Origin of the sequence: Corallococcus caeni (assembly GCF_036245865.1) — a bacterium.
GTDB lineage: Bacteria > Myxococcota > Myxococcia > Myxococcales > Myxococcaceae > Corallococcus > Corallococcus caeni.
This window is the reverse complement of the sequence record NZ_BTTW01000004.1, coordinates 1-57671: the sequence shown is the minus strand read 5'-3', so window position 1 is coordinate 57671 and position 57671 is coordinate 1. Positions and strand designations below refer to the sequence as shown.

Below are 57671 nucleotides of genomic sequence, written 5' to 3'. Positions count from 1 at the left end.
GCCCGGCGGCGAGGCGCCGAACGCGGCGGCGGCCTTCCCGGAGAGGACGTTGTAGTCCACGTAGGCCAGGAACGAGTGGAAGGGCGTGCCCCAGGTGCCCCAGTCGAGGAGGCCCAGGCCCGCCGCCACCCCCGCCCCGCCCACACAGGTGAAGGCGAGCAGGCGCCACCGCCGGGCGGCCACCAGCCACCCGAGCGCGGCCACCACGAAGAGGGCGGACGGGTAGCGCGTCACCACGGCGAGCCCCAGGGCCACGCCGCCCAGGAGCCCGGCCCGGCGCACCCGCGAAGCCGGCCCGGTGTCCGGGCGGTCCAGGGCCTCCATGGCCACCAGGAGGAAGGACGCGGAGAAGGACTCCGACAGGGTGCGGCCGGCGAAGAGGAGCACCGGCGCGCTCAGCCCCACGAGCAGCACCGCGAGCGCCGCGCCCCACGGCCCCGCGCGGCGTTCGGCGAAGCGGTGCACGGCCCACAGGCTCCAGGCGTGGAGGGCGAACTGGGGCAGCGCCACCACGCCCCGGTAGACGCGCGGGTCGGTGACGCCGAAGCCGTGCGCCACCTTGAGGAAGGCGGCCAGCACACCGGGGACGGCCCAGTTGCGCAGGCCCTCGCGCCACTCCCAGGCCAGCACGCCGTAGCCGTGCACGCGCCAGTACGCGGGCTCCAGCGCCTGGAACACCTCGTCCGGGTGGATGCGGCCCAGCTGGCGCACCGCCAGGACGCACGGCACCAGGGCCACCGCGAGGAGCCCCAGCGCGCGGAGGCGTCCGGGCAGCTCCATCCGGACGGCGGACGCCGGGAGTTCCACCGGGGCCTGTGGGGTGGCGGGGGCTTCGGGCGCGTCGGGGATGGGGGCGTTCACGTGGCGAAAGCCGACTCTTTCTGGACCCGGCGTCCGGCGCAAGACGCGCGGAGTTTGTCGGGGAGGCCGCGGCTCGGGTAGGAACGGCCTTTTCCCCAAGGAGGAAGACCATGCCAGACGTCATCGTGGTGGGCGCGGGCCACAACGGACTTGTCGCGGCGGCGATGCTCGCGCGCCGGGGCCTGTCGGTCACCGTGCTGGAGGAGAAGGACCAGGTGGGCGGCGCGTGCAAGACGGAGTACCCGTTCCGCACCGCCCCGAAGCTGGGCGTCTCCACGGGCGCGTACCTCCTGGGGCTGATGCCGCCGGAGCTGCTCCAGGAGCTCCAGCTGGAGCTGCCCCTCAAGCGCCGCGACCCGCACTACTTCCTGCCCACGCTGGACAAGCGCTATCTGCTCTTCGGCTCGGATGAGCGGGAGCTGGAGCGGCAGTTCCGCGAGTTCTTCTCCGAGGCGGACTGGAACGCCCACGTCGCGATGAACGCGGAGCTGGGGGCGCTGCGCGAGGACCTGGCACCCGCGTGGCTCCTGCCGCCCCTGTCGCTGGAGGAGACGGCGGAGCGCTACGTGCGCCCTGCCCTGCGCCAGCACTTCATCCGGCTGTGTCGCGGCACGGCGCGCGAGTACCTGGAGCGCTTCGGCTACAAGTCCGACTTCGTGAAGGCGATGTACGCCGTCACCGACGCGTTCTCCGGCCTGGACGGCGGCTACGACACGCCGGGCACGGGCATGAACCTGCTGGTGCACAACCTCTGCCGGCTGCCGGGCAGCGGCGGCACGTGGATGATCGTCGAAGGCGGCATGGGCACCGTCACCCAGCGCATCGCGCAGCTTGCGCGCAAGCACGGCGCCCAGCTGCGCACGAACGCGAAGGTGGCGTCGGTGCGCGTGGACAACGGCGTGGTGAAGGGCGTGGTGCTGGAGGGCGGCGAGGAGCTGTCCGCGAAGGTCGTGGTCTCCAACGCGGACCCCTTCCGCACGCTGAAGCTGGTGGACACGAAGGCGCTGCCGGAGGCCTACCGCCGCAAGGTGGACGGGCTGTCCGCGCCGGGCACCACGCTGAAGGTGAACCTGTGCCTCAAGTCCCTGCCCACCTTCACGTGCCTGCCGGAAGACCGGGGACAGTTCGGGCCCACCATCCACCTGCTGCCCCAGGGGGACGACGTGCTGGGCGCGCTGGAGCACGGCTACAAGGAGGCGAAGGCGGGACGGCTGGCGGAGTTCCCCTCCATCGAGTGGTACGTGCACACCACGGTGGACCCGTCCCTGAAGGACGCGGAAGGGCACCACAACTCCGCCCTCTTCGTGGAGTGGGTGCCGGAGAAGCTGGAGGGCACCACCTGGGAGAAGGAGGAGGCGCGGTACGTGAAGCACCTGCTGTCCATCTGCGACCGCTTCGCGCCCGGCACCAGCGACCTGGTGCAGGAGTACTTCGCGCTCACGCCGCCGAAGATTGAATCCCACTTCGGCATCACCCGCGGCCACATCCATCATGTGGACAACAAGCTGGGGTTCACCGACCGGCTGCCCTATGAGACGCCGGTGCAGGGGCTCTACTTCTGCAGCGCGGGCTGCCACCCGGCGGGCAGCGTCATCGGCGCGGCGGGGCACAACGCGGCCAACGTGGTGCTACAGGCGCTCGGACGCTGACAGGGAGTGCGGTTCACGGCGGGCGGAATGGACGTTCCATGGATCATTCGGCCCGCCGTGTTTAGATGACTGTCCCCATGAGCTACCTCGTCCTCGCCCGCAAATGGCGCCCGCAGAAGTTCGATGACATGACCGGCCAGGAGCACGTGGTCCGGACCATCGGGAATGCCATCAAGATGGACCGGGTCGCGCATGCGTACCTGTTCTGTGGCCCTCGAGGGGTGGGCAAGACGACGGCCGCCCGCCTGCTCGCCAAGGCCCTCAACTGCGAGCAGGGCCCCACGGCGACCCCGTGCGGCACCTGCCGGGCGTGCACTGAAATCACGGCTGGCACCAGCGTGGACGTGGCGGAGATCGACGGCGCGTCCAACAACGGCGTCGAGAACGTGCGCGAGATTCGCGAGAACGCGAAGTACCTGCCGCAGCGCGACCGCCACAAGATCTACATCATCGACGAAGTCCACATGCTCTCCGGCGCGGCGTTCAACGCGCTCCTGAAGACGCTGGAGGAGCCGCCCGGTCACGTGAAGTTCATCTTCGCGACGACGGAGGCGCACAAGCTCCCGGACACCATCCTGTCGCGCTGCCAGCGCCACAACTTCCGGCGCATCTCCGCGGCGCGGATGCTCCAGCGCCTGAAGGAGATCTGCCAGGCGGAGGGCGCGGGCATCTCCGAGCAGTCGCTGTCGCTGGTGGTGCGCCAGTCCGAAGGCGGCATGCGCGACGCGCTCAGCCTCCTGGACCAGATCCTGGCGTCGTGCGGCCCCAACCCCACGGACGAGGCGGTCGCGGAGGCGATGGGCGCCATCGACCGCACGGTGGTGCAGGACTTCGCGGAGGCGCTGGTCCGCAAGGACGCGAAGCGCGTGCTGGGCCGGGTGGACGAGGTGTTCAACCGGGGCCTGGACCTGAAGCGGCTGGCGGAGGAGCTGGCGCTGCAGCTGCGGCACCTCTTCGTGACGAAGTCGCTGGGTGAAGCGCCCGCGGAGCTGGCGGAGTCCGAGCAGAAGGCGCTCCTGGCGCTCGCGAAGGAGGCGGACACCGCGCAGCTGTCGCGGCTGTTCGACATCGTGCACGGCTGCATCTGGGACGTGTCGCGAGCGGCGCAGCCCCGGCTGGCGCTGGAGATGGCGCTGCTCAAGGCCATCCAGCTGTCCCCGGCCGGTTCGATTCCCGACCTGCTGGCCCGAGTGGAGCGGCTGTCGGCGGGACTTGGCGCGGAAGGCGCCGCGAAGAACACGTCCGGAGCGCCGGGAGGTCGCTCCGGTCCCGCGAACTTTCGCGTCTGAGGTCCAGACCGGAGTCCGCGCGCCAGCGCCCGTAGCGGCGGCTCCGCGCCCTGTCGAAGCACAGGGTGCCTCCGTGCAAGCGGGGGCGCCGTCACGTCCGTCCGAACCCCAGGCTGGATCCGCGCTCACCGGCGCTTCGCCGCGCATGACGGATGTGCAGGGTCCATCCACCCACGCGGGCGCCACCGTTCGCCCCTTCGACGCAGCGGGCACGTCGGCGCACCCGGCATCCAACGGGCATTCACGTGAGGCCCTGAGCCCCGCGGCCTACGCGGGCGCCAGTCCTCGGCCCTTCGGAGCGCAGGACGCCTCCGCGCGTATGACTCCCGCGCCCCAGTCCTTCGAGCCTCGCGGCGCCCCCACGGCGCATGACGGCGCACCGCCCACGGTCGTCACGCGTGCACCGGAGCCGCCCCAGGCCGGTGCTTCCGCCGTGGCCACGAGGACGCCTCCCGCCGCGCTGATGGAGGGCCTGTCTCCCTCCGCGGCCCGGCCCCTCTCCTTCCTGCGCAATGGCGGCGCCGCGGGCGGCCCCGTTCCGACGCCCGCCGCCGTGCCTCCCGCGCCGGTGGTGATGGACGACCTGTCACCCTCCGCCGCGCGTCCGCTGTCGTTCCTGCGCAATGGCGGTGGCGCGGCCCCCGCGCTGGAGGCCCCTCCGGCTCCAGCTGTCGTCATGGACGGCCTGCCCCCGTCCGCGGCCCGGCCCCTCTCCTTCCTCCGCAACGGCGGCGCCCAGCCCCCGGCTCCCGTCCCGGAGCCCGCGCCCGCCGCTCGCGCGCCCGAAGCCGGGCCCACCGTGCGCATCACCAACATGCGCAAGCCGGAGCCCGTGGCTCCTCCCGAACCTCCGCCGCTCGGCGACGAGGACGTGGACGAGCGCATGTTCCCGGAAGAGGGCTCCGCCGAAGGCTGTGCCTCCGGCGAGTGCATCCCCGTCGCGGAAGCCGCCCCCGCTGAACCGGAGCCCCCGGAGCCCGAACCGCCGCCCGCGATGGCGCCCGTCGCCACCAGCCGCGACAACCCCAACCGCTCCCTTCCCGAGCGCTGGCGCGCCGCCGTGGAGACCGTGAAGGCCGCGTCCGTGCGCCACGGCACGGCGCTGGCCAACGGCCGCCTCCAGTCCATGAAGGCGGGCGAAATCGTCCTGGGCTATCCGCCCTCCGCCGCCTTCCACAAGGCCGCGGTGACGGCCCCCGCGGGCAAGGCCGCCGTGGACTCGGCGCTGGCCTCGCACTTCGGCCGGGCCGTGAAGCTCACCATCATGGACGTGCCCCAGACCCAGGACGTCCTCCCGGGCGGCATGGGGCTGAGCCTCTCCGAACAGGACACCCAGAGCCGCGCCACCCACGAGAAGAGCACCGAGGGCAAGGTGCGCTCCCACGCGGCCGTGCGCTCCATCCTCAAGATGCTGGGCGGCGAAATCGAGCACATCCAGGTCTACGAGCCCGAGCGGCCAGCGGCCAACCTCCCGGACGTCCCCGCCGCTCCTGACGACTGACAACGCCGCCGCGCCCCGCTAGGGTGCGCGGCAACGTCCCTGCTCCGAGCGGCGCCATGACGGCGCGCGCTCCCACGGCCGGGGACCGAGGAAGCACATGCCCGGCATCGACCTGAACTACTTCATCCGGCAGGCGAACAAGCTCACCGAGAAGATCGAGGAGCGGAAGAAGCAGCTGGCGGAAGAGACCGTCGAGGCGAAGTCCGGCGAGGGCCTCGTGACGGTCGTCGCCAACTGCGTGCAGGAGATCCGCAGCATCAAGATCGACAAGAAGGCCATCGACCCGAACGACCCCGGGATGCTCGAGGACCTCGTCACCGCCGCCGTGAACGCTGCCCTGGCGAACAGCCGTCAGCACATGAACGCGGAGCTGGCGAAGATCTCCGGCGGCGTGAAGATCCCCGGCATTAACTAAAGACGGATGACCCCCGATCCGCTGAACCGCCTGGTCGCCCAGCTCGCGAAGCTGCCGGGCATTGGTGAGAAGACCGCCCAGCGCCTCGCGTTCCACATCCTGCGGGCGCCGGGCGAGTTCGCCGTGGACCTCTCGCAGGCCATCCGCGAGGTGAAGGAGAAGGTGCACCTGTGCGTGCGCTGCTTCTCCCTCACCGACTCGGAGCTGTGCGGCTTCTGCCGCGACAACCGCCGCGACGAGCGTGCCCTGTGCGTCGTGGAGACGTACTCGGACCTGATGGCGCTGGAGCGCACCCGCGAGTTCAAGGGCCGCTACCACGTGCTGCACGGCGTGCTGTCCCCGCTGGAAGGCGTGGGCCCGGAGCAGTTGCGCATCAAGGAGCTGCTGGAGCGCCTCAACGACAGCCGGGTGGAGGAGATCATCCTCGCCACCAACCCGGACATCGAGGGCGAGGCCACCGCGCTCTACCTCACGCGTCTGCTCAAGCCGCTGGGCCTGCGGGTGACGCGCATCGCCCAGGGCCTGCCCATGGGCGGCGACCTGGAGTTCGCGGACCAGGCCACGCTCGCCAAGGCGCTGTCCGCCCGCCGCGACCTGTGACGGCGGTGCTGCGTCCCGCGCGCTGAACGCGGGACGGCACGCGCGCTACTGCGTCACCTTCCACGAGAACGGCATCAGCACGGTGACCTCCTGGTCGCGGTGCGCAGGGAAGCGCAGGCTCTGGGCCTGCGTCTCCAGGCAGCGGCCCACGGCCGTGGACGCCAGCGGCCCGCGCGTGCCCGCTCGCACCTTGCCGGAGGACACGATGGTGAGCTGCACCTGCACCTCGCCCGCGGCCGACGGCAGGTCGGACTTGTAGCGCTCGAAGCAGCCGGTGATTTTCGAGCGGCCGTTGGACACCACGCGCTGGATGTCCTCGATGCCCAGCGACACGCGCTCCTTCACCGCCGGCTTCGTCACCGTCTTGCGAGAGGGCGTCTCCTCCGTCCCCTCATCCACGTGGGGCGAATCCGTCACGGACGCCGCCACCGCGTCACCGCCCGGCACGCTCCCGGGCGGGGTCCCTTCGGGCCCATGGGCCTGCGTCCCCGCGGGTACAGGTGCCCCCTGCCCCTGCGTGCCCGACGCGACCTGGGCTCCTGGCTGCTGCGAGCCCTGAGCCGCTTCCGGCGCAGTCCCGTTGGCCACGGGCGCGACGGCCGGCCGCGGCTGGACCGGAGGCGTGACGTTCGCCGCGGTGCCACCGGGCCGCGCGATGACGAACGCCGCGCCCGCGAGCACCAGCCCCACGCCCCCCACCACCCCCGCGAGCCAGCGCCGGGACGCGGGCTTCGTGGGAGGCGTGTTCGCCACGACCTCCGGCGCGGGAGCCTGCGCGGGAGCTGACTTGTTCTGAGAGGTCAGCGCCCTCATGCCCGTGGCGCTCGGTCGGGACACCTGCTGCCCGTACGTGTTCGTGCCCGGACCCACCACGGGCGGAGCAATCGCCGCGAACTCGGGGTCCGTCGGACGCGCGGCGGTGAGCGTGGCCAGCGTGGGGATGCGCGTCTTCTCCGTGACGCGCTCCTCGCCGAAGTGGTGGCGCAGGAACGTGCCCAGCGCCGGAGCGCCCGCGGCCCCACCCTCGAGCCCCGTGGCGAAGGCCTCCAGCGCGACCGCGAATTCCTCCGCGTTCGCGTACCGGTCCGCCGGCTTGAACGCCATGGCCTTGAGGATGATGTCCTCCAGGCCCTGCGGCAGGTCCGCCCTGAGCGCGCGCGGCTTCTCGAACTCGCCCTGCAACAGCGCGTTGAGCACCGCCAGGTCGTTCTCGCGGGAGAAGGGCCGCACGTGCGTGACGGCCTCGTAGAGGCTGACCCCCAGCGAGAACACGTCCGCGCGGTGGTCGACCTCCTTGCCCTGCGCCTGCTCCGGCGCCATGTAGATGTACTTGCCCTTCACCACGCCGGTGCGCGTCTGGACCAGGCGCGACTCGGCCTTGGCGATGCCGAAGTCCAGCACCTTCACCTGGCCCTGGTACGTCACGTACAGGTTGGACGGCGACACGTCCCGGTGCACCACGTGCAGCGGCTGGCCCTGCTCGTTGGTGAAGGTGTGCGCGAAGTGCAGGCCCCGCGCCGCGTCGATGAGCACCCGCACCACCACCGGCAGCGGCACGTACTGGCGCCTGCGGCCCGCGAGCCGCAGCGTCGTGGAGAAGTCCTCGCCCGCGAGGTACTCCATGCAGATGTAGTAGCAGCCCTCCGTGAAGCCCAGCTCGTGGATCTGCACGATGTGCGGATGCGACAGCTTCGCCGCGAGCCGCGCCTCGTCGCGGAACATCTCCACGAAGTCGGGGATGGCCGACAGCGTCGGCAGCATCCGCTTGAGCACCACGTTGCGCTCGAAGCCGTCCGCGCCCAGCAGCTTGGCGAGGAAGATCTCCGCCATGCCGCCCTCGGCCAGCTTGCGCACGAGGACGTACTGTCCGTAGGGCTGGAGGATGGGCGCGGTCGAGGCGCCGGCGGGATCCGGAATGGGAACGTTGGGCTGTGCCATCCCTCAAGGTCCTCGCGTTTTCAGGGTGCGCACCGTGAGTACGTCCGGGGCACCGGGACGCGTCATCTTAAACACCAGCAGGGGGGGCATTCCCATGGGGGGGACCCACGTATCGAAGCGGTGCTTGGCGTCCAGGGGCACGGCCCGTCCGTTGATGGACAGGCGGGCATCCACGGGCGCCACACCCGAAGCCCGCACCTTCTCCGCCGCCGACGTACCCTGGCGCGGGCTGTCCACCACCAGCCCCACCACCGAGTTGTCATAGACGAGCTCCAGCTTGTTCATGCGCCCGCCCTTGAGGGCCGCGCCCGCCTGCGACAGCGGCGTGACGGACCACAGGTAGCTGCCCTCGCCCAGCGCCCCCGCCTCCAGCGCCGCGCGCGGCTCCGACACCGTGCGCTGCACCACGGGCGTCGCGAGCGAGCCCGCCTTGTACACCGCCACGCGATACGTATGGGCCTGCGGTTCCTCGCCGTAGGTGAACGTCACCGCCGGAGGCTTGTCCTGGTAGAAGATGGTCGTCTTCTCCGGCCCCTCCGGCACCACGTTGCGCACCCGCGCCAGCGAGCTCGTGGGGGATTCCGGGGCGAAGTGGACGCTGCCCGCCGCGACCTGCGTGCCGTCCTCCTTGCGCGCCCGCCAGTACAGCGTGCCCCGCGCCAGCGCGGACACGTTGACGGAAGCGCGGTGCACCCGGCCCCAGAGCACCAGCCGCTTGAAGGCCGCGTCCTGCGCCGCCTCCACCACCGCGTCGCCCTCGCCCTCCCAGGTGAGCGCCACCTCCGAAAGGCCCCGGTGGAAGATCTCCGTGCCCTCGCCCGGGCCCACCGCCACCACCGCAGCCTCCAGCGGCTCCACCTTCGCGGTGCCGTCCGTGGCCACGGTGGCGCGCTCACCAGCGCGCAGCTCCTGCCGTGCCTCGCCCCGCCGCAGCGTCACGTCGCCCGTGTGCGCCGCCACCTGCATGCCCGTCTGCGTGCGGCGGATCTCCAGCCTCGCCCCGCTCCCGGACTCCACCGTCATCTGCGGCAGCACAACGCGGCTCTGGCGCCCCATGGCGAGCTGCACGGCCAGCAGGCCCTGCAGCAGGTTGACGCGCGCCTCGTCGATGGTGCCCTGCTGCCCCGCGCTCTCCAGCACCGCCTCCGCGCCTGGAGCGAGCGTCAGCACCGAGCCGCTGTCCTTGAGTGACAGCACCGCCTCGCCGCCCTTCGCCCGCACGCCGTCGCCAAAGGACAGCACCTCGCCGTCGCGGCGCACCTTGCGCCAGCGGCCCGTGTCCTTCGACTTCACCTCCGCGTTGCCGGAGGTCGCGCGCACCGTCACCGCGATGGGCGCCAGCTCCACGATGCGCGGGGCCGAGGGTGTCACCTCCGCACGCTCGCGCGTCAGGTCCACCGCGTCGCCCTGCGCCGCGCGCAGCGTCTTGCCGTCCTTGGAGACCAGTTCGATGGCGCCCAGCTTCACCTCCACCCGCGCCGAGTCCTCCGCCACCGCGACCTTCACCTCCGACGGATCCGGCCCCACGCGCGTGAGGCCGAAGGGGGTGAGGATGTTCAACGTCACCTTTGAGCCCGCGCTGTCGGGCTTCCCGCCCGCGGGCACGCGTGACAGCACGATGCCGCGCTCCACCTTCATCACGATGCCCGTCGCGTCCGAGCCCACCGCGAACCGGCCCTCGCTGCCCACCTCCACCGTCCGGTCGCCCGGGAAGCGCACCGTCGCGGATCCGCTCTCGCCGGTCTCCACCGCGTCGCCCGCGAGCAGCGGCCCCTCCACCGCCGGGCCCACCTTGCCGCCGCGCTCCAGGCGCACGTCACCGGACAGCCCTTCCAGGCGCCCGATGGGGACGACGGCCCCCGCGTCCACCTCCACCACTGGCGGAGGCTTCGGCGCCTCCTCGCGTTCACACCCCGAGCAGCCGGAGAGGAGGACGAGCAGCGACAGCGCCAGGATGCGGACAGGACTCACTGAAACCTCGACGACGACGGACGGGTGCGTCGCGGCACTGCCGCGCGACTCACCGGCCCCTCGGGAACAAATCAACGTTGAGAATCGCCTGCTCGCCTTCGCGCACGGTGACGGTCTTCGTCTGGGTCCGGTGCCCGGCCGCGGACAGGGTGATGCGGTACGTGCCGCCGCGGACGCGCGCGGTGAAGGCGCCGCTCTTGTCCGTGCGCGTGCGCACCTTCGCCTGCGGGATGCTCACCGTCGCCACCAGCGCCTTGCCGCTCCGAGCGCTGCGCACCTGGCCCACCAGCGTGGCCAGCTCGCCCTTGCGCTCCTGGGCCAGCACCACCACCAGCTCCGACGTCTGCCCCGCCACCACGACCGCGGCCTCTTCCGTGGCGCGGAAGCCCGGCGCCGACATCGCCACGGCCACCGGTCCCGGCGCGAGCCCTTCCAGCAGCACCTCACCGGCCTTGTCAGTGCGCAGCTGGGCGGTGCCTGAAGCGACCTGCACGTCCGGAACCGGCGCGCTGTTCTTGCCCTGCACCACCTTCACCTTGAGGGAGCCCGTGGTCGGCGCCGGCTTGTGGAGGCGGACCTCCAGGGGAGCGATCTCCATGACCGGCACGGAGGTGCGCGCCGTCACGGAGTCGTAGCCCTCCAGGATCACCTCGGCGGACTGCTCTCCCGGTGGCAGGAAGGCCCTCACCTTCCCCTGCGCATCCGTCACCAGCTCCTCGGTCGTCCCCGGCTTCATCAATGAGGGCACGCGCACCCGCGCCCCCGCGAGCGGCGCGCCGGTGTCCGCGTCCACCACCTGGATGGGGATGATTCCACGCACCCGATCCTCGATGACTCGAGGTGCCGGGCCCAGCGCGACCTCGAAGCCCAGGCCGATGCGGCGCATCCGCTGTTCGGAGCGCAGGCCGCTGTCCTCCAGTTCCATGGTGTCGTGCGCCTGCTGCACGTCCAGGAGCAGGCGCCCCGTCCAGCCATCCCGGCTCACCACCGGATACAGGAGCGCCGCGCCCACGACGTAGCCGGACGATGACGCCTTCAGTCCATCCGCCGCGTGCGCGGAGAGCGTCAGCGGCAGTTCACCCCGCGCTTCCAGTTGCAGCTTCGCCGGCAGCGCCACCAACACCCGCGCGGACACCAGCGCCGCGTGCCGCACGCCCCGCTGCAACACCGGCGCGTAGGTGAACCCACCGAACAGCGGCAGCTGCGCGAAGCCGTAGCCCGCGCCCAGCTCCAGCCGCACCGGCCCCAAGAACAGACGCCCGCGCGGCCCCAGCGAACCGCGCACCAGGCTGCCGCCCGTCACGCGCGACGACGCATCCCGAAGCTCGAACGCCTCGCGCTGGAGCTCCACCTGGCCGCCCAGGTACGTCCCCGCCCAGCCCATCAACGTCAGCGCCACGTCGTTCGGCGTCAGACCGGAGTAGGTGAGCCCGGGCCCTACATCCACCTGCTCACCCTGGCGCGAGGACAGGCCGTAACGGAGGCGCAACGAGGCGCGCTCGGACTCGGGGGTTTGCGCACGGGCGCCCCCGGAACAGGCGAGCGCCAGGACGAGGACGAGCAGGCGCGGGAGGATGGCGGTGAGGGGGCTCGGGCGGCGCAAGGCCCGGGAGAGTATAGAGAAGAGGGGCAGGTGTCCCAACCCGCGAAGCCGTCATTCCTTCAAGAAGCGGCGCGGATCACGGCTGGCTTCTTGCTGGAGTGGAACTGCTTTGCTAAGCATGACGGCGGTCGGTAGCGCCTCGTCTAACCTCCGGGATTCACTCCAGAAACATCGGAGCGCCGCCGCGCGCGGGGCGAGCGAACGCTGAGGAGCGCATACGCCCATGGGCACGCAACTGGTGATGTACGAAGAGGAGTTCACCAAGATCAACGCCGTTTGCGACCGGCTCACCAAGGACGCGAACGCGAAGGTGGTCTTCCTCGTCGACAAGAACGGCCAGCTCATCTCCTCGGCCGGCCAGACGCAGAACATCGACACCACGTCGCTCGCGTCGCTGACGGCCGGCAACGTGGCCGCCATGGGCGGACTGGCGAAGCTGATCGGGGAGAATGAATTCCCCAACCAGTTCCATGAAGGGGCGAAGGACAGCCTCTACATGACCATCGTGGGCAGCCGCGTGGTGCTGGTCGTCATCTTCGACAACCGCACGAGCCTGGGTCTGGTGCGCCTGCGCATCAAGAAGGCCAGCGACGAGCTGACGAAGATCTTCGAAAGCCTCGTGAAGAAGACCGACAGCCCCGGAGCCGGTTCGCCGTTCGCCGAGATCTCCGACGACGATATCGACAACCTCTTCAGCGAGTAACCCGGGAAGCCATGTCCTTCATCAATTACTCATCCCGCGAAATCAACTGCAAGATTGTCTATTACGGGCCGGGCCTCTGCGGGAAGACGACCAACCTTCAGTACATCTACAACAAGACCGCGGCGGACACGAAGGGCAAGCTCATCTCCCTCTCCACGGAGACGGACCGCACGCTCTTCTTCGACTTCCTGCCCCTGTCGCTCGGTGAGATCCGCGGCTTCAAGACGCGCTTCCACCTCTACACGGTGCCCGGCCAGGTGTTCTACGACGCCAGCCGCAAGCTCATCCTCAAGGGCGTGGACGGCGTGGTGTTCGTCGCCGACAGCCAGATCGAGCGCATGGAAGCCAACATGGAGTCGTTGGAGAACCTGCGCATCAACCTGGCCGAGCAGGGCTACGACCTGAACAAGATTCCGTACGTCGTGCAGTACAACAAGCGCGACCTGCCCAACGCGGTGACCGTGGAGGAGATGCGCAAGGCGCTCAACCCCCGGAACATCCCGGAGTACCAGGCCGTGGCGCCCACGGGCGTGGGCGTCTTCGACACGCTCAAGGCCGTGGCGAAGCTGGTCCTCACCGAGCTGCGCAAGGGCGGCTGACACTCCGCCTGCTCCCCTGCCCGGCGGGCTGCCCCCCACCGGGCAGCCCCCGGCAAAGGATGGTATGACCTCGTGCCGTCGGGCAGAGCCGCCTTCCGAGGTCGTACCGTGCGCGTCGCATCCGCCACCTTCCGTCTCCTCGCGCTCCTGAGCGCTGGCCTGTCCGGGCCGGTGTTCGCGCAAGGTGCGTCCCCCACTCCTGCCGCTCCTCCTCCCGCCGCGCCGGCCGCCGCCGCATCGCAGCCCGCCGCGTCGCAGCAGGCTCCCGCGCCCACGGGCGACCAGACGGCGGATGAGGCCTTCACGTCGCGCGTGAAGACGCTGGAGGAGCAGGTCGTCGACCTGAAGGAGAAGATCTACCGCTCCAAGGCGCGCCTGCTGCTGCTCCAGGAGTCGGTGATGGGCGGCGAGCTGTCCACCGGCGCCCGCGCGGTGCTCGTGCACAAGAACGAGATGGGCAACGCGTTCCAGCTGGAGTCGGTGGTGTACGCGCTGGACGGCGCGCCCATCTTCACCCAGGTGGACACGCAGGGAGACCTGAACCGGCACCAGTCGCTGGAGGTCTTCAACGGCCGCATCGTGCCGGGCCAGCACCAGCTGGCGGTGCGCCTGGTGTACCGGGGCAGCGGCTACGGCGTGTTCAGCTACCTGGAAGGCTACAAGTTCAAGGTGCAATCCAGTTACACCTTCAACGCGGAGACCGGAAAGGTCACCACGGTGAACGTGGTGGGCGTGGAGAAGGGCGGCCTCACCACCGACCTCAAGGACCGGCCCGCGGTGCGCTACGACATCGAGGTGGCCAAGGACACGCGCGCGAACCGGCCGCCCGGGCCCACCCCTCCGGCGACGCAAGGCGCTCCGGGCACGCCCGCCGCGCCGGCCACCACCTCCAGCGAGCCGAAGTAGGGAGCAGCCGCCGTGACCGCGACGCTGCACGCCCTGGCCCTCGCGCTGTCCCTTCAGGCCGCGCCCGCTCCGGCGCCCCAGGCTCCCAGGCCGGGGACCCCGCTGCCCCCCATGCCCGCGTCGCTCAGCTCGCGCGCCGCTTCGGTGGAAGCGGTGGAGGCGCAGCTGCGCGCGGCGGAGCAGTCCCTGCGCTTCGTGGAGACGCAGTTCACGGAGCGCCCCGAGCCCAGCAGCACCGACTCGCAGCTCAAGCGCTTCTCCGAGGGCGAGGTGTACTCGCTGCTGGGGGACTGGGCCGCCGCGTCCGTCCTCTTCTACGACCTGGTGAGCGACCCGGACTTCAAGGCGAGCCCGCGCTACCCGGAGGCGGTCTTCTACCTGGCGGACGCGCTCTACCAGCAGAAGAACGACATCGGCGCGCGGGTGTACCTGCGCGACGTGCTGTCCCTGCCCCTGACGCCGCAGCGCTACAAGGAGGCCGTGAGCCGCTACCTCGCGGTGGCGGGCCGGCTCCAGCAGTTCGAGGGCATCGACGCGTACGTGGACAAGGCGCGGCAGCTGTCGGGCGGCGTGCTGGCGCCGGACATCGCCTATGTGCACGCGCGCGGCACCTTCAAGCGCCTGGACCTGTCGCCGGAGGAGCACCAGCAGCGCTCTCGCGCGCTGTTCGCCCCGCTGGCGCAAGGCCCCGGCGCCTTCCGCGTGCAGGCCGTCTACCACCTGGGCGTGCTGAGCGTGCAGAGCGGGGACTACCCCGCGGCCATCGCGCAGTTCCAGCGCATCGTGGGCAGCGGTCCGGACGCGGTGGTGTCCACGGGCCTCGCGGAAGCGGAGGCCCAGCGCTTCCGCGAGCTCGCGTACCTGTCCCTGGGCCGCCTGATGTACGAGACGGGCCGCTACGACGAGGCGCTGGACCACTACGGCCAGATTCCGCGCGAGAGCGAGCGCTTCCCGGAGTCGCTGCTGGAGGTCGCGTGGACGTACGTGCGCAAGCAGGACTTCACGCAGGCGAAGAACGCCACGGACATCCTGCTGCTCGTCGCGCCGGATTCGCAGCTCGCGCCCGAGGCGCGCATCCTCCAGGGGCACCTGCTCCAGAAGCTGCGCCAGTACGACGAGGCGCTGGAGACGTATGACGGCGTGGTGCGGATGTTCATGCCCGCGCGCGACAAGGTGGACGCGCTGCTGCGCGTGAACCACGACCCCGTCGCGTACTTCGACAACCTGCTGGCGCGCAACGAGCGCTCGCTGGACGTGAGCACCCTCCTTCCCCCGCTGGCGCTGAAGTACGCGTCCACACAGAAGGAGGTCGCGGACGCGGTGCGGATGGTGGGCGACCTGGACAGCGGCCGTCAGGGCGCGGGCGAGGCGAAGGCCATCGCGGAGCGCATCCTGGAGGCGCTGGACGCGCGCGGGCTGGAGGCGTTCCCGGAGCTGCAGGAGGGCTACGTCCGCGCGGAGGCCGTGGACACCGCGCTCACCGCCGTGGAGCAGTCCCTGGTGCAGGCGGAGGCCGCGCTGGTGGAGGAGAAGCTGACGCCCGCCGAGCGCGAGAAGCTGCTCGTCGCCCAGGGCGCGCGCGAGGCCCAGCGGCTGCGCTTCGCGTCGCTGCCCACCACCAACAAGGAGCTGGAAGCGCGCCGTCAGCGCATGCAGGCGAAGGTGGACGCGGTGGACCGCGAGGCCTTCCGCGTGGGCTACGAGCTGCAGAGCCTGCACGCCAACGCCGCCGCCATCCGCAAGTGGGTGGAGGACACGCGCGACGAGCGGCAGGCGGACCCCGCCGAGGAGCGCGAGTTCCTGGTGCAGCTCCAGGCGGAGATCGCCACGCTGCGCGACCTGCAGGCGGAGCTGGACCGCACCCGCGCCCGACTGGCAACGGAGCGCCAGTCCACGGACACGTCGCTGGAGGGCGAGGCCGCCATCCGCGCCCGCTACTCCGCCGCGCTCCAGCAGGAGCACGGCGTCCTGCGCGCCGGTGAAGGCCGGCTGGACGGCGAGGACACCCGCGTGCTGCTGCGCATGCACGCGGTGCGCTCGCGCATCGACTCGCTGCGCGGCCGCGTGGCGGTGGCCCGGGTGGCGCTGCGCTCGCGGCTGGAGCACCGCGTGAAGTCCATCCGCGACAAGGTGCGCGTGGAGCAGGCGCTGCTCCAGGGCTACGAGCAGGAGGTGGCCGCCGCGTCCGGCGACGCCCGCAACCTGGTGGGCCGCATCGCCTACGACAGCTTCCGCCGCGTGCGGCAGCAGTTCTACGACCTGGTGCTCAAGGCCGACACCGGCACGGTGGACGTGGCCTTCAGCCGCACGCAGGACAACGCGGCGAACATCCAGAAGGTCGCCAAGGAGAAGGCGGACGCGCTGCGCGCGGTCGACACGGAGTTCAAGGACGTCCTGTCGTCGGAAGGGGGGGACTGATGGCCCTGCGCCGCCCTGCCCTCGCCCTGCTCCTGGCGCTCGCGCCGCTGGCCTCGCATGCCGCGAAGGCCAAGGCTCCCAGTCAGGCCGCGAAGAAGGCCACCGCGCCCGCGGCCCCCGCGAAGGCCCAACCCGCGCCCCCGGCCGTGCCCGCGCCCACCTCGCGCTACCTGGACGGCCTGGGCCACACGCCCGAGCAGGAGAAGCTGCTGCGCGACGTGAGCCGCGCGCTGGAGGCGTACGAGGCGGAGTCGCGCGACTTCCACCGCGAGGTGAAGCAGCTCATCGAACGGCGCTACCAGCAGAAGCGCTCGGCGCTCTCCAACGCCTACGAGAAGACGCTCACCGCGCTGGAGTCGCAGGAGCGCACGCAGCGGCTGGACGCCATCGCCCGCTTCGAGGACTTCCTGCGCCGCTACCCGGATGAGCCTCGCGCCACGCCGGACGTGATGTTCCGGCTGGCGGAGCTGTACTACGAGCGCTCCGCGGACGAGCACCAGCTGGCGCGCCGCGACTACGCGGAGCGCGTGCGCACGATGTCCGACGAGGCGATGGCGGACCTGCCGCCGGAGCCGGAGGTGGACTTCACGCCGTCCATCGGGCTGTACCGCACGCTCCTCGCGCGCTTCCCGGACTACAAGCTCAACGACGGCTCGATGTACCTGCTGGCGTACTGCCTCAACGAGCAGCACAAGGACGAGGAGAGCCTCGCCACCTACCAGCAGCTCACCACGCGCTACCCCAAGAGCCGCTTCGCCACCGACGCGTGGACGCGCATCGGCGAGTACTGGTTCGAGGACGAGACCGACCCGGAGGCGCTGCGCAAGGCCGCCGACGCGTACACCGTCGCCACGCGCGACACCGAGCACCGGTTCTACGACAAGGCCCGCTACAAGCTGGCCTGGACGTACTACCGGATGGACTGGTTCGAGGAGTCCGTGGACAGCTTCCTGCTGCTCCTGGACCACTACCAGTCCCACCAGCAGTCCGGCAGCAAGGCGGACGAAGGCGACCTGCGCTCGGAGGCGCTCCAGTACATCGCGCTGTCGCTGGCGGATGAGACGTGGGGCGGCGTGGCCAGGGCCCGCGACCTCTTCGCGAAGCGCGGCGGCCGGCCCTACGAGGCGGAGGTGTACCGGCGGCTGGGCAACGTCTACTTCGACCAGCTCCGCAACGAGGAGGCCATCGCCGCGTACCAGCAGGTGCTCTCCACCGAGCCCCTCACCGCGGACGCGCCACGCCTCCAGCAGCGCATCGTCCAGGCCTACGAGCGCGACCGGCGCATGGACCTGTACGCGCAGGAGTCGGAGAAGCTGGCCAACAGCTACCTGCCCGGCGGCGCCTGGTACGAGAAGAACAAGGACGACCCGAACGCGCTGTCGCACGCGCAGACGCTCGCCGAGCAGAGCCTCTACTCCGCCGCCGCGTACCAGCACCAGCAGGCGCAGGCCTTCCAGAAGGAGGGCAAGGACGCGGAGGCGAAGTCCACCTACGCCGCCGCCGCGCGCGCGTACGGCACCTACCTGGAGCGCTTCCCGCGCAGCAAGACCGCGTACGCGATGCGCTTCTTCCACGCCGAGTCCCTCTTCAACTCGGATGCGTACGGCCCCGCGGCGAAGGAGTACGAGGCCGTCCGCGACTCCAACCAGGACAACACCTACCGCGACGTGTCCGCGCACAACGCGGTGCTCGCCTGGAAGGCGCAGCTGGACGAGGACGTGAAGGCCGGCCGCGTGCCCGAGCGCAAGCCGCTGCGCGCCAGCGAGCGTCCCAAGGACAGCGCGCACGCGCCCGTGGCCCTGGCCCAGACGGAGGCCGCGCTCGTGAAGGCGTCCGACGCCTACGTCGCGCTCCTGCCGAAGGAGGAGGCCGCGCCGGGCATCGCGTACCAGGCCGCGGAGCTGTTCTACACGCACGACGACTTCGCCCAGGCCCGCCCCCGCTTCGAGCAGGTGGTGCAGACGTACCCGCGCAACCCGGTGGCAGGCTACGCCACCAACCTCATCATCGAGTCCTTCCTCGTGGACCAGGACTGGAAGAGCGTGGAGGAGGTCAGCGCGCGGCTCGCCAGCAACGCGCAGGTGGTGGACCCCGCGGGTGAGCAGTACCGCGAGCTGATGAAGTTCAAGCTCGCCGGCCGCTTCAACCTGGCGGATCAGCTGGCGTCGCAGAAGCGCTACGACGAGGCGGCGAAGAAGTACCTCCAGCTGGTGGAGGAGGCCCCCCGCCACGAGTTCGCCGACAAGGCGCTCAACAACGCGGCGGTGGCGTACGAGGAGCTGCGCCGGTTCGACTCCGCGATGAAGCTCTACGAGCGCGTGTACCGCGACTATCCGAAGTCGCCGTGGGCGCACACCGCGCTGTTCCGCGTGGCCCTCAACGCGCAGAAGTCCTACGACTTCGACAAGGCCGTCACCAGCTACCAGAAGCTGGTGAAGGACTACCCGAAGGCGGAGGAGCGCGAGGCCGCGCTCTACAACGCGGCGTCGCTGCTCGAGGGACAGCAGCGCTACGCGGAGGCCGCCGCCGCCTTCCAGCGCTGCGTGGAGCTGTATCCCCACGGGAAGAACGCGCCGGAGAACCAGTACCGCGCGGCCCGCATCCTGGAGAAGCAGGGCGACACGAAGGGCGAGATCCAGGCGCTGGAGGCCTTCGTCCGCAAGTTCGCGAGCAAGGCGGATCAGGTGGAGCTGGTGGTGGACGCGAAGCGCCGCCTGGGCGACGCGTGGAAGAAGCGCGGCAACGCGAAGGAGGCCCAGCGCGCCTGGGCCGCCGCCGCGGATGACTTCGACCGCCGCAAGCTGAAGCCCGACACGCAGCTGCGCGCCGCCGAGGCCGCCGCCTACAGCCGCTTCCAGCTGGCCGAACTGGAGTTCCAGCGCTTCGACGCGCTGAAGCTCAGCGGCGCCGGCAAGGCGCTGGAGAAGAGCTTCAACAAGAAGACCGAGGCCGTGAAGGCGGTGGATGCCGCGTACGCCCGGGTGCTGCCGTACAAGCAGCGCGAGTGGTCGCTGGCGTCGTTCTACCGGCGCGGCTATGCCCTGGAGCGCTTCGCCGCCACGCTGCTGGACGCGCCGGTGCCCCCGGAGGTGAAGCGCCTGGGCGACGACGCGGTGCTGACGTACCAGGACATGCTCACGCAGCGCACGGTGGCGCTGGAGGACCGCGCGGTGGAGAGCTACGCCGCCACGCTCAAGGAAGCGCGCAACAGCCGCGTCTCCAACGAGTGGACCCGCCGCACGCTGGAGGCGCTCAACCGCTTCCGTCCCAAGGAGTATCCCGTCCTGAAGGAGGCCCGCGGCGTGCTCGCGTCGGAGACCGTGTATCCGGACGGCCTGCTAGGCAGCCTCGCCGCGCCCGTCGCGCCCGCGCGCGTGGCCCCCGACAAGGCAACCCGGCTGACGGAAGGGGGCACGCCATGAACGCGGGCCGCAAGTTCGCGCTCACCGGGCTGGTGCTCTGGCTGTCCGCCTGCGCCTCCGCGCCCGAGACGCGCAAGGACCCGAAGCTCACCGGCCCGGAGTCAGGGCCCGCCACGGCCGTGAGCACGGCGCCGAAGGCCAGCGAAGGCAAGTCCGGTGAAGCGAAGTCCGGCGACGCGAAGGCTCCGGTGCAGCCGGCGCCGGTCGCGAAGTCGCTCTCCGGTCAGGAGCGGGACTTCACCAGCGCGGTGGAGGTCGCCCGGCGCGGCGAGCTGACCATCGCGGAGACCGCGCTCAAGGCCCTGCTGGAGAAGTCCCCGAAGCTGGGCCCCGCGTGGACGAACCTGGGCATCGTGCAGGAGCGCCAGGGCCGCTTCCCGGACGCGGAGCGCTCCTACCGGCAGGCGCTGGCGCTGGAGCCGGACCAGGAGGCCGCGTGGGACTGCCTGGTGCGGCTGTCGGCGCGCACGGGCCGCGCGGCGTCGCTGGAGGCGGAGCTGCGCGAGGCGCTGACGAAGCAGGACTCGGTGGCCCGGCGCACGGCGCTGGCGCTCAACCTCCTGCTGCAGAAGAAGCACGCGGCCGCCGTCACGGAGGCCCGCCGCGCACTCCAGGTCAGCGAACAGCACGTGCCCGCCATGCAGGTCCTGGCGCAGGTGTACGCCCGCGAGGGCAAGTTCGAGCTGGCGTCCATGGTGCTGGGCAACGCGCTCGCCATCGACGCGCAGGACGCGGCCACCCTCAACGCCCTGGGCCTGGTGCACCTGGGCCTCAAGGAGCGTCCGCAGGCGCTGGAGCGCTTCCGCCAGGCCATCGCGCTGCGGCCGGACTTCGCCGAGGCGCGCAACAACCTGGGCACCCTGCTCAACGAGGGCGAGGACTACGCCGGCGCCCGCGTGGAGCTGGAGGCCGCGGTGAAGGCCGCGCCGGACTTCGCCGCCGCCCACCTCAACCTGGGCAACGCGTACCGGGGCGAGGGCGACTTCCCCCGCGCCCTGGCGGAGTACGAGCGCGTGCTCCAGCTCCAGCCCGACGCGAAGGACCCGTACTTCAACCTGGGCCTGCTCCACCTGGACCTGGAGCCCGCCGGCATGGACCCGCTGGAGCGCCTCCAGAAGGCCGCGGCCTTCCTGGAGCAGTACAAGTCCAAGGGCGGCACCGACGAGCGCACCGCGCAGTACCTCAAGGACGCGCAGAAGGGCATCGACCGGGAGACCCGCCGCCGCGAGCGCGAGCGCAAGGAGGGCCTGAAGAAGGCCGCCGGGGCCGCCGCCGCTCCCACGACGGCCCCCGAGGCCGCCGCGACCCCCGCCCCGACCCCGGGGCCCCCTGCCACGCGGCCGGGCGCCTCGGGTAAGGTGTCCAAAGACGTCCGGTAGCCACGACCTCCGACCATGCGCCCCGCCCTCTTCCTGCTGCTGCTTGCCGTCGCCCGTCCGTCCTGGGCGGAGGACCCCGCGTCCACGAAGAAGGCGGCGGAGGGCGCGACGCCCCCGGCTCCGGCGGCGAAGAAGCAGGCCAAGGCCATCCACCTGGAAGCCATCAAGGTCGAGGGGCGCATCCAGAAGCCGGAAGCCTTCTATTTCCTCGATCGCTCCAAGCCGAGCTTCGACGACCTGAACCGCACGGAGAGCTTCGTGCCCAAGGTGGTCCAGAGCGTGCAGCAGGACCCGTTCTAGTCACATGGCCCTTCAAACCCGCCCCAAGCTGCTGCGCGTCGGCGTCATCCAGGACGGGCGCATCGTCGAAGAGCACCACCTGCTCCACGACTCCGTCACCATTGGCGAGGACGCCCGCAACACCATCGTCCTGCCCCCGTCCGAGGCGCGCCCGTCGCGCTTCAAGGTGCTGGAGAACCGCGGCCAGCAGTTCCACCTCATCATCGACGAGCACATGCAGGGCCGCGTCAACCTGGGCTCGTCGGACGTGGACTTCGACGCGCTCCGGGCCCAGGGCCTGGCCACGCGCCGCGCGGACGACACCTTCGACCTGCCCCTGCAGGAGAGCGCCCGCGGCAAGGTGGAGCTGCCGGACGCCACCCTCTTCTTCCACTTCATCCCCGCGCCCGCGGAGGGCTCCAAGCCCCCGCTGCCCCCGGAGCTGAAGGCCAGCCCCTGGCGCACGGTGGACCGCCTCTTCTTCGGCATCCTCCTGTCGATGCTGGTGCTCTACGTGCTGAGCGTCGCGCTCATCGTCGCCCAGCCGGCGCCGGTGGAGGCGGAGGTGGAGCTGGACCAGCTGGAAGACCGCTTCGTGCGCGCCATCATCCCGCAGCAGCCCGCGAAGAAGGAGGAGCCCCAGGAGAAGGGCTCCACCGAGGAGAAGAAGCCGGAGGAGGAGAAGACCACCCCCAAGAAGACGTCCACGCCGGCCTCGACGTCCGCTCCCGTCAACAGCGCGGAGCGTCGGCAGCAGATGGAGGCGAAGGTCGCGAGCACCGGCATCCTCAAGCTGCTGGGCGGCAAGGGCCCCGGCGGCGGGGACGCCATCGCGGACGTGCTCGGCAGCGCCGGCAGCGGCGCCAACGTGGCGGAGGCGCTCGCGGGGGCGCAGTCCGGCGGCGCGCTCGCGGTGGGCGCTGGCGGCGGCAACGGCATCGCCAACCCGCAGGGCGACACCGGCGGCAAGGTGGCGGGCATCGGCGCCACGCAGACGTCCGGCGCGGGCGCCGTGAACACCGGCCAGAAGCAGGCCGTCAAGGTGCCCCAGGTCGCGGACGCGGTGCCGGAAGTGGACAGCTCCGAGGTCAGCCCCAAGGACCTGGCCCGCTTCATCCAGCGCATGAAGGCGTCCATCCAGCGCTGCTACGAGAAGGAGCTCAAGCGCGACCCCACCCTCAAGGGCAGGGTGATGGTCCGCTTCAACCTCAAGCCGGACGGCCGCGCCGGCAACGTGGAGGTGGATGAATCCACCCTGCGCTCCGAGGGTGTCAGCAGTTGCATCATCACCACCATCCGCGGCTGGAAGTTCCCTTTCCAACCGAGTGACGACGTCCCCGTCAGCTACCCGTTCATCTTCTCGCCAGGGGAATAGGCTCGTCCTCCCGGACCTTCCGGAGGCACCGGACTCGCGGGGAGCACATGGAGAAGCTGGCCGTCATCGCCACATCCCCCCTCTTCGAGATGCTGGCCCCCGCGGAGCTCGCGCGGCTGGCGGAGCTGGCACGGCTCTACCGGTACTCTCACGGGGAGGTGGTGTTCGAGGAGGGCGACCTGGGCGACAGCCTCTTCGTCATCGTGCGCGGCCAGGTGGAGGTGGTGCGCCGCGGCACGGATAACGCAGTGAAGCCCCTCACCGTCCTGGGCCCGCCGGAGTTCTTCGGGGAGATGGGCCTCATCGACAAGGACCACCGCTCCGCCACCGTGCGCGCCCTGGGCGAGGTGGAGCTGCTCCAGCTCACCGCGCAGGATTTGCGGACCTTCCGGTTGGCGCACGCGGACGGCTTCACCTTCATCGTCGTGAACATCGCGCGCAGCCTGTCCGCCCGCCTGCGGGAGGCCAACGCCCGCCTGGCCCCCCAGGACTGAATTCCGGGGCTGGAAACCGGACGCCGGGACGATGGGGCATTGCGTTGACACCCCACCCCCTCGCTCCTACGCTCGACCCACGAAGCTTGAAGTGGGGCCGGAAGGACTCGTGAAGCGCATGCGCACCCTGGGAATGCTCGTCGTCGTCGGAGGACTCGTCACCTCCGGGATGGCGCTCGCGCAGGCGCCCGCGCCGCTGCCGCGCCCCGCCGCCCCGCCCGCGCTGGACAAGGCCGGCGACGTGCCGGACAGCCAGAAGCTGGAGCGCAGCACGCAGGCCCTGGGCGGCATGCGCGAAGCGCTCCGCCAGGTGCTGGAGAAGGTGGAGGAGGCGCGGCGCACCAAGGACGTGGTGAAGCTCAACTGCGCCAACGAGAAGCTGACGCAGATCAAAGGCCTCCTGCGCATCTCCGAGCAGGCCGACGTGGCCCTCCAGGAGGCCGTCAGCAAGAGCGAGGCGGCGCCCGGCGAGCACGAGTTCACCAAGGTGATGATCGCCCAGCAGAAGGTGGGCCAGCTGCGCTCGGAGGCCGAGGAGTGCATCGGCCAGCTCGCCTTCCGCACCGACGAGAACCTCTTCGTGGAGGTGGAGGAGCCCGACAACCTGCCCGGCGGAGACCCCACGCGTCCCCCGCCGCCGCCGGACCTCATCGTGCGCCCGCCGCCCGCGAGCCCCGTGGACTGAGTGCCTGCGTCCCCCCACCTTCCCCGGTCCCGGCCCTGGACCGTTTGTTCCGATGGGGGAACCTGCGTGCTATGCCCGCCGTCCCACCGCCTGGAGCGCCTCTGACACCATGAAGCAGCCTGCTGGGACATTCCGTCTGGCCCTCGGGGCCCTGGCGCTCGCGGCGTTGCTGCCGCTGACGGCGTCGGCGCAGGCCTTCACGGGGGGACGGCCTCCGGGCGGCAACGGCGTCAAGGTGGGCAACGGCCGGCTGCACCCGACGCTGGACCTGGAGACGCGGCTGGACAGCGGCGTGGGCTACTTCCGCGAGGCGGGCACGGGCCCCCTGTCGCCGGACCTGTCCGGAGAGCTGGCGCTGCACATCCGCCCCGGGCTGCTGCTGGACGTGCCGTCCCCGAAGCTGGCCATCGCGCTGCGCGGCAACCTGGACTACGTGGCCTACACGGGCCTGATTACCGCGGGCTCCGGCGCGGCGTCGCACCTGGAAGGCGCGGCGGACCTGGCGCTGCTCTTCAACCAGGAGAGCACACTGTCCGTGGAGGTCGGCGACGCGCTGACGCGCTCGGACCGCACGCGCACGGTGGCGCTGGGCGCGGGCGTGCTCAGCCTCTTCAACGAGGCGCGCGTCAAGGCGCAGTGGAAGCCCGGCGGCGGCGCGTTGGAAGTGACACCGTCCGCCGCGTACGCGATGGAGTTCTTCGAGCCCCTGGGCGGCATGGCCCCCGTGGGCTGCACCGACGCCGCGTGTGATCCGCTCGCCGCCAGCCAGTTCAACTACGGCAACCTGCGCGTGGGCGCGGAGGGCCGTTGGCGCTTCCTGCCCAAGACGGCGGTGGTGGTGGACACGGGCCTGGAGTACCGGGGCTACTTCAACGACACCACCACACCCAGCGCGACGCTGCTGCACGCCATGGCGGGCGTGTCCGGCCTGGTGTCGCCGCGCATCACCCTGACGGCGAAGGCGGGCTGGAGCCAGAACCTGGGCGCGGGCGGCGGCGGCACCGTGGTGGCGCAGGCGGAGGGCACGTACCTGTGGGGCCCGTCGCTCACCGTGAAGGGCGGCTACCTGCGCGCCTTCGAACCGGTGGCCGCCTACGGCACCTTCCGCGACGACCGCGTCTACGCCGAAGCGCGCTCCGTCATGGGCAGCCGGCTCGCGCTGCACGCGACGGGCGCGCTGGACTTCCTCTCCTTCACGGGCGGCCGGAGCGACACGCTGGTGACGCTGGACCTGGGGCCCGAGTATCAAATCCGCCCGTGGCTCGTGGGCGCGGTGGGCTACATGCTGGGCACCCGCTCCTCGTCGCTGGGCGCCGCCGGCCTCAACTACACCCGCCACGAAGGCTACGCGCGGGTGTCCGTCTCCTACTGAGGCTTGGGGCCCATGCGTTCCTCGCGGCTCACCGTCCTGCTTCCGTGCCTCCTCGCGCTCCTGTGCGCGTGCCACGCGGACACGCGTCCGCCGCCCCCTCCGCCCACGCCCGCCGCGTCCACGCAGGCCGCGGCGACGTCCGGCGGCAACCTGGGCCCGGGGGACGTGGTGGAGGTGCGCGTCTTCCAGGAGCCCGAGCACTCCGGCACCTGGCGCGTGTCGCCGGAAGGCACCATCGACTATCCGCTGTGCGGCAAGGTGGAGCTGTCCGGCCGCACCGCCAGCGCCGCGGCGGACACGCTGCGCGACTGCCTGGCGCGCTACCTGAGACACCCGCAGGTGTCCGTGCTGGTGCGGGAGTACAACTCACAGAAGATCTTCGTCTTCGGCGAGGTGCAGAAGCCCGGCACCTTCCCCGTCACCGGCGAGATGTCCATCATCCAGGCGATTACGCTGGCCGGTGGCTTCACCAAGCTCGCGGCGAAGAACAACACGCTCGTCACGCGCGTCATCGACGGGCAGGAGCGCAAGATTCGCGTGCCCGTGGAGGACATCGGCGTGGGCCGGGAGCGCAACTTCCTGCTCCAGGCCGGCGACATCGTCTTCGTGCCGGAGAGCTTCTTCTAGTCGCGCGGCGTCCAGCCGATTTCGTCCAGGAAGCGCTTCGCCTGGGCCATGAGCTGGGGCGCCAGGCGCGCGCCGCTCGCCAGCACGTCGCCCTTGAGCACGTCGAAGGGCCGCCCGTCGATGTGCACGATGACGCCCCCGGCCTCCGCCACCAGCAGGCCGCCCGCGGCGATGTCCCAGGGCTTGAGGCCGAACTCGAAGTAGCCGTCGAAGCGGCCGGCCGCGACGTACGCCAGGTCCAGCGCCGCGCTGCCGGTGCGGCGCATGCCCTGCGCCAGCAGGATGAGCTGGGAGAAGAGGCCCACGGGCAGGTCCGGGCGCTCGCGCACGTCGTAGGGGAAGCCCGTGCACAAGAGCGCCCGCTCCAGCGTGTCCGTGGGGCTGGCCTTCAGGGGCACGCCGTTGAGCGTGGCGCCCTGCCCCTTCGCGGCGGAGAAGAGCTCGTCGCGCATGGGGTCGTAGACGGCGCCCGCGACGGTGCCCTCCGGCCCCTCCACCGCCACGCTGACGCAGAAGTGCGGCACCTGGTGCGAGTAGTTGGTGGTGCCGTCCAGCGGATCCACCAGCCAGCGGAAGGTGTCGCTGCCCTGCGACGCGCCGCTCTCCTCCGCGAGGATGGCGTGGTGCGGGTGGCGCTGGCGCAGGAAGTCCAGCAGCGCGGCCTCGGAGGCGCGGTCCGCGTCGGTGACCAGGTCGATGCCGCCCTTGAACTCGATGGTGCGGTGCTGCGGGAAGCGCTCGCGGAGGATGCGGCCGGCCATGCGCGCGCCCTCCTCCGCGGTGCGGCGCAGCGCGGCGGGCGTGTCCAGGTCGTGGGCCATGAGTGCGTTTCCCTCGGGTGCGCGCTAGGAGGCGGGCTCGGCGAGCAGTTGCTCAATCTCCGTCTGGAATTGCTGGAGGAACTCCTCGGCGAAGCCCTCGTGCACGTGCCGGATGACGCCCTTGCGGTCAATCAGGAAGGTGGTGGGCATCAGCCGCACCTTCAGCAGGCGCTCGGAGACCAGCGCGTTGGCGTCCAGGAGGATGGGCACCTCCACCTTCGCCTCCTCCAGGAAGGTCGGAATGGCGCGCACGTCCTCGTCCACGTTGAGGGCGTAGGCCTTGAAGCCGCGCTTGCCGTATTCCTTCTGCAGCTGCGCGTACATGGGCAGCGCGTCCTTGCAGGGCTCGCACCACGTGGCCCAGACGTCCAGGAGGACGACCTGTCCCCGGTCGCTCTTCAAGTCATACGGGGTGTTGTCCGGGTAGTGCTTCACCTGGAAGGACAGCGGCTGGCCCGTGCCCCGGCCCGACGACTGCAGGGCGGAGCTGCTGGAGCGCGGAGCCTCACCGGTCCGGTCCGTGAGCGGCGGCAGCGACGAAGGCGACGACGAGGCACAGCCCAGGGCGAACGCCAGGGCTCCCAGCGAGAGCAGGAACGGACGGCGCATGGCTCAGGTCCCCTTCCCCGCCCGGGCCTTCAGGGCGGTGAGCAGCTTTTCGATGAAGCCGCCGAACGCGCCGTTGCTCATCACGAGCAGCACGTCGCCGGCCTTCGCCTCGGCAGCGACGCGGTCCACCAGCGTCTGCACGTCGGTGGCGCCGTCCGCGGCGATGCCCTGGCCCTTGAGCGCCTCGATGAGCTTGGGGACGTTGAGCTCCTCGCCCTCGGGCACCTTGTCGTGGCGCTCGGGCACCTTGAGGCTGGCGCGCGCGGCGCCGGGGAAGGCGTGCGCGTAGTCCTCCTGGTGGATGTTGCGGCGGCTGGTGTTGGAGCGCGGCTCGAAGATGGCCCACAGGCGCCGGTCCGGGTAGCGGTGGTGGATGGCGGCGATGGTCTCCCGCACGGCGGTGGGGTGGTGCGCGAAGTCGTCCACCACGAGCACGCCTTCAATCTCCGCGCGCACCTCCTGCCGGCGCTTCACGCCCTGGAAGGTGGACAGGCCCTGCTGGATTTCAGCGAAGGTGAGCCCCAGGCCGCGCGCGGCGGCGATGACCGCGAGCGCGTTCTCCACGTTGTGCGCGCCGGACATCGGCAGCGTCACGGTGCCCAGGTCCTGCCCCTTCTCCAGGACGTTGAAGCGGGCGCCCTCCGGGCCGAAGGAGAGGTTGCTCGGCGTGTAGTCCGCGTCCGCGCCCTCCCTGGCCACGTAGGTGATGACGGGCGCGGTGCCCTCGCGCGCGATGCGCACGGCGTTGGGGTACGCGGCGCAGACGACGAGCTGACCGTCCGTCGGCACCAGGCGCACGAACTTCTCGAACGTGGCCTCGTAGTGAGGCAGGTCGCGGAAGATGTCCGCGTGGTCGAACTCCACGCTGGTGACGATGGCGGTGCGCGGGCGGTAGTGGAGGAACTTGGAGCCCTTGTCCCAGTAGGCGGTGTCGTACTCGTCGCCTTCGACGACGAAGTGCGGGCCCTTCCCCACGCGGTAGTTGCCCGCGTAGTTCTGGGTGACGCCGCCCACGAGGAAGGACGGGTCCTTCCCCGCGGCCACCAGCACGTGGGCCATGAGCGAGGACGTCGTCGTCTTGCCGTGCGTGCCGGCCACGACGACGGAGTGCGAGTGGTCCAGGAAGAGCGAGCCCAGCGCCGCCGGGAAGGACATCTGCTTGAGGCCCCGCTCGCGCACGGCGGTGGCCTCCGGGTTCACCCGGCGGATGACGTTGCCGATGATGACCAGGTCCGGCTTCGCCGCGTCCAGGTTGGCGGGCGAGTACGGGCTGCTGGCGGGGATGCCCCACGTCCGGAGCATGTCGCTCATGGGCGGGTAGACGTTCTCGTCGCTGCCGGTGACGTCGTAGCCGGCGGCCTTGAGCATGCCGGCGAAGGACCCCATGCCGGTGCCGGCCACGCCCACCAGGTGGATGCGGCGCACGGACTTCGGGTCGAGGGTGTCGAGGACGTTGCCGTTGTCGTCAGCCATGCTGCGGTTTCCTCAGGGGAGGACGTGGAGGTCGAGCGCCTCCACGACGAGCTCGTGGAAGGCGGGGCGGAAGTCGCGGATGCGCAGGTCCTGACGGCCCTGGGCCACGCGGTTGGTGATGAGCGCGACGACGAGCGACCGCCTCAGGTCCACCCAGAGGCTGGTGCCGGTGAAGCCCAGGTGGCCCACCGCGCCCGGAGGCGTGTCGCCGATGAAGCGGCCCGCGCTGGAATGGCCCTTCGACGGCGAGTCGAAGCCCATGGAGCGGGTGCTGCCCGCCACCAGCGGATCCGTGGCGAGCGCGCGGTGCCACAAGGGCCCCGGAGCAATCGCGGCATGCGTGCCCGCGGCGCCCTCCAGCACGGCCTGGCCGAACCGCGCCACGTCCACGGCGGTGCCGAAGAGGCCCGCGTGTCCCGCGACGCCGTCCAGCACCCAGGCGTTGTCGTCGTCCACCTCTCCGGGGCGGGACGGCTGGGACGGCACGTCCTTCCACAGCGACTCCTGGCCGGGCGCGGGCTCGCGGGGGCGCATGGCGCCGGTGGGCGCGGTGGCGCCGTCCACGGGGAAGTCGGTGAGGCGGTGGAAGCGGGCCTTGAGGTCCAGCGGCTCCGCGACGTGGCGGTGGAAGAGCACGTCCAGCGGCGCGCCCCCGGCGCGGGCGAGGATGTCCCCCAGGAGGATGAAGCCCACGTCGCTGTACGCGGTCTTCGTGCGCACGGGCGCATCGAGCGGCGTGGCGGCGGCGGCGTGCAGCACCTCCGCGTGGACCTGGGCCCGGAGGGTCGCGGGGCAGGCCGCGTCGAGCAACTCCGGGTGGGCCTTGAGGGCGTCCGCGAAGAACGGGACGAAGGGAGGCAGGCCGGAGCGGTGGTAGAGCAGGTCCGCGACGGTGACGCCCGCGTCGCCCGCGGGCGAGCCGGGGAAGTAGCGGGACACGAGCGTGTCCGGGCCCACCTTGCCCTCGGTCCACAGGCGCAGGAAGAGCGCGGTGGTGGAGAGGACCTTGGTGAGGGACGCGAGGTCGAAGCGCGTGTCGCCCTTCACGTTGCCGGCGACGCCGCCGAAGACCTGCATGCCCTTGTGGAGCACCACGGCCTGGGCGGCGGGGAAGATGCCCAGCTCCACGCCGTCATCCAGCACGGCCTGGAGGTTGGCGATGGGGTGCTGGCTCATCCGGGGCTCACCGCGCCTTCGAGGAACGTGAGGCGCGCGGCGTCCGCGTCCAGGCGCACGTGGGTGCCCAGGGCCACGGGGTAGTTGATGGCGCCATGGCCAATGGGGAAGCCCGCGGCGCAGGGCAGCTTCGCGTCCCGGGCCAGCTCGCGGAGCACGTCCGCGCTGGAGTAGGTCGCGTCCTTCTCCTCGCAGGCGGTGAAGTCCCCCAGGACGATGCCGCGCACGCGGGAGAAGACCCCGGCGAGCCGCAGGTGGGTCCACATGCGGTCGATGCGGTAGGGGCGCTCGGTGACGTCCTCCAGGAGGAGCACGGCGCCGTCGAGCGGCGGCATGTACGGCGTGCCCAGGAGCCGCGAGAACACGGACAGGTTGCCGCCCACGAGGACGCCCTCGGCGGTGCCGGGCACGTAGGTGGCGTTGCCGGTGAGGGGCGGCGGGGCCTCCGCGGATTCGAGCAGACGGAAGAGGTAGTCGTGGACCTGGGTGGACTGGCGGCCCAGCTGCGTGAGAACGGGCGCGTGGAAGGACACGCGGCCCAGGGCCTGGAGCGCGCAGTGGATGGACGTCAGGTCGGAGAAGCCGGTGAAGGAGACGGGGTTGGCCTTGTCGAGCGGCAGCTCCGGCAGGAGGCGCGAGCTGCCATAGCCACCCCGAGCACAGAAGATGGCGCGGGTCGCGCGGTCGAGGAACGCGTGGGACAGCTCCTCCTGGCGGCGGGCGTCGTCCCCCGCGAGGTAGCGGTGCGAAGCGCCGATGTCGGGGCGGACCACCGGGCTGTAGCGTTCGGAGAGGATGCGCAGACCCGCCTCGAAGGGGGCCTGCTCGAAGGGGCCCGCGGGGGCGACGACCTGCACCGTGTCCCGGGGGCGGAGCGGAAGGGGCTTGAGCCAACGCACGCAGCGCTTCATAGCACCCGGTGCGGAGGGGACACGGTGATTCAGGGAGGCCATGCCCGGAAGCGTTGAGTACCGCAGGACGGAGGAACGAGGCCCCGTGGAGCGCTCGTCCGCCTGCCCGTCGCCGGAGGGGAGCCGCCCAACGGGTCCGACAGTCGGACCAGTTCGGGACTGGCCCCCGCCCTACCCCTCCGCGCTTCGTTCGAGCACCGCCGCGAAGAACCCATCCGTGCCGTGCCGGTGGGGCGTGACGAAGAGGAACCCGTCCTGGAGGCACGCGTCCGGAAGCCACCCGGCGCCCGGAGTGATGACCCGGAAGTCCGGGCGAGAGCGGAGGAAGTCCGCGACCACGTCCTGGTTCTCCGCGCGGTTGACGGTGCACGTCGCGTAGACGACCCGGCCGCCCGGGCGCACCACGTCCCCGGCCCGGGCCAGGATGTCCCGCTGGACGGCGGCGTGCTGGGAGAGCGACTCCGGGGCAAGCCGGAAGCGGAGGTCCGGGCCCCGGCGGAGGGAGCCCAGCTCGGAACAGGGAACGTCCGCGAGGACGCGGTCGGCGTTCAGCCCCGCCGAGGGAGGCGTCCTGAGGACCTGGACGCGGGTGAGCCCGGCGCGGGAGGCGCGTTGTTGGAGCCGGTCCAACCGCTCCGCATCCGGGTCGTAGGCGAGCAGCCGGCCGGAGTCCTTCATGGCGGCCCCCAGCTGGAGCGTCTTGCCCCCTGCCCCGGCGCAAAGGTCCAGCACGGCCTCCCCGGGCCGGGCCTCCACGAGGAGGCCCAGGAGTTGACTGCCCTCGTCCTGGACCTCGAACAGGCCCTCGCGAAGGGACGGCAGGGCGTAGAGGTTCGGCCGGGGTCCGTCGACGTGAAGGGCCAGCGGGCTCCAGGAACCGGGGCGGGTCGCGACGCCCTCGGAGGCCAGGCGTGCGGCCAGGGCCTCACGGGAGATGCGGGCCGGATTCACGCGGAGCGTGATGGGGCCCGGCACGTTGAGGTGGGCGCAGAAGTCCGTCGCCTCCGTCCCCAGCTCCCGGGAGAAGTGGTCCGCGAGCCAGTCCGGCAGCGAAGCCCGGAGCGCCAGCGTTGGGGGCGCCTCCGTGCGCAGCGGCACCGGAGCCGGGAGCCCCGCCCACGCCGCGGCCTCCGGGGCGGGAACGCCCACCAGGCCATGCAGGAGCGCGAAGAGGAGCTGGGACGGCGGCGCGTCCGGCGAGTCTAGGAGGAACCCCAGGCGGCGGCGCCAGAGCCCCACGTTGAAGACGGCCTCCTTCAGCGCCTGGCGCCCGTCGCGGGACAGGTCGCGGTGGGCCCGCAGGGTCCGGTCGAGGACGCGCTCGGCGGGGTCCCCCGAGAGGACGCGGGCAAGCGCGTCGGACACGACAGGGCCCAGGCCCTCCAGTGCGGACCAGGGCTGCGAAGTAAGCCGGGAGATCGGATCGAACAGGACAGTTGACAGGGCAGGCTCGGTTCTCTAGAAAGCGCCTCGTCACGGCAACGCACCGCCGCGACGGGACATATTCCCCGATAGCTCAGCTGGTAGAGCGGGTGACTGTTAATCACCATGTCCGTGGTTCGAGTCCACGTCGGGGAGCTGAACGAAGGGCCCTACCAACCGGTAGGGCCCTTTTGTTTTAAACGGGCCTCGCGATGAGTATCGCGGGGCCTTCGTGCTTAAGCCGCTGAATCCCAAGGGATTTTGGTTCGCGTTGGCGAAGAGGGTGCTCTCGACCCTCTACCCCGCAGGGCGAGATCCTCCCTCTCCTCCGCCACCGATTGGGCTCTCTGGACCGCTCTTTCACCCGTTTTGGGGAGAGAGAGGCCGAGAGTGGTTAACAGTTTTGTTAACCACCAAGGGCAGCCGATTCTGACAATCCAGGGCTTTCGATGTCGTACCTTCCAGGGTTACGCCATTTCCCTCTTTCAGAATGACGAATCGGGCTACTTGTTAACCGAGAGAGCGAAACCCGGCTGGCAGTTACCAGGTACTCACGATTTCGTCGCGCGGCGCAGACTCTCCGAGACGGCTCTCAGACTGTCTTGGCCGCGCTTTTCGACAGGCGCACAGCCCTCTGTCCCCGCCTCTCCGCTCTTCTCCACGCGGGGCGCATGCCCCCGAAAGAGGCTTCTAGGCTGGGAAGACAACCCGAGGATGCGCCCGCGTTCGCCCCTTCCTGTGCTGAACCTTCCAGTGGCCCGCGCAGAAGTGCACGGGCCGAGGCAGCCCACAAGGAGCGCCGCAAAAGGCGCCTACGTTTGGCGCGTGGCGTGGCGACAGGCCGTTCCGGATGGCGGGGGGCCTCGCAGTCCGAACGCGCCCCTGGGCGCCGTCCCGCGAAGCCACACCGGAACTCACGTAGCGGTCCCCGCCTGTGGGATGAACCCTCGGCGCCCCTGGTCGTTCCCAGTGAAGAGCACGAGGTTCACGCCGCCGATGGTTCCATCGTTCGGCAACTGCTTGCTGTTTTCGATGATGATGACCTGTGCGTCGACGAAGGACGACTTCACACTCTCCCAGAAGTGTTTTTTGACGTCTTGTGGGAACGAGGCTTCGTCTGCATCCGGCTCTTCATAGACGAGCAATGGTGAATCGATGAGTACGAAGTTGGGGAACGGACGCTCGTCCTTCACGCAGAGGCGCAAGAGCGCGAGGTTGAATGCTGCTCTGATGATCGCACGAACGCCCTTACCGTGACTCTTCCGTGCGCGACTGGAGATGACGACGTCTTGGTCGTTCTCGCTGAATGAGACCCGCTCAGAGGCCGGGAAGTGCCAGGCCCGGAGAAGTGTCTCGACCTCTCTACTGAAAGGATCGGCCTGCGCAGTGCTCACCGCAGAACTCGGCCCTTCGGCCCGTTCCTTCTTCTTCGGTGTGTTCGCCTCCTCAAGGAGCGCTGCCAACTCCTGGGTACTCTCGAGCAGTTCGAGTGCCTTGCGAGAGGTGCCCTCACGCGCTCGCAGTTCATCGACCTTCTTTGTCGCGACGTCGACGTGCTGTTCCAGGAGAGCTTTTAACTCCGCTGCAATCGCGTCGAACTCCTGTTGCCGTGCCGCACGCACGCTTCGGAGCTGCTCTGCCTCGACTGCGGTCGCCGTGCGAGTCACCTGCAGGTCCTGAAGAAGCTTGAAAGTCTTGGCAGACTCCGCCTTGCACGCCTGGAACACGCCTGAAGGAGCGAGCCGCACTTCTCGGTGGGCGTTCTCGTGGTGCTCCGCCAGGGCACCGCACATTGGACAGCGCTCTTCCTTGAGCTGGTCGAGGCGCACGCCCGCCTCGGCAATCGCTTCCAAACGTCGAAGGTCGGAAGAGTACTGCTCCTGCAGGAGGTCAAACCGCGTCTGCAACTCAGCCATGACCGCAAGCTTCGAGTCGACGACACGCAGTGCAGTCCACGCTTCACGCCGCTTCGCCTCCAGCGGTGCTGCACTTGCCTGTGCGGCGGTTCGTTCTGAGATGGCCGTTTGCAGCGCAGCCTCAATGCGCGCGAGGCGGTCGCGCTCGTCGGTGAGGCCTCCAACGTCGCCCAGGTCAGCTAGCCGCTCGCTAGCACTCTTCAGCAGGCTATTGAGGAGCTCGGCTCTCCCCTCTTGGCGCCCCTTTGCAACCTTCGGGTCATCGTTCGCGATCACCGATGAATCGTCGGTTCCCGTCAGGAGGAGCCGGAAGACACCACTCTCGGCGGTCTTGGATGCGAACTGTCCGCTTAGTACGACTTGGTCACATCCGTGAGGGCAGCTCAGGCGGAGCTCTGGGTCTGATGGCCCTGTTGCAGAGCGGGCAGGTGCCAATCTGCTGGAGCAGGAGGGGCTGAAGCGCGCGACGCACCATCGGCAGCGTCCAGTGCACTCGGCTCCGGGGGGAAAAGCGCCCGACGGAGCGCGAGGAATCCATGGGCGACGGCGCAGAGGGTGGCGTGGTGGTGGAAGCCACGCCACGTGCGCCCTTCGAAGTGGTCAAGGCCGACTTCGCTCTTCATCTCCTGGTAGTCCCGCTCGACGCGCCAGCGCAGCTTGGTGAGGCGCACCAACTGCTTGAGGGAGGTGGCCGCCGGCAGCGTGGAGAGATGGAACTTGGTGGGGCCCTCCTCGTTCCTGGGCCATTCGCAGAGCAACCACTGCTCGTCGCCCGGGGCCAGCCCCACCGAGTGCCCATGGCCAATGCGGATGCGCAGCGCTGCGAAGCGAGAGCGCCCCTTGGAACCTTCACCCCAGCTCACCGACTTCCATGCGGTGGGTGGCAGGGCAGCGGCAAGCTTCTGGGCGGCAACGGGCTTCGCTTCACCATAATGGTAGCGCGTGCGAGCCGGCCCACTCATGCCCGTGGGCTTCGGGGGAATGGGTGGGGGCGCGAATCCGGGAGGCCAGACCACCGAGTCGCCCCGAATCCCGACGATGTACGGCAGTCCCCGGCGCGTGAGCTCCTCGCGGAACTCGATGTCATTTCCGTACCCGCAGTCTGCGAGGAATAGCCGCTGCTTCACTCCCCAGTCCAACGCACGCTCAATCAGCTCCAAGGCGATGTCTCGCTTCGTCTTGAACGTCACGTCCTCCGGCACGCCCGCTTTCCGCAGGCGCTGGGAGTCGGACGTCCATTCCGCCGGCAGATACAGCCGCATTCCAATGCAGCCGCTGCCCTTCTCGCCCGCCAGATGAAGGCTGACCGCCACCTGGCAGTTGTCAGTCCGGCCCAGAGTGCCCGAGTACTGCCGGGCCACGCCCACCGAATGCTTGCCCTTCTTGGGGAAGCCCGTGTCATCCAGGACCAACGTCTCGATGTCCGGCAGGTCCGCCTCCAGCTTCAGTGCCAATCGGCGCATGACCGCCTCGTCCGCCCAGCCACTGCCGCTGACGCACTGCTGGAGGCGCTGGCGCATGGCCTCCCTCTCGCCAGCCTCCTCCACCAGCCTCCCCGCTATCGGGTCGATACTCTTGCGCTCACCCTCGAGCAGCAGGCCCTTGATGTACCAGTCCATCGCCCGTCGCCGCTCTACACGGCCCAGGCCCGAGAACATCGACTCAAGGAAGCTCTCCAGCTCCCCCTCCAACCGCTTCAGCTGCGTTGGCGTCATGCCTGGGGAACAGTCCGCCCGCCCTCACGCATTCTTGAAGTAACCAAGTCGTATTAGAATGATGTGTCGAACGCGTCATTGATCTCCTGAGGAAGAGACGAATGATTGTCACTTGATCGGATCTTCCTGGCTGGTAGAGTCACGGTCTATGAAGTTCTCGCATCCCGGTCTCCTGTCCGGACCGCGAGTGGTTCTCGATCCGCTGGGAGCTCACCACCGCGAGCCGCTGCGGGCTGCTGCGGCGAGGGACCAGAGCATCTGGACGTACTTCCCGATCAACTTCAACGGTGCGGGCGAGGACTTCGATCCGTGGTTCGACTACACGATGGAGCGGTACGCGAAGAACGAGCACTTCCCGTTCGCCGTGCGACGACGAGCCGATGGCCAGATCGTCGGCACGACGCGGTTTTATGATGCGGTGCCTGACCATCTGCGCGTCGCGATCGGCTCGACTTGGTATGCGCCAGATGCTCGCGGAACGCTGATCAACTCGGAGGTCCGGCTGCTTTCGCTGACCTATGCGTTCACCCGATGGGGTGTGAATCGCGTCGAACTCATCACCGATCCGCTCAACCTGAGCTCTCGGGCGGCGATGAAGATCCTCGGTGCGGTGGAAGAAGGACTGATCCGCAACCACCTCATCTATAAAGACGGCCGGATCAGGGATTCGGTCCTGTTCAGCATCATTAAGACCGAGTGGCCCGAAGTGGAGCGCAGGCTGCTGAAGAAGCTGGGCTACAATCAAGACGTGGTGCGTCTGGAGTGACGAAGCGCCTCAGCCGAGTCCGTGGTCGTCGTCCGGCAAACGGACCGTGAGGTGCGGCGAGTAGGGACTGATCGCCTGCAGCGGGTGCTCAAGCAAGGTCGTTCCAGCTTCCTCGCCCACTTCGACGAAGCCGTTGAACTTGTACGTCACATACATCATGCGATTGCGATCAGTGGGGACGAAGAGGGCGCGCAGCTTTACACCCCTCCGCTTCGCAGCTTGGAGGATGTGGGTGAGCATGATGCCGCCGACCCCCCGGCTGACGACCCGGCAGGAGACGATTAGCAGCTTCAGGATCCAACAGGACTGACCGAGTTCGACCAGCGAGAGGCCAATCGTGCCGGCGCTGCCGTAGCGATCCTCGAGTTCGCAGACCAGGACGAGGTGGTCGCGGGAGTACAGCAGCGCGTGCAACTCGGCATGGGAGTACGTGCGTCCCGTCGCGTTGAGCTGACTGGTCCGCACCGTGAGCTCCTCCGCGCGGCGGAGGTCCTCCTCGCGGGCCACTCGGATCGTGATCACGGTGCCCAGCGTGGCGAGGAAGTCCTGCCCAGTGCCGGAGAACGTCTCCTCGGCCAGCTTTCGCCGGAGGTCGGCCTTGTACATCCGTCGGCGCAGCCTCGATTCGCTAGTCACGAACCTGGGTTGCAGCGCCGGCAGGTGCAGCAGCAGGCTGATGTCGGCGGCGTCGATGGTCAGGACCTCCGGCAGCGAGAAGCGCACCTCGTCACGTTCGAAGGGTTGGTCGTCGACGAGCGCAAGGGCGTTGGTCCCAATCCCCAACTGCTCGGCGAGCGTCCGCAGTGACTCTGACTTGTTGGTCCATCCGATCTGCGGATGAAGGAAGTATTCATCCAGCCCGTAGGCGGTGAGCCGCTCCCAAGCGGCAGCGTGATCGTTCTTGCTGGCGATCGACTGCAGGATGCCGCGGCGGTCCAGTTCGATGATGGTTTCCTTCACGCCAGGGGTCAGGACCAGCGCATCGCCCTCAAGCAGCGTCCCCTGCCACAGGGTGTCGTCGAGGTCCCAGACCACGCACTTGATGCACCCTGAGTTCTCCACGTTCGCTGACCCGGAGTCGTCGTCCCGCCTGGCATTAGTCGACATATCTCGGATACCTGCCTCGAAGATTAGTCCAACAGGTAGGGTCGCTGGAAGGCATAGCTCGCCAGCGCGAGCTGGTGCATTTCGTGCGTCCCCTCAACAATGCCCATTACGGTCGCGTCGCGCAGGTAGCGGCTCACCGGATAGTCCTCGCTGCAGCCGTTAGCTCCGTGCATGTGGACGGCGTCGGTCGCGACACGCATGGCCGCAGCGGACGCATGATACTTGGCCAGCGAGGTTTCCATCACCGCACGCGGATCTCCCTGTGCGCGCAGGCATGCGCTCCGGTAGCAGAGCGCTCGGGCTGCGGTGTGCGCGACCAGCATGTCTGCGAGTTGCCGACGGATGAGCTGATAATCCTTCAGCCGCGATGCACCCTGGCGCCGCTGTTGGACGTATCCCAGGCACGCGTGGAGACACGCCTGGATGATCCCAGTACTGCCCCACGCGACAGAGAATCGCCCGTGATCCAACGCTGCGCTTGCCACGAAAGTAATGCCAGCGCCGGTAGGACCAATCTGACAATCCCTTGAGACCGCCACACCATCGAAGCGCAGCTCCGCAAGCATGGCCCCTCGCATGCCGAAGACGTTCGTCACCGGCTTGATGTGCAGCCCCGCGGTCTCGCGCTCCACCACCAGCGCGACGGGCATGCCGTCGCACTGCGCGAATACGAGGAACAGGTCTGCGACCAATCCGTAGGTGATCCAGCGCTTAACGCCGGTCAGCAGAAGCGTGTTGCCGCGCTCGACCGCTCGCGTCTGGATGGTCTGAGCCGCGCTGCCGACATCTGGCTCCGAGAGGGCAAAGGCGATGATCTTCTCTCCCGCACAGAGAGGAGGGAGCCAGCGCGCCTTCTGTTCGGCGGTGCCGAATCGCGTGATTGCCTGCGCCCCCATGTCGTGCACGGTCAACAGACTCCGGACAGAGGAGGAAACCCTGCCGATCTCTTCGGTCATCAAGCCGTGGCTGACCGGGTCAATGCCCCCGCCGCCCCATTCGGTGGGCAGCGCTGCGCCGAGATACCCGCTCGCGCGAAGTGCGGCCTGCAACGACGGAGGCGTCGTATCCTCGCGATCAATCCGCTCGGCCCAGGGTTCGATCACGTCAGCGGCGAACCGCCGTGCGGCTTCGCGACGGGCGTGCTGTTCATCAGTCAGCCGCAGATCCATGCCCGGACTCCCTGGACGCGAGCTGGAGTTTCCCCTCCACGAACGTGACCAGTGCGCTGATTGAGGAGAAATGCCGGATGTCGAGTTCCTGCTTCTCGACGATGATCGAGAACTCCTTTTCGACAAACATGACGAGCTGCAATCCAAACAGGGAGTTGACGAGCCCCAGCGCGAAGATGTCATCCTCGTCGCTGACCGAGTCGGATACGACTTGGTCGAAGTAGTCTCTGATTCGTGTCCTTACATCCTTCACGTGAGTCTCCGTCCCGTGTAGTCGAAGAAACCGCGGCCCGACTTGCGCCCGAGCAGGCCTGCCTGAACCATCTGTACCAAGCGTGGGCAGGGACGGTACTTGGAATCGCCGTAACTGTCGGCGAGCACCTGGAGTGAGTGCAGGACCGTGTCCAGCCCTATCAGGTCGGCGGTGGCGAGCGGTCCCATCTTGTGGGCGAAGCACTGGATGAAGATCTCGTCCACGTCGGCCGGGCTGGCGACGTCGTCTTGGACGACGAAGATAGCTTCGTTGATCGTCAGCATCAGGACTCGGTTCGAGACGAAACCGGGCATGTCCTTGACCACGATCGCCCGCTTCCCCATCTGCTGGAGGAAGGTCTTCGCGGCCTCCACCGTCGCCTCGCTGGTCGGCCCGCCGCGGATCACCTCGACCAGCGGCTTGCGGGGCACGGGATTCATGAAGTGCATGCCGATCACGCGGTCCGGTCGCCGCGTGCTGCTGGCGAGGCGGGCGATCGAGATGGCCGACGTATTGGCGGCGAGGATGCAGTCGTCTCGGCAAATCCGATCAAGCTGCGGATAGACGGATTGTTTCACGGCCCAACTCTCCGTAGTGTTCTCGACGACGAAATCCACGTCGCCGAGCCGTTCGTAGTCGGTCGTGATCGAAATCTGCTCAAGGATCGCTGAATGGTCGGCCGCACGCGCCGCGGGCTCGAACATCGCGGCGAGCCGCAACCCCTTTGCGATTTCAGCCCGTGCCCTGTCGAGGATTTCTTCGGAGACGTCCACCAGCATGACGCGGTGTCCAGTCTGCGCGAGGTTCTGCGCCACGCCGACGCCCATCACCCCTGCCCCCACGACTCCGACCCGCGCGTACTTCATCGGCGCGCCCCGGTTGGGTTCGGCTCGATGCCGAGGTCCGCGAGCACGATCCGTTCGATGTTCGCAGCACCGGCACGATCAAGCTCGTCGCGACGGTCCGCGCGGCGATGCCGCCCCAACTCGCGGAGCGCCCGGGCGAACAGGCCCTCCAACTCGGAGAGATCCACTGAGACCTTGAGATTGACGAATCTCTGAAGCCGAACCGCGTGCTGGTACTGCTCGTCCCGCAAGTCAGTGCGATACGGAAAGCACAGAATGTTCGCCTTGCCCTGCAGTGCCTCTTGCAGCGTGTTGTACCCGCCCGACGAGATGACGAGGTCCGCGCTCGCGTTGAGGTATGGCATGTGCGCGGCCTCTTTGTGGAGGTGAAGTCGCTCGCGGACGATCACCGTCCGGTGAGGGTCCGGCCAAGTAAGCTTCGACCGAGGTCCCATCACGATGTCGAACGCGACGTTCTTGAATTTGGAAGCGAGTTCCAGGCAGCCAGCGATCAGCCGCTCGCCCATCTGCCCCCCGCCTGCCGAAGCCACGACCCAGACGTCGTCGTCTCCGAGGCCTCGGTCGGCGCGCGCGCGGGCGATCAGCTCCGGGGAGATGCCCTGCGCGACGTAGCCCGTGTGTAGCGTCTTGGCGCGAAGCTCAGGCGGGAGGTTGTATTGCCTGGCGAAGTCGACCACCTTCGAATCGGCGGCGACAAAGATCCGGTCGTACTGTGTCATCAGGTAATGGTGCGCCTTGGAGCCCAGGATCAGCCTGCGCAGATCCTCCGTCTCGTTCAGCACGCCCCGGGTGACGAAGTACTTACGGCAGCGCGTGTTCTTCAGGATGGTTGAAAGCTCTTCCTCGGCGCCGAGCGGAAGGTGGTCGACGAAGATCGCGTCGGGCTGGAAGCCGCGCACGACCCCTCTGAGTATCTCCCTGCGCAGCCGGATCGCGCGCCGCTTGTCGAACGCGACGAAGGGCTCTCGCCCCCAGTACCGCGCCTTCGCCTCCAATAGGCTGTCCCAGCTCGGCAGGTGGACGTACTCACACTCCTCGGGAACAAACCAGTGCGCGGCCGCGCGGTGGCCGGTAACGACTAGGCAGCTGAACCGGCCCTGGAGCTGTCTCGCGATGGAAGAGAGTCGACGCAGGTGGCCGACACCGGTCCCGGCATCGAACACGTAGAAGAGGGCCCGCTTCTGTGGCGGACCCGAACTGCCGGTACCCATGCCTAGTCCTGCCACGCCGCTAGCTCGCTCGCCGTCGCACAAGCCGGACTGGGAGGTCGGCGACGAACTCTTCGATGCTCGCGAAGGTGATGTCCGGATCGATGTAGAAGAGCGGCTGTCCTGCCGCGTCATTCGTGTCTCTGGTTTGAACCGGGATTGCACCTGTCCCCTCCAAGGCAAGCACCGGTACGGTACACAACCTGATCCTGTTCGTGCCAGTACTCTTGAAGACTGCGGCGCCGGCCCATGCCTGCACGAGCTTGCCGAGGGCCAGGGGAGTCAGGAGGCCCAGCTGACCGGGCTTGGCGTGGATCGTCCACCGCAGGTGATCGGGTAGGCAGACACATATCGGCTCGTGGGTGAGCTCGCGGTCGCTCTTGATCTCGGCGATGTACGCGATTGCCGTGCTCCACACCTCGCGCAGCATCGCCAGCCGCAGCTGCTCCTTCTCTAAGGACTCAACGAACGGTTCAAAGAGATGGCTGGTCAGCTCCCGGTAAAGCACGCGAAACCGTTCGATGGACGCCGCGCGGTAATGCTCGAGGCTGCGGTAGTTCACGATGAAGACCAGCGACTTCAACAACGACACGAACCGTCCGACATGATTCCCCTGCTCCGGATCGGGGTCGATCCTTGCCGCCGCCTTGAGGGTCGTCGCCATGTCGTAGGGGTCGAACACCGCCCACATCGCTTCCGAGTACTGATGAAGCGCGCGTTGGCGAAGCGCCTCCTTGGCCGCGCGGGCCGTCTGCGGGAGCCGCTCCTGGATAACGGCGCGGTAGTCGAGGAGCTCAATGTGGCCGTCCAGTCCCAGCCTTCGGATCCATCCGGCGAGAGCGCGCCGATAGAGCTCCACCACGGTCTCCGGTTCGTTCACCAGCGCGTTGAACCGGCTACCGTCGCAGATCACCGTAAACCGTGCCAGCGGCCCCTCAAGGTCAGGGCGTGCCTCGCGATACAGAACCTCGATCGAGACCACGATCTCGTAGAGCCCGAGCAAGAAGTTCGCTTCGGCGAGATCCGGGAGCTGGCCGCGCGTCTTGAGCGGGCAGGAGAACTTGTAAGGCAGCGCCGGGATCACCATGTCGATGGGAGCACCCATCGCGATCCGCTGCGTCACCTTGTTGCGGATGACGTCTCGCGAACAGGTCTCCCGCGGACCACGACGGAACTGCCGATCAAACATCACCTCGGTGATAAGCTCAGCGGGCCCGAGCTTGCCCGGATCGTCGAGTCCGAAGCGCACGCAATGCTCGAGCGCCCGGCGCTTGGCAGCGTTCGCCCGATCTCGGGCGAATGCCTCCGAGGCGCGGACCAAACTTGGCAGGAGTTTGTCATTCAGGATATGGGCCGAAATGGTGAGCGCTTTAGCAGAGAACAGCTCGTCGTCGTAGAGGCCGAGGCGTGGGTTGCGGCACAGTTCCTGCATGAAATGCGAACTAATCACCGCTTCCTCGATTCGATCGAGACCTGGTCGGTAGGCGCGATCCTGCTCAATCTTCATCATCCTCCTCCACTCACCGCAGTGTTGGCGAAGACAGCGTAGCACGCGCGTGTGCCGCACGTATGCTGTATCCTCTGCCCATGAGCCAGAAGCCGAGTGGCCCCGTCGTCAAGCTTGTCGCGCTTGAGGACTACCGCGCACTGGCGCGGCTTTCGATGTCGCCCGCGGTGTTCGACTACATCGATGGTGCCGCCTGCGACGAGCTCACCACTCGGGCGAACCGCAGGGACCTCGATCGTGTTGCGCTGCTGCCGCTGTGCATGCGCGACGTCTCGGCCCTGGAACTTGCGATGGCGGTGTTGGGGCACACGTTCCGCTTCCCGGTAGGGTTCAGCCCGACTGCCTTTCATCGACTCGTGCATCGCGATGGGGAGGTCGCAACCGCACGGGCAGCACGAGCGCTGGACATCCCGATGATTGTCAGCTCCATGTCGAGCATCTCGCTTGAGGTGATTGCCCGCGAGTCCGGCAATGATAACCTCTGGCTCCAGGCCTATCTGTTCAAGGATCGCGAGCTGACTACGGACCTGATCCGGCGCGCAGAGTGTGCAGGCTTTAAGGCGATTGTGGTAACTCTTGGATGTCCGGTCCCCGGAAAGCGGGACCGCAACCTCCGTAATGGCTTCCGCTTGCCGGATGGTATCTCGGCGGCGAACTTCGCGCGCAGAGACCTCGCCAACTCCAACAACCCCATCTCATCTGTTGCGGTCGACATCGATCCATCCGTGACGTGGCGAGATCTCGCCTGGCTGTGCGAGACCACGCGCCTGCCAGTGATCGCCAAGGGCGTGATCAATCCGCTCGACGTGGCGCCCGCGCTCGAGCTGAAGCTGTCCGGCATAATGGTCTCTAACCACGGCGGGAGGCAGCTCGACACGACCGTGTCGACGATCAGCGTCCTGCCGGAGATCGTCCGTGCGGTCGCGGGTCGCGTGCCAGTATTCGTCGACAGCGGCTTTCGCAGAGGCACAGACGTGTTCAAAGCGCTCGCGGCCGGTGCAGACGGCGTGTTCGTCGGCAGGCCAGTGATGTGGGCGCTCGCGGTGGGTGGAGAGGCGGGCGTCGTCGGCGCGATGAACCTGCTTGTCGAAGAGCTGCGAGTCGCGATGCTGCTCGCGGGCTGCGCGAGCGCGGCGGACGCTCGGCGCGAAGCAGCACATCTCCTGCGGTGGAGATGAGGGCAACTCAGGCGCCCGGACCACGTTCGCCATCTTCATTGCGCGAGACAAACATCTCTCTTGCCCAGGCGCGCATCGCGGACGGCGCGTCGGCCCAGTTCCACAACCCGTTCTCGTCACAACGGATGTGCCGATCGGGGTCGAACGCGAAGCGCTTGAACTCCTGGTTGTGTTCGCGATAGCGCCGGTCAGCCCGGTCCCCGTGCCACAGATGAAGTACGCAGCCAGGAACGTGGCCGAGCCTGCCGCCCGCGAACCGTTCGACCTCGGCAGCCCACCGCGCGAAGTGCGCCGCATAGGCGTGGCCACTCCCGATCATCGCGGGGATGCAGGAAGAGCTTGAGGTGCCGGCGAAGACATGGGCCATCAAATGATCACCGCTGCCGGTCAGGCAGGCGTCATACAGGCCGTAGGCATCGAGGAGTTCGCGCCGCGCCGCCCACGCAAAGCCTGTGTGACCGTGCGCCTGGTAGGCGGCGTCGCGCGCCAGCGACGGGTCGCGAGCGAATGCGGCCGCGAACGACTCAATGCTCGTCTCTCCACCCTGGCGCCGAGACCTGCTGCGCTCGAGGTGAACGCAGTTGCTGTAGGGCTGGACGACCATGAACCGATCAAGCGCTGCGGAGGTGTCCTCCAGCCACTGTTCGTATTCGAACACCACGTCGCAGTCGATCCAGACGACCTTCGTGCAAGACGACGGTAGCTTGCGGATCGCGAGGTTCAGCAGCCGCTCCTTCTGCCAAAGCATCCCGCTGCCTCGTACGCGGAGCGGTTCGTCATCTTCCCCGAGTTCGAACGCGTGGCCGTCGAGCGCCATCTCGATTACGATGAGGTTCGCTCCAGTCGCCTTCAGCCGCGCCGCGAACAGGTCGAAGTTGAGCTTCCGCGTGAGATAGTGGCACGGGTTGAAGTACGAAGTGATGACGCAGATGTCATTCGTCATGTGCTGGCCGTTCGTCATCCGGCGGCTCGGCCGTCCAAGCCGCAGTGACCGTCTTCGTTGCGTGACGCGAAGAGCTCCGTCGCCCAGGCCCGCAACTCAGCGGGCGCGTCGCCCCATGCCCACAGCCCATTCGCGTCGCGCCGGAGGTGGTGCATGGGATCGAAGGTGAACGCCTTGAGTTCCTGGTTGCGCTGATGATAGCGGCGGTCGGCGATCGTCCCGTGCCACAGATGAAGTACGCAGCCAGGAACGTGGCCGAGCCTGCCGCCAACGATGCGGTGGGCGTCCTCCGTCCAGCGTGCGAAATGCTCTGCGTATCGGCCGGAGCCGAGCGTCGCCGTGATGCAGGGCGAATCTGGTGCGCCAGCGAACACATGCGCCATCAAATGATCACCGCTGCCGGTCAGGCAGGCGTCGTACAGGCCGCACGCATCGAGGAACTCGCGCCGCGCTGCCCAGGCGTAGCCGGTATGGCCGTGCAGCCGGAACGTCACGTCGCGCGCGAGCGAAGGGTCACGTGCATAGACAGCCGCGAAGGACTCGGTAATCTGCTCTTCTTCCTGGCCCACACTGCGGAACTCCAGATGGCCTCGTGGCAGACGGACACAGTGGCTGAAGGGCTGGACGACCACGTGAGAGTCGAGCGCGGCGGATGTCTGGCGCAGCCATTCGTCATCCTCAAACAAGAGGTCGCAGTCGAGCCAAGCGACCTTCGTGCAGGAGGCGGGCAGTTGGGCACTTGCGAGGTTGAGCAGCCGTTCTTTCTGCCACATCACGCCGTCGCCGCGGACCCGGATAACGTCGTGATCATTCCCAAGCTCGAACTCGCGATCATCGAGCGCCATCTCGATGACGAGCAGCTTCGCTTGGCTGGCCTTCAGACGCGCCGCGAAGATGTCGAAGTTGAGCTTCTTCGTCGCGTACCGGCAGGGATTGAAGTACGCAGTGATGATCCAAGTGTCGTCGGTCATCGCGATGGAGGCGGTGAGTCTACCAAGTATATTCCGCGCGACTATACCATACCAGGACGCGCCGTACGCCTAGACATCGCAGTTCCTGATAGACGAGGATGCCGTCGATGCTGGCAAAACGGCACTTTGTGGTCCTCGCTAGCGGCCGCTCTGGGTCGACGCTGCTCGTCGAATCTCTCCGCCAAGCTGGGGTGTCGGCGTTCGGCGAGCTTCTGCACGACGACGCAGTGGTCCGCGTGGACCATGCCTACGGCGCGGTGAACGTATATCGTGACGGCGAGGACGGCGCCGGCTACCTGCGAGGCTTCTACCAGCAGGGGAGTGAGCCGCGCGGCTTCAAACTCTTCTACGAGCAGGCGCGGACGGGGCCGGCGGCGACGACGTGGGACTTCATCCACGAGCACGCAGAGATCGCGGTCATCCACCTCGTCCGCCGCGACCTGTTGGCCTGCTGGGTCTCGTTCGAGGTCGCCCGGCGCACCGGTGTATGGCTTCGGAGGCCCCACGAAACTTCACCGCACGCCTTGCCTTCCTTCGAGGTCAATGCGGACGAACTGGCCCGGTTCTTTGATCGCATTGTGGCCCAGCGGGCGTGGGTCCGCCAGGCACTCCACCGTCGCGCATTCCTCGAGATCCGTTACGAGGAAGGGCTCCGCGATCGGTTCGATGACACGTTGGGTCGCGTCCTCGATCACCTCGGCGCGGGCGGCGGCGCTCCGCCGCGCGCACCGTTGGCCCGGAGGTCGGACGTACCGCCCGAACGACAGATCTCGAACTTCGAGGAGCTTCGAGATCGGTTTCGCCACACGCCTCACGAGGAGTACTTTGAACGGCCGTACCTCTCCGGGCGCAGCGCGCATCCTGGCTTCTGCCCGCGCCCGTTCGAGTTCCTCGGCATCGACGCCAAAGGCAAGCTCCGCGTCTGTTGCGAAGACTGGCTGCCCACTCCCATCGGAGATGTGCGCTCCGGCAGCCCGAAGCAGCAGTGGAATTCGCCGATGGCGGTCGAGATCCGGGAGTCAATCCTCGATGGCAGCTACCGGTTCTGCGACAAGAAGCAGTGCCCCGACCTAGTGAAGGGATCGCTTCTGCCCGTCTCTGCGTTGAAGCAAGAGCGGCATCGGCAATGGGTGCGTGACGGACGGACGATGCTCGAAGAGCTGCCGCACACATTGAGCCTCGGGTACGACCCGACCTGCAATCTGAAGTGTGCGACGTGTCGCAGCGACTTCATCGTCCTCAAAGGCTCGGCCTTCGACCGTGCCGCCGCGATCCAGAAAGTCGTGCTTTCGGAGTTCTTGCCGACGGCACACTGCGCGATCATCACCGGCCACGGAGACGCGATTGCCAGCCGGCTCTACCGTGACTTCCTGCGGAGCCTCGACGCCTCGAAGTTTCCCGGGCTCCGCATCCTACTCATGACCAATGGGCTCGCGCTCGACCGGCTCATGTGGGAATCGTTTCGGGCCGCGCACCCTGCGATTGCGGGCGTCTCGATCTCGGTCGATGCCGCCACACCCAAGACGTACGCAATCAACCGAGGTGGGAACTTCCAGAAGTTGCTGCGAAACCTCCGGTTCCTTGGTGAGCTTCACCGCTGCGGAGAGCTGGGATTCCTCGAGCTCAGCTTCGTCGTCCAGGCGAACAACTTCCGCGAGATGCCGTCCTTCGTGGAGCTCGCGCGCGAAGTCGGGTGCGCGACCGTGCTATTCATGAAGCTGATCCATTGGCCGGGTACGTTCGGGGAAGCTGAGTGCGCGAAGCGCTCGGTCCACGAGCCGACGCATCCACTGCACGACGACTTCCTGCGGGTTCTCGAGAATCCAATCCTCCGCGAGCCCGAGGTCGACCTCAGCAACCTCTCTGATCTCCGTCCGCTTAAGCCGCAGGAGGAGCCGCATGGCGGATAGCGCAATGCCTCGCGCGCCCGGTGTTCCCGAGACGAATTTCGTGATCCTCGGACACCCCCGCAGCGGCTCCACGCTCCTGCTGAACGCGCTCCGGGAGCACCCGGGATTGCGCGTCTACGGCGAGCTCTTCCAGGAGGAACTGGAGGAGCGCCGGAACGGATTCGGTGCCGCAGACGGGGTGTACGAGCCCAGTATGGACGGTGCCTCGTTTCTGGCGGAAAGGATCTTCCGGAGGCGGGATGATCCCGATCTCCTCGCCGTCGGGTTCAAGCTATTCTATCTCCAGGCACGCGAACCGCAGGCGCGCAGTGCGTGGCGCTATCTACTCAATCGAACCGACGTCCGCATAATTCACCTCACCCGCGACAACGCACTGGACACGTTCGTCTCGTTGAGCGAAGCCGAGGCAAGTGGGCGGTGGCACGTCGAGATCGACGAGGCGATCCCCACCAGTGAGCCGATCCGCATCGACCCGGAGCGGTGTCTTGCGTTTCTCGATGCAATTTACGCTTACCGCGAATGGGCGAGGCGCGCCTTCTGGGCGCATGAAGCCCTCGAACTGTCGTACGAGCGTTTGCACGCGGACTTCAGCGCGGCGCTGTTCGACGTCCAGAGCTTCCTCGGAGTGCCTCCGGTGCCGCTGCCGGCGCTGCTTCGCAAGCAGGGCGTCCGCCCCCTCAGCGCACGAATCACCAACTTCGCGGAGATCACCGAACTGCTGCGACGCACGGTCCACGCGCCACGGGAGTCCTAGCGCCTGGGGATACGGGACGCCTTCCAGGCCGCTACCCAGCTCCCGTCCCAGTGGTGCACCGCGAAGGTGTCTGGTCCGATTCGCGTCCGGTCGGGCGCCTCTTCCCAGGAGTATGGGTAGAGCGCACGTCGAGGCAGGACGTGGATCGGATCGCGACCAGGAGGTGCGATGCGCACTTCCTCGTCGGAGTATCTCAGGCCCAGTTCAATAAGGAACTCGCTGACCAACCGCGGGCCCGACTCCATCGGTGCCGAGTCGCCATCGTCGCGATCGAGCAACCGGCGCATGAGCTCGGCGGCGGCCCAGTGCCCACGGTGCGCCCCCAGCACGGCCGAGTTCACCGACTCGAGCGGATCGAAGCCACGCTCTCGCTGGAACCCGACGAAGAAGGCGCGCGTCCGCAGCGGCTCCAGGCTCCGCAAGCACTCCACATCGGTGTCCAGATAGATGCCGCCGTGATGAATCATCAGCCACAGCCGCATGAAGTCCGCCGCCTTCGAGTAGCGGCCTCGCTGAAGGACGGCGGCAAGATATGGATGATCAACGGGTGCGTTGCTCTCGTCCCAGCGGACAATCTCGGCGCCGGGATGCAGCGCCCGCCATCCGGCACGCAACTCGCGGTGTGGCTCGGCGTTGCGACCAAACCAGCAGTAATGCAGGCGCGCGGGGATCAACGACATGCCGGACCCGCGCGCACCGCTCGTGAAGACGCTTCGTTCACCCGATCCCCCCACAGTGCCAGCAGCCCGGATCCACGGGCCAGCCCCGACGATGCTCGGCCCAGACCACCGTCGTAGGGAGTTGCCCCTGCAGATCGGCCGCGTCGCGCGAGGCGCGTGCACCCAGCGCCTCCACTGCGAGAAGCGACGGCAGCAGTGCCCGGTGCGTTGCCTCCGCCGACTCAGCGGTGAGGACCTCAAGCGAGAGACGCGCGATCGAGCTCTGGATTGGGACGACGTCAGCATAGCCATATGGGAGGAAGTGCTCGTGGCACCCATCCGCGAGCCGGATTGGCGATTCGTCCGGCCATTGCGTGGCGGCGCGACGGAACCTACCGCGCGGCGTAAAGTGGCAGGCGAGGCATCGTCCCCGCAGCGAAATCGCATGGCCTGCTGTTGCGCTTGGCTCCAACCAGCCGAGGACCAGCGGAATGTCTCGGGCGCGTGCCCACTCCGCGAGCGCCAAGTCATCTGGCCACGCCGCCATGGTGCCGACGATGAGGTTCGCTGCGAGCGCTCGCGAACGATCGGCGGCGACCTCTTGCCAGCGGTGCGGCAGGCCGACGACGCGCGGGGTCGTCGGAAGGTGCGCCCGCAGTCGCGACGCGAGCTCGCTCGCCTTCGACCGGCCCACCGCCGAACCCCCAAGGGCATGGCGCGCGACGTTGTCCCACGAGAGCGAATCGGGATCGACGAGAGTCAAGCGGCCCACACCCGCGCGCGCCAGTATCTCGGCCACGCCGCTTCCGAGCGACCCGCATCCTACGATGGCGACGTGGGCTTCCGAAATTTCGGCCGGAAGACCGCCGCCGCCCCGCTCGTGCAGCCATCGCCGGTCCGCGCGGTCGACACGCACGCGCATGAGCACACCAGACGGGCCGAGCGCGACGGCCACCAGCAGCGGTCCTGCTTCGGTCGGAACCACATACACCGCGACGCCGCCACCCTCGACCGCCCTCCGGGCGTGACCGTCGAGAGACCTGGCGTCGCGCGGAACTTCCGCGAAGTCCTGGACGTGGACTACAACGCTATCCACGACTTCCTCGCTGCGCATGCCACGATGGCTCATCCACGCTTCGAGGTCGTGGCGCGTTGAGGCGATGATCCATCGCCCGTGTAGCAGAGTTGCCACAGCATTCGAGTCGCCGCGCTCGGGGTTGAGCAACGACCAAGCGTGCACGCCCGAATCCACCCAGCGATGTCGCGCAGCAACGGCATCGGGTGGATCGCCGCTGCGACGAAGGTTGAGCTCAATGATCCGCGAGATCGCGCGAAGCACGCCGTCGATAGCGGCCGGATGCAGCAGTGGCATCCAGCTCTGTCCGGGCGCCAGCAAGCACGCGGTTCCGTCCTTTTCGATGTGCCGCCAGCGAGTGCGCGCCTCGGTGGGCGCGGTCACCCGCACGGTCGGAGTGCCGTATGGGGCATCGGCGCCCAACAGGTAATGAACCCGGACCGAGCGTGGCCACACCAGCTCCCAGCCGAGTGCGGCTCCGTTCAACTCGTCGGCGGAGAGCTCGCGGTAGGCAAGCCCCCAGGAGTCAAAACTGCGCCAATGGAGGTGATGCAGTGCGGATTGGTGGCCCGGAAAGAGCATCTCGCGTTAGCCGGCGCGCTCCGGACCGCCCCAGCCCCCCGGACCGCCCCAGCCCCCCGGACCGCCCCAGCCCCCCGGACCGATGCCGCCGGCGGGGAAGTTCGGACGCGCGAGGCGGAGGATGAGCTGGCTTGCCTCGAAAGCGACCCGTGCATCCTCGTGTGCGACGAGCTTGCCGAGTCGCTCGACCGCTGCCTTCAAGTGCGGCCCTGCGAGGTCCGGCAGGCTGGACTCGGAGACCGGGGACTCGCCCTTCTCCTTAGGCTGATTCGAAGGACTTCCCTTCTGTCGCGCCATGATTCCCCTCCGTTTGAAAGCGATGAAGGTACTCCAGCAATCATTTACTTCTCAAGAGAGTCGCCCCCCAACTGTCTCCCATTGACATTGAAGGTACTCCAGCAATCATTCGCTTCTCAAGAGAATCGCCCCAACTGTCTCCCATTGACATTGATGACCAAGGGAAGGCTACTCTGAACACTATGGAGAATCTGAGCTACGCAGAGAGGACCGTGCTCGTGGCGGGGGGAGCGGGCTTCGTCGGCTCGACTCTCGCGCGGGTGCTGACCGACCTAGGCGCGCGGGTGGTCTCGTTCGACGACTACTCCACCGGATCTCGCGCGAACCTGCCCCAGCATCCGCGAGTCGAGGCCGTCGAAGGCGATGCGAGTGACGCGTTCCAGTTGATTGAGGTCATGCGCGTGCGCGAGATCGAGCTCGTGTTCAACTGCATCGGTGACACATTCGTACCCGAGGCGTACCAATTTCCGCAGCGGTTCTTCGAGCGGAACGTGCTGGCCACGCTGAACGTGCTTCGCGCGGCGAAGGAGAGCGGAGTGAAGCGCGTGCTCCACGTCTCCTCAACGGAGGTGTACGGGGAGACGGGCGCCGAGCCCACGGACGAGAGCTGCGCGCTGCAGCCCTTGAACACCTACGCCGTCTCGAAGCTGGCAGCGGACCGCCTCTGCTACACCTATCACCTTGAGCACGCTCTCCCGGTAATCGTCGCGCGTATCTTCAATTGTTACGGGCCGCGTGCGACCCACCCGTACGTCATTCCCGAGATCATCAGGCAGCTCCACGAGGGCCCGCGGCTGCGGCTCGGCAACCTGGAGGTGGAGCGCGACTTCACGCACGTCGAGGACACCGCGCGTGCGCTGGTGGCGGTAATGGCGTCGGACCTGCCCGACGGCGACGCGGTCAACGTAGGCACCGGTCAGGCGCACTCTGTGGCGTCGCTCGTGAAACGCCTCGCGGTGATCATGGGCGTGACAAATGTCCAAGTGGACGTAGACGCTGCGCGGCTTCGCCGTCATGACATTCGACGGTTCTGCGCCGACAACGGCAAGCTCCGGAGGGCGACCGGCTGGGAGCCGCGCGTCTCCATCGACGAGGGGTTGAGGCAGACGGTTGCGTGGTTTCGCGAGAACGGGTGTCGCTGGTCATGGATGCGTCCCCATTGATCGACCCCCTCCCCGTCTCTCGTCCGTGCTTGTTTGGGAAGGAACTGGAATACGTCGAGCAGGCGCTCCGCTCGACCCATATCTCCGGCACCGGTTCATTCGTCGACCGGATGGAGGCACTCGTCGCCGAAGCGGCTGGGACATGTTACGCGGTCGTCGTCTCCAGTGGCACGTCAGCGCTGGATCTCGCGTTCGAGGCGCTCGGCGTCGCGGCCGGTGACGAGGTTATTGCTCCGAACTTCACTATGTTCGCGCCGGTGGCGGCGCTCCTGCGCCGCGGCGCAACCGTCGTGCCGGTCGACGCCGACGACACCTGGAACATGGACCCGGACGGCGTCGAAGCGGCGCTCACCGACCGCACCAAGGGGATCGTCCTCGTCCATACCTACGGCCACCCAGCCGACGCCACACGCATCTGCGAGCTGGCGCGACGCCGTGGGATATGGGTCGTCGAGGATGCCGCAGAAGCGCTGGGCGCACAGCTTGACGGGCGCCCTGCGGGCGCCTTCGGTGACCTCGCTACGTTCAGCTTCTACGCAAACAAGGTGGTGACCTCGGGCGAGGGCGGCGCCGTCGTCACGAACGATCCCGTCAAGGCGGCGCGGCTGCGCGCGCTGCGAAGCCTGTGCTTTGGCGACTCATGGGCGGAGCGCTTCGTGCACACTGGCGCGGGTTTCAACTTCCGGCTCTCGAACGTGCTCGCCGCAATCGGGTGCGCGCAGCTCGAACACCTGAGCGAAGCGCTCGCGAGCAAGCGCGCGGTGGCAGCGCGCTACCGTCAACTTCTGGGCGGGGTGTCCGGGCTCGGCCTTCCGCCAGAGTCCGCGCGCGTCCTGCATTCGTACTGGGTCTTTGGCGTCCTGCTGCCCTCCGGTCGAGACCGGCGCTCGGTCGCCGACCAGCTGTGGGCCTCGGGGATCGAGACCCGACCGTTCTTCCATCCGTTGCACCGTCAGCCGAGCGTTCCGCCGGTTCGAGGCGCTTTCCCTCGTTCAGAGCAGCTCTCAAACCGAGGCCTGTATCTGCCGTCGTACGTCGGCATGGCCGAGCGGGAGCTCAACCGCGTGGTCCACGCCATCCATCGGGCTCTTGCTACTTGAGCTGTGCGCGCAGGGGCCATCCGGCCAGCATGTGCTCGACATAGAGCCGGACCCGCTGCTCGTGCACGCGTGGGTTATGGTACAGCGCAATCTGCGGATCGTCGGCGCAGTTCGTGAACTTGAAGATGTCTGGCGCCTGGATCTTGCGACAGGTCGCGCTGAGCTTGGCGCTGAGCACATACGAGAGCCAGTAGTCATCCACGAGGACGTATTCGGGATGCGTCATCGGATGCAGCGAAGCGCGACGGAGGAGTTCCATCGAGATGACGAAGTTGTCGGCATGCGCGAAATCAACGATGCACTCCGCCGCCGCTTGGTCGTGAAGCGTGAGGTGCTCTTCGAGCTGCCATTCACGGTCCGGATCCTCGAGGTTCAAACGGTGCGGGTGAAAGACGTGGCCCCGCAGGCAGATCGCGACGTTCGGGCCTGATTGAAGATGGGCCTCATAGAGCGTCCGGACGTAATGAGGCTCCGGGAGCACGTCGTCGTCGCAAACGAGGAGGACGTCGCTTCGTGCGATCGCGGGCACCGCCGCCCGCATCGCGCAGTAAACGTTGTCGCTGCTGTGGATGACCCGGACATCGAGGTCAGCGGCTACCTCGCGAACGAGGTGTTCGACCGCTGGAGCGTTGCGCGGGTCATTGTTCCAGAGCACGAGCTCGAAAAGGGGGGCGTCACTCTGCCGGGTGAACCGAACGAGCTGCTCCCGCAGGTTATGTAGCCTCGCGTACACAGCGACGAGCACGGTGAGATCGAAGCGTCGAAAGCCGCGCTGGACGGATGGTGGATTCGGCAGCGAGACGTAAATCGCGCTCGCAGAGGCCTTCTCGAGGAACTCCTCGTCGGTGCCGAACCGCTTCCGGCGCTCAAGGAGGTACCGATGGGCGTCTCGAACGCGCCCGAGGTCGCGCAGCAGCGAGGCGGCATTGCCGTCGTCGTAGAGCGGATATTCCGGGCCGAGATACTCCACCACACCGCCGACGCGATTCACGCACACTGGCGTCGCCCGCGCGATGCATTCCACGATCGCGGTGTTCGCGGGTGCATCGCGCAGGTGGAGGAAGACGGCGCTCTCGGTGAGCAACTCGTCGTAGCCAGCGTTGTCGACTGGTGGGACCACATCGACGGAGTCGTTCATGCGGACGTTGCGCGAACGCGTCGACCAGTCGGCTGGTCGGAGCATCTGCTTCTGCCACGTCGGAACGTCGAGGTCGAAGAACGCCTGGTAATCGCGCAAGAACTCGCCGACGTGGAGGAGACGAGGCCGGGCGCGGCTCGCGAAGCGGTCCAAATCGAACGATGGGACGTCCCGTGAAGATGGGTAGGGGAGCACACCGACCGGCACGCGCACACCATGGTCGACCAGGAACCGCCGAACGTAGTCGGTGAGGGTCCACAGCCCTAGGCAATGAGGCTCGCTGGCTTGCCAAGCCTTCAATCGCAAAAGCCGTTCAACGTCGGGAAACCCGGGCAGGTCGTGATGAGGGACTTGGTGAACGACGCCGACCCAGGGCTCCTGCACCGGGCCAACATGAAAGAGCTGATCCTCTACGGCGCTGACGAACAGCACTCCGTCCCGACAGGTGAGGTGGTCCCGGACGAGCGCTTCGACGCGGCTCCAGCCCTCCCGGTGATGGGCCCAGGCGAACGTGCGGTCCATCCGAACCTTCGGTGTCGGAGGCCAGCTTTTCGTAAATCGACGCCCCATGGACGGTCATATACACTATCTCCGGGATTCCTACATCCGGTACGAGTTGCAATTCTTCCGACTCGGACGGGCCGAAACCTGGAGCCACCGGTGCGCTCGGCTGACCTGCTGATTGGTATTATGACCTGTCGCGCTAATCGCGCGCGCGAGCGCGCGGTGCGCACGACGTGGTTGGCGGCCCCACCTCCTCCTGGCGTGGCGGTGCTCTTCGTCGAGGGTGATGGGGACGCAGGGGCGCCGCCGCGGCTCGTCGGCGATCGTTTAATCCTCCCGGTGCCCGACGCGTACGAGCTGCTCCCGAAGAAGACGCACGCGTTTTTCCGGTGGGCCGTCGCGAACGTTTCCTGCAATCATATTTTGAAGTGCGACGACGACAGTTATCTCCACATTGATGTCGCGGCGGAGCTCGACCTGAATGGCGTGGACTACGCCGGCCGCCTTACACCACCCGCCCCTGGCATCGTCGAGACCTGGCACTTCGGCAAGTGTAAAGACCGCTCGTTCGAAGTTCCGTTCGAAGGGCCGTTTCCCGACCTGTTCGCCGAAGGCTTCGCGTACTTCGTCAGCCGGAAGGCGGCATCACGCGTCGCGGACGTAGACGACACAGTGATCGACCAGCACGTCCTTGAGGACGTGTTCGTCGGTTGGTGCCTCGCGCGCGATGGCGGGCCTCCGCTCGTGCGCGCCGATCTGGGGGACCGCATCTGCGCGCGGAGGGCCGTCTGGGCGCCTCGGCCGGGGACGTTCGCCCGCCATCCGCTCGCTCCCGACGAGATGATTGAAGCGCACCGGAGATTTGCGTTGACCGGCCCTGAGCAGTCCGCGCGCACTTCGGTGGTAGGTCACCATGTCGTGGAGGACAGGGCTTGCGCGCGCGGGAATGAAGCGGAGTAAGGCGTTCTATTCCTGGGTGAGGTTCAGGATGGGCTTGAGGGAACTGGTTCGGCTCCTAACCACCGTGCTCTGCCGGCCAGGAGATTGTGTCCCCTTAAAAGCCTATTGCGGTAGGGAAGAAGGTCGGCCTCCTGCCGAGTTGAATAGGCAGGAGGCCGCGACCATGGGTAGTGAAGAAGGACGACAGCTGGCGGGTACCAGACGAGCTGTGGCGACGCATTGAACCGCTGCTGCCGGCCCGGCCGGAGCACCCGCTGGGCTGCCACAACCAACGAGTGCCCGACCGACAGGCTCTGGATGGGATTCTCTTGGTGCTGCGCACGGGGATGCAGAGGGGCGCGTTGAAGGCCACAGGCCTGTACCATCCGTCCTCCGCCTATCGACGCTTCCGCGAGTGGTTGGCCGCGGGTGTCTTCCGCGAGTTCTGGCGCCAAGGGCTGATGGCCTACGACGACCTGGCGCGGATTGATTGGCGATGGCTCGCGTTTGATGGCCCCCAGGGCAAGGCGCCGCTGGGCGGGGGAAAAAACAGGCCCCAACCCCACGGACAGAGCGAAGCGCGGCACCAAGCGGAGCCTGCTGACCGAATCGCGCGGCGCCCCCTCGGCCTCGTGGTCACTGGAGCCAACACGAACGACCTCAAGCTGGCGCGCTCCACGCTCGAATCCATTCCAGTCCGAAGGACCCTGCCGAGTCGGAGCCGTCGTCAGGCGCTATGTGTCGATCTGGGGTATGCCTTCAGACTCGTCCGCGAGCTAGCCCAGGAGTATGGTTTCACGCTCCGGGCGCCGAGACGACGCTCTCAGGTGAGTTCCAAGTGCGCACGGCGTCGACGTCCTTCGCCACGCTGGGTCGTCGAGCGAACCCACTCCTGGCTCAACCGCTTCCGCCGTCTGCTGGTGCGCTGGGAGAAGTTAGAGGACACCTACATCGCGATGCTGCACTTTGCGCTGGGCATCACCTGGTTCCACTCGCTCCTATCGAGATAGGTTCTAGTCGGCCATGCATGCTGACCGGACCAGCCGCGGTAGGCCACCTGGGCAGGGCTTCGCCCCTGAGCCTGCGCGCGACTCGAAAGCATGCGTCTTTCGCCCACCTTGACGCTTCGCCTACAAGCCCACGAGCACCGCCTCGCCACGCACTCCCTGCGAAGCGGACACTGGCAGGTCGGGACCATGGGCGAGGTCACCCACGGTGAAGTTCGCGGAGCCTCAATCGGTCCCCGATTGAGGGTCGCAACCAGTCCCTCCATGAAACCGCTGGGTATCACTCGCCTTTTGGCCCTCAGAGAGTTTGAGTCCTCTCATTCACGGCTCGGATGAATCCGTCGGTGGTCGCGGGTTAAACCTGCATGAGCCGGCTGGAGCTGAGTGAGGGGCAGAGGAGCGAGCTGGAAACGTGCTTCCGAGCGACGGAGGACCGCCGATTGCGC

Annotated in this window: 48 protein-coding genes and 1 tRNA gene (1 of these 49 running past the window's edge); 26 read left to right on the top strand and 23 right to left on the bottom strand. The window is 68.3% G+C overall.

Annotated elements, in window-relative coordinates:
* A protein-coding gene (locus AABA78_RS18485; RefSeq protein WP_338264345.1) for a glycosyltransferase family 39 protein crosses the window boundary here: on the bottom strand, window positions 1-861 show its 5' portion. 609 nt of this gene lie to the left of the window's left edge; 861 of the gene's 1470 nt are visible here — the first part of the coding sequence; it begins with the start codon at window positions 859-861; its stop codon lies beyond the left edge, outside the window.
* Between the two features lie 110 nt (window positions 862-971).
* Between AABA78_RS18485 and AABA78_RS18480 the strand changes: the two genes are divergently transcribed.
* From AABA78_RS18480 to recR, 5 genes are all read left to right on the top strand, one after another.
* Window positions 972-2510 (top strand): phytoene desaturase family protein, encoded by a 1539-nt coding sequence (locus AABA78_RS18480; protein ID WP_338264344.1) that lies wholly within the window; start codon window positions 972-974, stop codon window positions 2508-2510.
* Between the two features lie 77 nt (window positions 2511-2587).
* Complete coding sequence (gene dnaX / locus AABA78_RS18475) at window positions 2588-3799, top strand: DNA polymerase III subunit gamma/tau (RefSeq protein WP_120527894.1); 1212 nt, start codon at window positions 2588-2590, stop codon at window positions 3797-3799.
* A gap of 319 nt (window positions 3800-4118) precedes the next feature.
* Window positions 4119-5300, top strand: coding sequence for a DNA polymerase III subunit gamma/tau (locus AABA78_RS18470; RefSeq protein WP_338264343.1), 1182 nt, complete (start codon window positions 4119-4121; stop codon window positions 5298-5300).
* A gap of 97 nt (window positions 5301-5397) precedes the next feature.
* Window positions 5398-5715 carry a YbaB/EbfC family nucleoid-associated protein gene (locus tag AABA78_RS18465; protein WP_120605628.1) on the top strand — a complete coding sequence of 106 codons (318 nt, stop codon included), beginning with the start codon at window positions 5398-5400 and terminating at the stop codon, window positions 5713-5715.
* Between the two features lie 6 nt (window positions 5716-5721).
* Entirely contained in the window at window positions 5722-6315 is a 594-nt protein-coding gene (gene recR / locus AABA78_RS18460) for a recombination mediator RecR (RefSeq protein WP_120527892.1), read from the top strand.
* Between the two features lie 45 nt (window positions 6316-6360).
* Here the strand turns inward: recR and AABA78_RS18455 are convergent, their stop codons facing one another.
* Genes AABA78_RS18455 through AABA78_RS18445 form a run of 3 tightly spaced genes read right to left on the bottom strand, consistent with a single transcriptional unit; the run spans window position 6361 to window position 11827 of the window.
* Window positions 6361-8253 (bottom strand): protein kinase domain-containing protein, encoded by a 1893-nt coding sequence (locus AABA78_RS18455; RefSeq protein ID WP_338264342.1) that lies wholly within the window; start codon window positions 8251-8253, stop codon window positions 6361-6363.
* A 3-nt stretch (window positions 8254-8256) separates the two neighbouring features.
* Window positions 8257-10224, bottom strand: coding sequence for a FecR family protein (locus tag AABA78_RS18450; protein ID WP_338264341.1), 1968 nt, complete (start codon window positions 10222-10224; stop codon window positions 8257-8259).
* 49 nt (window positions 10225-10273) lie between these two features.
* Complete coding sequence (locus tag AABA78_RS18445) at window positions 10274-11827, bottom strand: MSCRAMM family protein (protein WP_338264340.1); 1554 nt, start codon at window positions 11825-11827, stop codon at window positions 10274-10276.
* A 223-nt stretch (window positions 11828-12050) separates the two neighbouring features.
* On the opposite strand from AABA78_RS18445, the gene mglB reads away from it, so the two are divergent.
* The 12 genes from mglB (at window position 12051) to AABA78_RS18385 (ending at window position 26086) form a co-directional block, all read left to right on the top strand.
* A complete protein-coding gene (gene mglB / locus AABA78_RS18440; RefSeq protein ID WP_002637270.1) occupies window positions 12051-12530 on the top strand; it encodes a gliding-motility regulator GTPase-activating protein MglB in 480 nt (159 codons plus the stop codon).
* 11 nt (window positions 12531-12541) lie between these two features.
* A complete protein-coding gene (gene mglA, locus AABA78_RS18435; RefSeq protein ID WP_014394794.1) occupies window positions 12542-13129 on the top strand; it encodes a gliding-motility regulator Ras-like GTPase MglA in 588 nt (195 codons plus the stop codon).
* A 108-nt stretch (window positions 13130-13237) separates the two neighbouring features.
* Window positions 13238-14035: a dihydrolipoamide acetyltransferase gene (locus AABA78_RS18430; protein ID WP_338264339.1), complete on the top strand. Its 798-nt coding sequence runs from the start codon at window positions 13238-13240 to the stop codon at window positions 14033-14035.
* 12 nt (window positions 14036-14047) lie between these two features.
* Window positions 14048-16453 carry a tetratricopeptide repeat protein gene (locus AABA78_RS18425; RefSeq protein ID WP_338264338.1) on the top strand — a complete coding sequence of 802 codons (2406 nt, stop codon included), beginning with the start codon at window positions 14048-14050 and terminating at the stop codon, window positions 16451-16453.
* Complete coding sequence (locus AABA78_RS18420; RefSeq protein ID WP_338264337.1) at window positions 16453-19875, top strand: tetratricopeptide repeat protein; 3423 nt, start codon at window positions 16453-16455, stop codon at window positions 19873-19875. The genes AABA78_RS18425 and AABA78_RS18420 overlap by 1 nt, the downstream gene beginning before the upstream one ends.
* Window positions 19872-21254, top strand: a complete 1383-nt coding sequence (locus AABA78_RS18415; RefSeq protein WP_338264336.1) for a tetratricopeptide repeat protein — start codon at window positions 19872-19874, stop codon at window positions 21252-21254. The genes AABA78_RS18420 and AABA78_RS18415 overlap by 4 nt, the downstream gene beginning before the upstream one ends.
* Window positions 21255-21269: 15 nt before the next feature.
* Window positions 21270-21554 (top strand): hypothetical protein, encoded by a 285-nt coding sequence (locus AABA78_RS18410; protein ID WP_171412201.1) that lies wholly within the window; start codon window positions 21270-21272, stop codon window positions 21552-21554.
* Window positions 21555-21558: 4 nt separating this feature from the next.
* On the top strand, window positions 21559-22908 hold the full coding sequence (locus AABA78_RS18405; RefSeq protein WP_338264335.1) for a TonB family protein: 1350 nt from the start codon (window positions 21559-21561) through the stop codon (window positions 22906-22908).
* Window positions 22909-22955: 47 nt separating this feature from the next.
* A complete protein-coding gene (locus AABA78_RS18400; RefSeq protein WP_338264334.1) occupies window positions 22956-23402 on the top strand; it encodes a cyclic nucleotide-binding domain-containing protein in 447 nt (148 codons plus the stop codon).
* A 118-nt stretch (window positions 23403-23520) separates the two neighbouring features.
* Window positions 23521-24087 (top strand): hypothetical protein, encoded by a 567-nt coding sequence (locus AABA78_RS18395; RefSeq protein ID WP_171412204.1) that lies wholly within the window; start codon window positions 23521-23523, stop codon window positions 24085-24087.
* A gap of 109 nt (window positions 24088-24196) precedes the next feature.
* A complete protein-coding gene (locus AABA78_RS18390; RefSeq protein ID WP_338264333.1) occupies window positions 24197-25459 on the top strand; it encodes a hypothetical protein in 1263 nt (420 codons plus the stop codon).
* 12 nt (window positions 25460-25471) lie between these two features.
* The gene (locus AABA78_RS18385) at window positions 25472-26086 is read left to right on the top strand and encodes a polysaccharide biosynthesis/export family protein (protein WP_338264332.1); all 615 of its coding nucleotides are present in this window, start codon (window positions 25472-25474) and stop codon (window positions 26084-26086) included.
* On the opposite strand, the gene AABA78_RS18380 is transcribed toward AABA78_RS18385, so the two are convergent.
* The 6 genes from AABA78_RS18380 to AABA78_RS18355 all read right to left on the bottom strand — a co-directional run bounded on the left by AABA78_RS18380 (window position 26083) and on the right by AABA78_RS18355 (window position 32441).
* Window positions 26083-26907, bottom strand: coding sequence for an inositol monophosphatase family protein (locus tag AABA78_RS18380; protein ID WP_338264331.1), 825 nt, complete (start codon window positions 26905-26907; stop codon window positions 26083-26085). The genes AABA78_RS18385 and AABA78_RS18380 overlap by 4 nt on opposite strands.
* A 24-nt stretch (window positions 26908-26931) precedes the next feature.
* Window positions 26932-27516 carry a TlpA family protein disulfide reductase gene (locus AABA78_RS18375; protein WP_338264330.1) on the bottom strand — a complete coding sequence of 195 codons (585 nt, stop codon included), beginning with the start codon at window positions 27514-27516 and terminating at the stop codon, window positions 26932-26934.
* Between the two features lie 3 nt (window positions 27517-27519).
* Window positions 27520-28989 carry a UDP-N-acetylmuramate:L-alanyl-gamma-D-glutamyl-meso-diaminopimelate ligase gene (gene mpl, locus AABA78_RS18370; RefSeq protein ID WP_338264329.1) on the bottom strand — a complete coding sequence of 490 codons (1470 nt, stop codon included), beginning with the start codon at window positions 28987-28989 and terminating at the stop codon, window positions 27520-27522.
* A gap of 12 nt (window positions 28990-29001) precedes the next feature.
* Window positions 29002-30165 (bottom strand): serine hydrolase domain-containing protein, encoded by a 1164-nt coding sequence (locus AABA78_RS18365; protein ID WP_338264328.1) that lies wholly within the window; start codon window positions 30163-30165, stop codon window positions 29002-29004.
* Complete coding sequence (locus AABA78_RS18360; RefSeq protein WP_338265120.1) at window positions 30162-31076, bottom strand: S66 peptidase family protein; 915 nt, start codon at window positions 31074-31076, stop codon at window positions 30162-30164. Before AABA78_RS18360 ends, AABA78_RS18365 begins: the two co-directional genes overlap by 4 nt.
* 171 nt (window positions 31077-31247) lie before the next feature.
* Window positions 31248-32441 (bottom strand): RsmB/NOP family class I SAM-dependent RNA methyltransferase, encoded by a 1194-nt coding sequence (locus tag AABA78_RS18355; protein WP_338264327.1) that lies wholly within the window; start codon window positions 32439-32441, stop codon window positions 31248-31250.
* 140 nt (window positions 32442-32581) lie between these two features.
* Between AABA78_RS18355 and AABA78_RS18350 the strand changes: the two genes are divergently transcribed.
* A tRNA-Asn gene (locus AABA78_RS18350) sits at window positions 32582-32654 on the top strand.
* Window positions 32655-33412: 758 nt separating this feature from the next.
* Here AABA78_RS18350 and AABA78_RS18345 read toward each other — a convergent pair.
* Complete coding sequence (locus AABA78_RS18345; protein WP_338264326.1) at window positions 33413-34690, bottom strand: hypothetical protein; 1278 nt, start codon at window positions 34688-34690, stop codon at window positions 33413-33415.
* Between the two features lie 107 nt (window positions 34691-34797).
* Entirely contained in the window at window positions 34798-36129 is a 1332-nt protein-coding gene (locus AABA78_RS18340) for an IS701 family transposase (protein ID WP_338264325.1), read from the bottom strand.
* Window positions 36130-36277: 148 nt separating this feature from the next.
* Here AABA78_RS18340 and AABA78_RS18335 point away from each other — a divergent pair, with 148 nt between their 5' ends.
* Window positions 36278-36895 carry a GNAT family N-acetyltransferase gene (locus tag AABA78_RS18335; RefSeq protein ID WP_338264324.1) on the top strand — a complete coding sequence of 206 codons (618 nt, stop codon included), beginning with the start codon at window positions 36278-36280 and terminating at the stop codon, window positions 36893-36895.
* A 9-nt stretch (window positions 36896-36904) separates the two neighbouring features.
* On the opposite strand, the gene AABA78_RS18330 is transcribed toward AABA78_RS18335, so the two are convergent.
* The 6 genes from AABA78_RS18330 to AABA78_RS18305 form a co-directional block, all read right to left on the bottom strand.
* The gene (locus AABA78_RS18330) at window positions 36905-37930 is read right to left on the bottom strand and encodes an HAD-IIIC family phosphatase (RefSeq protein ID WP_338264323.1); all 1026 of its coding nucleotides are present in this window, start codon (window positions 37928-37930) and stop codon (window positions 36905-36907) included.
* 95 nt (window positions 37931-38025) lie between these two features.
* Entirely contained in the window at window positions 38026-39171 is a 1146-nt protein-coding gene (locus tag AABA78_RS18325) for an acyl-CoA dehydrogenase family protein (RefSeq protein WP_338264322.1), read from the bottom strand.
* Window positions 39152-39424 (bottom strand): acyl carrier protein, encoded by a 273-nt coding sequence (locus tag AABA78_RS18320; protein WP_338264321.1) that lies wholly within the window; start codon window positions 39422-39424, stop codon window positions 39152-39154. Before AABA78_RS18320 ends, AABA78_RS18325 begins: the two co-directional genes overlap by 20 nt.
* On the bottom strand, window positions 39421-40290 hold the full coding sequence (locus AABA78_RS18315; protein ID WP_338264320.1) for a 3-hydroxyacyl-CoA dehydrogenase family protein: 870 nt from the start codon (window positions 40288-40290) through the stop codon (window positions 39421-39423). Before AABA78_RS18315 ends, AABA78_RS18320 begins: the two co-directional genes overlap by 4 nt.
* Window positions 40287-41501: a glycosyltransferase gene (locus tag AABA78_RS18310; RefSeq protein ID WP_338264319.1), complete on the bottom strand. Its 1215-nt coding sequence runs from the start codon at window positions 41499-41501 to the stop codon at window positions 40287-40289. The genes AABA78_RS18315 and AABA78_RS18310 overlap by 4 nt, the downstream gene beginning before the upstream one ends.
* 19 nt (window positions 41502-41520) lie before the next feature.
* The gene (locus tag AABA78_RS18305) at window positions 41521-43008 is read right to left on the bottom strand and encodes an L-tyrosine/L-tryptophan isonitrile synthase family protein (protein ID WP_338264318.1); all 1488 of its coding nucleotides are present in this window, start codon (window positions 43006-43008) and stop codon (window positions 41521-41523) included.
* 77 nt (window positions 43009-43085) lie between these two features.
* Here AABA78_RS18305 and AABA78_RS18300 point away from each other — a divergent pair, with 77 nt between their 5' ends.
* On the top strand, window positions 43086-44183 hold the full coding sequence (locus AABA78_RS18300) for an alpha-hydroxy acid oxidase (protein ID WP_338264317.1): 1098 nt from the start codon (window positions 43086-43088) through the stop codon (window positions 44181-44183).
* Between the two features lie 7 nt (window positions 44184-44190).
* Here the strand turns inward: AABA78_RS18300 and AABA78_RS18295 are convergent, their stop codons facing one another.
* Together AABA78_RS18295 and AABA78_RS18290 are read right to left on the bottom strand one after the other, a co-directional pair.
* On the bottom strand, window positions 44191-45126 hold the full coding sequence (locus tag AABA78_RS18295; protein ID WP_338264316.1) for a hypothetical protein: 936 nt from the start codon (window positions 45124-45126) through the stop codon (window positions 44191-44193).
* Window positions 45127-45140: 14 nt separating this feature from the next.
* Window positions 45141-46097: a hypothetical protein gene (locus tag AABA78_RS18290; protein ID WP_338264315.1), complete on the bottom strand. Its 957-nt coding sequence runs from the start codon at window positions 46095-46097 to the stop codon at window positions 45141-45143.
* A gap of 98 nt (window positions 46098-46195) precedes the next feature.
* On the opposite strand from AABA78_RS18290, the gene AABA78_RS18285 reads away from it, so the two are divergent.
* The gene (locus tag AABA78_RS18285; RefSeq protein ID WP_338264314.1) at window positions 46196-48007 is read left to right on the top strand and encodes an SPASM domain-containing protein; all 1812 of its coding nucleotides are present in this window, start codon (window positions 46196-46198) and stop codon (window positions 48005-48007) included.
* Complete coding sequence (locus AABA78_RS18280; protein WP_338264313.1) at window positions 47997-48761, top strand: sulfotransferase; 765 nt, start codon at window positions 47997-47999, stop codon at window positions 48759-48761. Before AABA78_RS18285 ends, AABA78_RS18280 begins: the two co-directional genes overlap by 11 nt.
* Here AABA78_RS18280 and AABA78_RS18275 read toward each other — a convergent pair.
* Entirely contained in the window at window positions 48758-49441 is a 684-nt protein-coding gene (locus tag AABA78_RS18275; protein ID WP_338264312.1) for a glycosyltransferase family 32 protein, read from the bottom strand. The genes AABA78_RS18280 and AABA78_RS18275 overlap by 4 nt on opposite strands.
* A 37-nt stretch (window positions 49442-49478) precedes the next feature.
* On the bottom strand, window positions 49479-51077 hold the full coding sequence (locus tag AABA78_RS18270) for a HesA/MoeB/ThiF family protein (RefSeq protein ID WP_338264311.1): 1599 nt from the start codon (window positions 51075-51077) through the stop codon (window positions 49479-49481).
* Between the two features lie 509 nt (window positions 51078-51586).
* Between AABA78_RS18270 and AABA78_RS18265 the strand changes: the two genes are divergently transcribed.
* Complete coding sequence (locus AABA78_RS18265) at window positions 51587-52537, top strand: NAD-dependent epimerase/dehydratase family protein (protein ID WP_338264310.1); 951 nt, start codon at window positions 51587-51589, stop codon at window positions 52535-52537.
* Window positions 52534-53637, top strand: a complete 1104-nt coding sequence (locus AABA78_RS18260; protein ID WP_338264309.1) for a DegT/DnrJ/EryC1/StrS family aminotransferase — start codon at window positions 52534-52536, stop codon at window positions 53635-53637. The genes AABA78_RS18265 and AABA78_RS18260 overlap by 4 nt, the downstream gene beginning before the upstream one ends.
* On the opposite strand, the gene AABA78_RS18255 is transcribed toward AABA78_RS18260, so the two are convergent.
* On the bottom strand, window positions 53630-55297 hold the full coding sequence (locus AABA78_RS18255) for a glycosyltransferase family 2 protein (protein WP_338264308.1): 1668 nt from the start codon (window positions 55295-55297) through the stop codon (window positions 53630-53632). The genes AABA78_RS18260 and AABA78_RS18255 overlap by 8 nt on opposite strands.
* Window positions 55298-55435: 138 nt before the next feature.
* On the opposite strand from AABA78_RS18255, the gene AABA78_RS18250 reads away from it, so the two are divergent.
* Together AABA78_RS18250 and AABA78_RS18245 are read left to right on the top strand one after the other, a co-directional pair.
* A complete protein-coding gene (locus tag AABA78_RS18250; RefSeq protein ID WP_338264307.1) occupies window positions 55436-56239 on the top strand; it encodes a glycosyltransferase family protein in 804 nt (267 codons plus the stop codon).
* 170 nt (window positions 56240-56409) lie between these two features.
* Window positions 56410-57228 carry an IS5 family transposase gene (locus AABA78_RS18245; protein ID WP_338264306.1) on the top strand — a complete coding sequence of 273 codons (819 nt, stop codon included), beginning with the start codon at window positions 56410-56412 and terminating at the stop codon, window positions 57226-57228.
* Window positions 57229-57671 lie beyond the last annotated feature (443 nt).

Coding starts and splice junctions, on each gene's coding strand:
- AABA78_RS18290 (WP_338264315.1), bottom strand. CDS start 46,097: ATGACCGACGACACTTGGATCATCACTGCGTACTTCAATCCCTGCCGG.
- AABA78_RS18385 (WP_338264332.1), top strand. CDS start 25,472: ATGCGTTCCTCGCGGCTCACCGTCCTGCTTCCGTGCCTCCTCGCGCTC.
- AABA78_RS18375 (WP_338264330.1), bottom strand. CDS start 27,516: ATGCGCCGTCCGTTCCTGCTCTCGCTGGGAGCCCTGGCGTTCGCCCTG.
- AABA78_RS18315 (WP_338264320.1), bottom strand. CDS start 40,290: ATGAAGTACGCGCGGGTCGGAGTCGTGGGGGCAGGGGTGATGGGCGTC.
- AABA78_RS18340 (WP_338264325.1), bottom strand. CDS start 36,129: ATGACGCCAACGCAGCTGAAGCGGTTGGAGGGGGAGCTGGAGAGCTTC.
- AABA78_RS18270 (WP_338264311.1), bottom strand. CDS start 51,077: ATGCTCTTTCCGGGCCACCAATCCGCACTGCATCACCTCCATTGGCGC.
- AABA78_RS18325 (WP_338264322.1), bottom strand. CDS start 39,171: ATGGATCTGCGGCTGACTGATGAACAGCACGCCCGTCGCGAAGCCGCA.
- AABA78_RS18415 (WP_338264336.1), top strand. CDS start 19,872: ATGAACGCGGGCCGCAAGTTCGCGCTCACCGGGCTGGTGCTCTGGCTG.
- AABA78_RS18390 (WP_338264333.1), top strand. CDS start 24,197: ATGAAGCAGCCTGCTGGGACATTCCGTCTGGCCCTCGGGGCCCTGGCG.
- AABA78_RS18305 (WP_338264318.1), bottom strand. CDS start 43,008: ATGATGAAGATTGAGCAGGATCGCGCCTACCGACCAGGTCTCGATCGA.
- AABA78_RS18410 (WP_171412201.1), top strand. CDS start 21,270: ATGCGCCCCGCCCTCTTCCTGCTGCTGCTTGCCGTCGCCCGTCCGTCC.
- AABA78_RS18380 (WP_338264331.1), bottom strand. CDS start 26,907: ATGGCCCACGACCTGGACACGCCCGCCGCGCTGCGCCGCACCGCGGAG.
- AABA78_RS18360 (WP_338265120.1), bottom strand. CDS start 31,076: ATGAAGCGCTGCGTGCGTTGGCTCAAGCCCCTTCCGCTCCGCCCCCGG.
- AABA78_RS18395 (WP_171412204.1), top strand. CDS start 23,521: ATGCGCACCCTGGGAATGCTCGTCGTCGTCGGAGGACTCGTCACCTCC.
- mpl (WP_338264329.1), bottom strand. CDS start 28,989: ATGGCTGACGACAACGGCAACGTCCTCGACACCCTCGACCCGAAGTCC.
- AABA78_RS18285 (WP_338264314.1), top strand. CDS start 46,196: ATGCCGTCGATGCTGGCAAAACGGCACTTTGTGGTCCTCGCTAGCGGC.
- AABA78_RS18280 (WP_338264313.1), top strand. CDS start 47,997: ATGGCGGATAGCGCAATGCCTCGCGCGCCCGGTGTTCCCGAGACGAAT.
- AABA78_RS18300 (WP_338264317.1), top strand. CDS start 43,086: ATGAGCCAGAAGCCGAGTGGCCCCGTCGTCAAGCTTGTCGCGCTTGAG.
- AABA78_RS18335 (WP_338264324.1), top strand. CDS start 36,278: ATGAAGTTCTCGCATCCCGGTCTCCTGTCCGGACCGCGAGTGGTTCTC.
- AABA78_RS18255 (WP_338264308.1), bottom strand. CDS start 55,297: ATGGACCGCACGTTCGCCTGGGCCCATCACCGGGAGGGCTGGAGCCGC.
- AABA78_RS18295 (WP_338264316.1), bottom strand. CDS start 45,126: ATGACGAATGACATCTGCGTCATCACTTCGTACTTCAACCCGTGCCAC.
- mglB (WP_002637270.1), top strand. CDS start 12,051: ATGGGCACGCAACTGGTGATGTACGAAGAGGAGTTCACCAAGATCAAC.
- AABA78_RS18480 (WP_338264344.1), top strand. CDS start 972: ATGCCAGACGTCATCGTGGTGGGCGCGGGCCACAACGGACTTGTCGCG.
- AABA78_RS18275 (WP_338264312.1), bottom strand. CDS start 49,441: ATGTCGTTGATCCCCGCGCGCCTGCATTACTGCTGGTTTGGTCGCAAC.
- AABA78_RS18365 (WP_338264328.1), bottom strand. CDS start 30,165: ATGAGCCAGCACCCCATCGCCAACCTCCAGGCCGTGCTGGATGACGGC.
- AABA78_RS18405 (WP_338264335.1), top strand. CDS start 21,559: ATGGCCCTTCAAACCCGCCCCAAGCTGCTGCGCGTCGGCGTCATCCAG.
- AABA78_RS18470 (WP_338264343.1), top strand. CDS start 4,119: ATGACTCCCGCGCCCCAGTCCTTCGAGCCTCGCGGCGCCCCCACGGCG.
- mglA (WP_014394794.1), top strand. CDS start 12,542: ATGTCCTTCATCAATTACTCATCCCGCGAAATCAACTGCAAGATTGTC.
- dnaX (WP_120527894.1), top strand. CDS start 2,588: ATGAGCTACCTCGTCCTCGCCCGCAAATGGCGCCCGCAGAAGTTCGAT.
- AABA78_RS18420 (WP_338264337.1), top strand. CDS start 16,453: ATGGCCCTGCGCCGCCCTGCCCTCGCCCTGCTCCTGGCGCTCGCGCCG.
- AABA78_RS18465 (WP_120605628.1), top strand. CDS start 5,398: ATGCCCGGCATCGACCTGAACTACTTCATCCGGCAGGCGAACAAGCTC.
- AABA78_RS18400 (WP_338264334.1), top strand. CDS start 22,956: ATGGAGAAGCTGGCCGTCATCGCCACATCCCCCCTCTTCGAGATGCTG.
- recR (WP_120527892.1), top strand. CDS start 5,722: ATGACCCCCGATCCGCTGAACCGCCTGGTCGCCCAGCTCGCGAAGCTG.
- AABA78_RS18310 (WP_338264319.1), bottom strand. CDS start 41,501: ATGGGTACCGGCAGTTCGGGTCCGCCACAGAAGCGGGCCCTCTTCTAC.
- AABA78_RS18455 (WP_338264342.1), bottom strand. CDS start 8,253: ATGGCACAGCCCAACGTTCCCATTCCGGATCCCGCCGGCGCCTCGACC.